We start from the raw sequence: 51,219 nt of genomic DNA on the forward strand, positions 1-51,219 counted from the left end.
CGCACCCGCCCCGGTGCCGCCCGCGAGATAGCGGATCTCGACGTCGAGCCCGGAACCGGCGGCGACGGTCCCCTCGCAGTTGCCCTCACGGTCTCGCCGTACGTCGCTGCGGACGTGCACGGCGCCCTTGCTCACGGACGTGACCAGGCGCAACGAGGAGGCGTCGCGCAGCAGTTGGCCGGAGCGCCGGGCGAGCCGTCCCCCGCGTACCTCCTCGGGGGGGCCGGGCGTCGGGCTCGTCGTCCGCCGACGGGGCCGCGGACGCGGCGGGGCGCGCGGCGGCGGTGAGGACGGCGCCGTGGCCCACGGGTTGCAGCACCGCGCCCCCGGCGGCCAGCAGGACGACGCACGCGCCGGTGATCACTGTGCGGCGCATGCGCCTTTCCTTCGTCCGTCGCGGCTCGTCACAGCGGGACTGTGCACCATGCACACGCCTCCGCGCCACCGCGAAAAGCAGCCCGCCGGCCGCCCACCACACCCCCTTCTGTGACGCGCGCCACATCCGTACAACCTGTGACGGGTCCGGACTGTCTATCGCTGGATAGGGCAGGACCCGCGGCTTGCGCGGGGCACCGGTGGACTTCGAGGGGTGGGGCCTGTGAGCCCGCGACATTCACGTGGAAAGGCGCCGAACACGCGCGCCACACACGCGTACAGACCGCTGAGCCTGCGCCGCAGGGCGTGGATCACGGTCGGCGCGGTGGTGCTCGGCGGCGCCGGGGTGACGGCGTACGCGATGGCCGACCCGAGCGGCACCGGGCCCGGCCCGGTCACCTTCCGCTCCGCGTCGGCGCACGCGCTCGCCCTGCGCGCCGAGGGCGACCGCAAGGTGCTGCCGCAGCGGTCCACGCAGCGGTTCAGCGCGGTCTCCGTGACGTGGAAGAATGCCGCGGACAAGCTCGACGGCACCGCGCAGTTCCGCGCCCGCGACGCCAAGTCCGGGGCGTGGAGCGGCTGGACGGCGCTGCCCAAGGACACCGTCGACGCGGACGGCGCCGAGCGGGAGCGCGCCGCGCTGCGCGGCGGCACCGTCTCCGTGCCCACGAAGGCCGAGGCGGACGGCGTCGAGGTGCGGGTCGTGGACGCCGACGGCAAGGCGTCCGACCTGCCCTCCGGCATGGACGTCACGCTCATCGACCCCGGCACAGGACCGGTGAAGGGCGCCTCCGCGCTCGAACCGGCCGCGTACACCGAGGAGACGGCGAGCCCGTCCCCCGGCGACGGGCAGAGCGCGACGGCCACCGCCACCGCCTCCCCGCAGGAGACCCGGTCCGCGCTCGCCACGCCCGACGGCTCCGCGTCGTCCGGCTCGGCCTCCGCCTCGGCCGACGCGAGCACGCCGCCGCCGAGCCCGCCCGCGCCCCGGCCCTCCACGGTCGTCAAGCCGCACATCATCACGCAGAAGCAGTGGGGCGCCGGCACCAACTACGACGGCACGCCCAGCTACGACACCGAGATCAAGGCCGCCGTCGTCCACCACACCGGCGTCGACCTCGACAACCAGGTGCCGTGCTCGCAGAGCGCGAAGCGGCTGCGCGAGATCCAGCAGGAGCACATCGCCAAGCGCTACTACGACATCGGCTACAACTTCGTCGTCGACCGCTGCGGCCAGATCTTCGAGGGCCGCAGCGGCGGCATGGACCTGCCGGTGCACGGCGCGCACGACTACGGATTCAACACGGACACCGTCGGCATCTCCTACATCGGCAACTTCGAGTCGATGAAGCCGACCCGGGCCGCCCTCGACGCCATCTCCCGTGTCGTCGCCTGGAAGTTCGGCCAGTACGGCATCGCCCCGAACAGCAACGTGACGCTGACCTCCAACGGCGACCTCGACGTCGACGGCAACAAGGTCGCCAAGGGCAGCACGATCACCCTGCCCCGCGTCTTCGGCCACAAGGACACCAACGCCACGCTCTGCCCCGGCAAGAACCTGTACCCGAAGCTCGGCCAGGTCCGTACGGCGGCCTCGGCGCCCGGCGTCTCGCACGCGCTGCGCTCCGCGAGCCTCGTCGGTGACGCGACGCCCGACCTCGTCAGCGGGCTGCCCAAGGGCGCGAGCGGCGGCCAGGTCCTCATCCTGCCCGGCGCGAACGGCGGCCCGACCACGACGGGCAAGAAGCTCATCTCCCAGTCCACCGGCGACATACCGGGCGCGGGCGAGAGCGGCGACGAGTTCGGCGCGGCGACCGCGACGGGCGACGTCAACGGCGACGGCCACACCGACCTCGTCGTCGGCCAGCCCGGCGAGGACGACACCGCCGGCCACAAGGACCGGGGCGCCTACACCATCGTGTACGGGCCGGACTTCACCACCGGCACCGGCGTCAACATGGACGGCAGCTACGAGCTGACCGGCGCGCGCTTCGGCTCGGCCGTCGCGGTCGGCGACTTCGACGCGGACGGCAAGGCCGACGTGTTCGCCGCGTCCACCGGCACGGGCGGCACGTGGAGCGCCCGCTACGACGACGAGTGGGAGACCGACGCGGCCCTCACCACCAGCGAGAAGCCGCTGGCCTACGCGGACGCCGCCTCCGGCGACTTCAACCGGGACGGGTACGCGGACGTCGCCCTCACCTACCGCGACGGCACCGGGATCGGCCGCGTCGTCTGGTACAAGGGCGGGGCGAACGGGCTGCGCAAGGCGGCCACGCTCACCGTCAAGGGCGGCCGGTCCATCGCGGCGGGCGACCTCAACGGCGACGGCGTCGACGACATCGTCATCGGCCAGCCCTACACCGCGGAGTCCGGCGCGAAGACCGGCGGGCAGGTCACGGCGGTGTACGGCGTCGCCGGTACGGGACTGTCCGCCACCGGCGCGAAGACCATCCACCAGGACACCAGCGGAGTGCCCGGAGCGGCCGAGTCCGGGGACGCGATGGGGGCGTCCGTCGCGGTCGGGGACGTCAACCTCGACGGGTACGCGGACGTGCTCACGGGGCTGCCCGGCGAGGACATCACGCGGACGACGAACCGGTCCGACGCGGGGTCCACGCTGCTGCTCAAGGGGTCGTCCGGCGGGCTGACCGGGACGGGGGCGCTGTCCGTGTCGCAGGACACCGCCGGGGTGCCGGGCTCCACCGAGAAGGACGACGCGTTCGGCTCCGCCGTGGCGCTGGGTGACCTGTCCGGGTTCGGGCGGGCGGATGTCGTGATCGGGGCGGCGGGTGAGGACGCGGGCAACGGGCTCCTCACGTACGTCCCCAGCAACTCCAGCGGCCTCGGCCTCACGTCCTCGCGGACGATCACCAACACGTCCGCCGGCACGAAGACAGGCGCCCGCCTGGGAACTGACCTGGCCCCTTAGGGCGTTGCTCACTTTTCGGCCGACGGTGGCTGATCGCGCAGTTCCCCGCGCCCCTGAAGGGGCCCTGCCCCCTCGGCTTGTCGTTCACCTTTCGGCCGGTGGGGCGTCTCGCGCAGTTCCCCGCGCCCCTGAAGGGGCGACTACGTCGCCACCTCCCCCCGGGCCCCGATAGGGGCGCGGGGAACTGCGCAACCTCAACTGCAAGCAGCCTCCCGCCGGGAAACTCCCTAGGGGCGCGGGGAACTGCGCGACCAGCCACGACGAAAGTCGAGGACGGGAGCCCGCCGGAAGGGGCACTTCCTCAGGGGCGCGGGGAACTGCGCAAAACGTTCAGGGGAGCGGGCCTCGACCGGAGAAACACCGGGTAGGCACACTCACAGCTCCGGCAGGCCCAGGTGGCGTAGGACCCGGAAGAACAACTCCTCCGCGGACGGCTCCACAGGCCCCCCGAAATCCTCCCGAAGCCCCGCCTCCGCCCCGCGGAACCCCGCCTCCGCCCCCCACGCAAGCCCCCGCCCCACCCCCTCCTCCGGCCCGAGGAAATAGTCTTCGAGCGCCCGCTCGTCACCCCCGAGCGACTCCGCCATCACGTCCCGCCCCAGACACACCGCCCACGCCCCCGTCCCCACCCCGGCCGCCTCCACGACCGCGCACCGGCTGTCCATCACGTACGCGAACAGCGCGGGCGCCCCCGTCTCCGCCGCCAGCGCGTTCATGCTGCCCAGATCGACGGGCTCCTCCCCGGGCGCCCCGCCGGGGCACTCCCACACCTGCCAGCCCCCGGGCCGCTCCTCCAGCAGCGCGAGCCGTTCCCCGGCCCCGGCGAGCGCCTCCGCCTCCTTGAGCGGCCGCTCGCTCCTGGCCACCACGTAATAACCCCAGTACCCCATGCCCGCGCCCCCGTCCCCGTCCCCGTACCGGCACCACGCGTCCCGTCGCACCTGGCGCCGAATACACCACAGCGGTACGGGAGTTCGCCACAGGAACGCCGCAAGTGGGGCGCAGGGCGTACGTTCAGCCGTCGAGCCGCCCGGCGAGCGCGCTGAACCGGTCCCAGCTCAGCTCGGGCTTCCCCGCGTCCCACAGCTTCTGCGCGGTCGCCTTCAACGGCATCCGGATGCCGCGCGCCACCTGGTCCTGGGTCTGGGCCTGCGCGAGATCGCACCAGACGGCGAAGCTGCCGCCGAGGATCTGCCCGTCGTACTTCGCGGGCACGGGCCGGGTGCCGCGCACGACGCGCGGGGTCCACTCCTCGTAGATCCGCTTCCCGGTCGGGTAGACGAACGTGTTGGGCTGGCCGAGGACGTAGTAGAGGTACTCGTCGTTGTAGTTGGTCAGCTTCTGGCCGGCGCTCAGGTAGGAGAGGGGGTCGCGGGCGCCGATCTCCTTGCCGGTCCAGTACGCCACTTCGAGGTTCTTGTCGGGGGCGACGACCCCGCCGGTGAAGAACCCGTCGTTCCACGCCTTCAGCTTGCGGTCGTAGGGGGCCATGGTCCGCGCCCGGTCGTTGAGCCAGCCGGCGGCGAGGTCCTGGACGCGGGCGCGGGGGCCGTACTTGCGGCGGGCCTCGGCGGCGAGCTGCGGATAGGACGCCTGCGGGTCGCTGCGCACGAGCGCCTGGTACTCGTCGGCGCCCAGATGCCAGTACGCGCCCTTGAACAGTCCCGCGTACTCCTTGAGCAGATCGTCCACGATCTTCGCCGAGCCCGGCTTGGAGATGTCGAGGGCGCCGCGCGTGGGCGTGCCGTTCACGTCGCGCAACTGGAGGTCGGGGTGGGCGCGCAGGACCGCGCCGAGGTGGCCGGGCGAGTCGATCTCGGGCACGACGGTGACGTGCCGTTCGGCGGCGAGCGCGAGGATGTCGCGGACCTGCGCCTTGGTCAGATGCTCGGCGGAGACGACCTCGGGGTGCGAGTCGGAGGCGATACGGAAGGACTGGTCGTCGGAGAAGTGCAGGCCGAGCTGGTTGTACTTGAGGTCGCCGATCTCGCGGACGCGGTCCTTGATCCAGTCGGCGGTGAAGTGCTTGCGCGCGATGTCGAGGCTGAACCCGCGCTGCGGCTTGGCCGGCGCGTCCGTGACGACGCCCTCGGGCGCGGTGTCGCCGCCGTGCACCTCCTGCTTGAGCGTGCGGGTGCCGTAGAAGACGCCGGCGTCGCTCGGTCCGGTGATCCGCACGGTGCCGCCCTTGACGGTCATCCGGTACGACTCGGGGTCCGCGCCGCTGTCCTTGCCGAGCGCTAGTTCGACGTCGCCGGGGCCCGCCGCGGCGTCGCCCGCGTAGCGCAGGCCGAGTTCGCGGGCGGTGAGGCGGCCCTCGTCGGCGAGGGAGCCGTCGCGGACGACGACCCGGCCGCCGTCGGGCTTCCAGCCGGGTCCGCGCGCCGGGGTGAAGTCCCGTACGGCGGGGATCGTGCTCGGGGGCGTGGACAGCGGGTAGGAGCGGGTCGGCGAGGGGGTGGGGGACGCGGAGGCCGACGCGGGCCCGGCGGACGCCCGGCCCGCCTCACCGCTGTCGCCGCCGCCCGGCCACAGAGCCACCGCCGCCGTCACCGCTCCGACGGCGACGACCCCGGCCCCGACGACGAGGGCCTTCCGTTCACGCTCCACGCGCCTGCACCTCCGCTTCCTCGGGGGTGCGGGGCGCGCGTCCTCGCGCGCCCCGCGTCCGCCCTCGATCATCACGTCTCTTCGCGTCCGGCGCGCGCACCGACGGGCCGGCGTCCACCTCGTGCCCGCAAACTCTCCCGTCCGGGTGAAATTCGCGCATTCGTCGGACACCCGCAATCAGTCATCGCTACCGTTACGACACAAACACCCGCGCCCGACACGCGCTCCCGCCGCGCCCCGCGCGGCCGAGCGGTCCTCGCGTCGGCCGCGACCCGCTGCGGGCACCGGCCGGCGCCGGACGGATGGTGCCGGACAAGTGGTGGCGGACGGGCGGTGCCGGACGGGCGGTGGACCGGGCGGCGGCGACACGCCGGTACGTCCACGCGTTCCCCGCGCGGCTCCCGCGACCGTCCCCGCACCTCGCCCGTACCCCGTCCGCAGCATCCGTACCGCCCGCATCACCCGTACCGTCCGTTCCTCCGCTCCCGCACCGCCGTTCCCGTCCCGTCCGACACGCCCGACCGTCACGTCACCGCCGTCCCGCCCGCCGCACCCCTCGCACCTTCTTTCCCGTCCGCCGACGGGCCGTCCTGTCCCGTCCCACCGCCGGAGGCACCCGCTGTCCGCGCCCCGCCCCCCTCAGCGTCCCGGGCGCCTGCCCATACCCGCGCAGGCCACACCCCGCGGGGCCCTCACCGTCTTCAACGCGCTGGAGCGGGAGGCCGCCGAGTCGGCGCTGCTGACCTGCTGCGGCAGCCGCGCCTGGGCCGGGCGGATCGCCGCGCACCGCCCCTACCCGGACCTGGAGGCGCTGCTCGCGGCGGCCGACGAGGCGTCCTACGACCTCCCGCCCGCCGCCGTCACCGAGGCGCTGACCTGCGAGGAGCTGCCGTCACCGCCCGGCGCCGCCGCCTACTTCGCGGCGCACACGGCGCTGGCCGCGGCGCACTCCGCGTACACGAGCAGGTTCGGACACGCGTGCGTCATCTGTCTGGACGAGGTGGCCCCGGCGGAGGCGCTCGACCACGTCCTCGCCGCGCTGCTGCGCAGGCTCGACGCCGACCCGGACAAGGAGCGGGAGCTCGCCGCCGACGAGCTGCGCAGGCTCGCCCGGGGCCGCCTCGCCCGGCTGATCCGCGGCGGGCGCCTGGAAAGTGCCGTCAATAGCCCGTACGTGCCTGTTTGATTGCCGGTTTGATCACACCGGTGCCCCCGGCGCAAGGACACCGACACCACGTCGATACGATGACGAGCGGCCGGTGGACCGTACCCGGCCGGGCCCGACCGACAGAGAAGCCGGCGCGGCCCTCAGTCCCCGCACCCGGAGGGTTCTTCCGTGCCGGCTGGAACGCTGTACCGCGGCCGGGAAGGCATGTGGTCGTGGGTGGCTCACCGAGTCACCGGTGTCCTCATTTTCTTCTTCCTGTTCGTACATGTCCTGGACACCGCTCTCGTCCGCGTCTCCCCCGAGGCGTACGACGATGTCGTAGGTACCTACAAGACGCCGATCGTCGCACTCCTGGAGTACGGCCTCGTCGCCGCCATCCTCTTCCACGCGCTCAACGGGCTGCGTGTCATCGCCGTCGACTTCTGGTCGAAGGGCCCGCGCTACCAGAAGCAGATGCTCTGGACCGTCGTGGGCATCTGGGTCGTCCTGATGGTCGGGGCGCTGTACCCCGTCCTCGGTCACGCCGTCCGTGAACTCTTCGGGAGCTGAGGCCGAACATGTCCGCTGACACCACCCCCGCCCAGACCCCCGGCGTCGGCCCCGTGGAGGGCGTCTCCCTCTACGACGTCGACAACCCGGCCCCCTACATCGAGGCGCCGCGCAAGCGGACCTCGAAGACCGGCAAGGGCAGCCGCGGCAACTTCGAGATGGCCGCCTGGCTGTTCATGCGCCTGTCGGGCATCGTCCTGGTCGTCCTGGTCCTCGGTCACCTGCTGATCCAGCTCGTGCTCGACGGCGGCGTCTCCAAGATCGGCTTCGCGTTCGTCGCGGGCCGCTGGGCGTCCCCGTTCTGGCAGGGCTGGGACCTGCTGATGCTGTGGCTCGCGATGCTGCACGGCGCCAACGGCCTGCGTACCGTCATCAACGACTACGCCGAGCGCCCCCAGACCCGCCTGTGGCTGAAGGGCCTGCTGTACGCCGCGACGGTCTTCACCGTCCTGCTGGGCACGCTGGTGATCTTCACCTTCGACCCGAACATCCGTTAAAGCCGAGGCGAGCACTGTGTCCACCCGGGGGGCGACCCCCGGACCCCCGGCCGGCAAGGGCGGAGAGGCGACACAGCATGCAGGGTCCGCAAGGAGAACCCGAGTGAAGATTCACAAGTACGACACCGTCATCGTCGGCGCCGGCGGCGCCGGCATGCGCGCCGCCATCGAGGCGACGAAGCGCAGCCGCACCGCCGTGCTGACCAAGCTGTACCCCACCCGCTCCCACACGGGCGCCGCGCAGGGCGGCATGGCCGCCGCGCTCGCCAACGTGGAGGAGGACAACTGGGAGTGGCACACCTTCGACACGATCAAGGGCGGCGACTACCTGGTCGACCAGGACGCCGCCGAGATCCTGGCGAAGGAGGCCATCGACTCCGTCCTCGACCTGGAGAAGATGGGCCTGCCGTTCAACCGCACCCCGGACGGCACGATCGACCAGCGCCGCTTCGGCGGTCACAGCCGCAACCACGGTGAGGCGCCCGTGCGCCGCTCCTGCTACGCGGCCGACCGCACCGGCCACATGATCCTCCAGACGCTGTACCAGAACTGCGTCAAGGAGGGCGTGGAGTTCTTCAACGAGTTCTACGTCCTCGACCAGCTCATCGTCGAGGTCGACGGCGTCAAGAAGTCCGCCGGCGTCGTCGCCTACGAGCTGGCCACCGGCGAGATCCACGTCTTCCAGGCGAAGTCGGTCATCTACGCGTCCGGCGGCACCGGCAAGTTCTTCAAGGTGACGTCCAACGCGCACACCCTGACCGGTGACGGCCAGGCCGCCTGCTACCGCCGGGGCATCCCGCTGGAGGACATGGAGTTCTTCCAGTTCCACCCGACCGGCATCTGGCGCATGGGCATCCTGCTGACGGAGGGCGCCCGCGGTGAGGGCGGCATCCTGCGCAACAAGGACGGCGAGCGCTTCATGGAGAAGTACGCGCCGGTCATGAAGGACCTCGCGTCCCGTGACGTCGTCTCGCGCTCCATCTACACGGAGATCCGCGAGGGCCGCGGCTGCGGTCCCGAGGGCGACCACGTCTACCTCGACCTCACGCACCTGCCGCCGGAGCAGCTCGACGCGAAGCTCCCGGACATCACCGAGTTCGCGCGCACCTACCTCGGCATCGAGCCGTACACGGACCCGATCCCGATCCAGCCGACCGCGCACTACGCCATGGGCGGCATCCCGACCAACGTCGAGGGTGAGGTCCTCGCGGACAACACCACCGTCGTCCCGGGCCTGTACGCCGCCGGTGAGGTCGCCTGTGTCTCCGTGCACGGCGCCAACCGCCTCGGCACCAACTCGCTGCTCGACATCAACGTGTTCGGGCGCCGCGCGGGCATCGCCGCCGCCGAGTACTCCCACAAGGCCGACTTCGTCGAGCTGCCCGAGGACCCGGCCTCGCTCGTCGAGGCGCAGGTCGAGCGGCTGCGCAACTCCACGGGCACCGAGCGCGTCTCGGTCATCCGCAACGAGCTGCAGGAGTGCATGGACGCCAACGTGATGGTGTTCCGCACCGAGCAGACGATCAAGACGGCCGTCGAGAAGATCGCCGAGCTGCGCGAGCGCTACAAGAACGTGGCGATCCAGGACAAGGGCAAGCGGTTCAACACCGACCTCCTGGAGGCCATCGAGCTGGGCAACCTGCTCGACCTGGCCGAGGTCATGGCGACCAGTGCCCTCGCCCGCAAGGAGTCGCGCGGCGGTCACTACCGCGAGGACTTCCCGACCCGCGACGACGTCAACTTCATGCGCCACACCATGGCGTACCGCGAGGTCGCCGACGACGGCACCGAGTCCATCCGTCTCGACTACAAGCCGGTCGTCCAGACCCGCTACCAGCCGATGGAGCGTAAGTACTGATGGCTACTCCGACCATGGAGAAGACGGCGGCGCCCGAGCCCGGCTTCGCCGACTCCCCGTACATCACGATCACCCTGCGCGTGCGCCGGTTCAACCCGGAGGTCTCGGCGGAGTCGACGTGGCAGGACTTCCAGCTGGAGATGGACCCCAAGGAGCGGGTCCTCGACGCCCTGCACAAGATCAAGTGGGAGCAGGACGGTTCGCTGACCTTCCGCCGCTCCTGCGCGCACGGCATCTGCGGCTCCGACGCGATGCGGATCAACGGCAAGAACCGGCTCGCCTGCAAGACGCTCCTGAAGGACATCAACCCCGAGAAGCCGATCACGGTCGAGGCCATCAAGGGCCTGACCGTGCTCAAGGACCTCGTGGTCGACATGGAGCCGTTCTTCCAGGCGTACCGCGACGTCATGCCGTTCCTCGTCACGACGGGCAACGAGCCGACGCGTGAGCGTCTGCAGTCCGCCGAGGACCGCGAGCGCTTCGACGACACCACCAAGTGCATCCTGTGCGCCGCGTGCACGTCCTCGTGCCCGGTGTTCTGGAACGACGGCCAGTACTTCGGTCCGGCCGCGATCGTCAACGCCCACCGGTTCATCTTCGACTCGCGCGACGAGGCCGGCGAGCAGCGCCTGGAGATCCTCAACGACCGTGACGGCGTGTGGCGTTGCCGCACCACGTTCAACTGCACGGACGCCTGCCCGCGTGGCATCGAGGTCACCAAGGCGATCCAGGAGGTCAAGCGCGCGCTGATCACGCGCCGCTACTGACCTTCCGCCGCGGCGCACCGCCGAAGGCCCCGCTCCCCGCCCGGGAGCGGGGCCTTCGCGTATGCGGGCGCACGCGCTACCCGTACGGCCCAGCCGCGCGGGCGCCCGCCGGGCCCGCCCGCTCGCTAGCCTGACGGGATGTCAACTGACGCTGGACCTGGACCGGGGATTCTCGGGTTCGACAACGTGCTCCTCCCCGTGGGCGAGCTGGGCGAGGCCGTGGGCTTCTACGAGCGCTGCGGGTTCACCGTGACGCTGCGGCTCGACGAGGCCGGGATCGCGCTGCTCGGGGTGGGCGCGGAGACGCCGGGGCTGCTGCTGCGCCTGGAGGAGGGGTTCGGGCACCGGCCGCCGCCGTGGCCCGCGCCCCGGCTGTGGCTGGAGGTGCCGGACGCCCGCGCGATGGCCCGGCGGCTCGCGGAGGCGGGCGTCGAGCCGCTCGATCCGCCGTTCTCCACGTCCACCGGGTACGTCGTCGAGGTCGCCGACCCCTGGGGGAACGTGCTGGGGTTCACCGACTACCTCAAGCGCCCCGAACTCGCCCGCGGCTGACCGCGCGGGCGGCGGCTGTGCGCGGGCTGTGGGACCGCTGTGGGGCGGGCCCGCGGACCCGGACCCCGATGTCTTTACCGGCCCTTTGGCCTGTACGTTCACCAGATGCCCGGTACGACCTCGTCCCCCCACCTCAGTCGCCGCGCGGCCCTCGGCCTCGGGCTCTCGACGGCCGCCGCGCTCGCCCTGCCCGCGCCGCGCGCCGCCGCGGCCCCCGGCGCGCCCCGGCTGCCGAAGCTGAACGCGCGGTCCTGGCTGGTCGCCGACGCGGCGAGCGGGGACATCCTCGCCGCCCATGACGCGCACCGGCGGCTGCCGCCCGCCTCGACGCTGAAGATGCTGTTCGCGGACACCGTGCTGCCCGCGTTCGACCGGAATCTGCGCCACCGCGTCACCGCGGCGGACCTCGCCGGCATCCCGGCGGGCTCCAGCCTCGTCGGCATCCAGGCCGGAACGACGTACACCGTCCATCAGTTGTGGCAGGGCGTGTTCCTGCGGTCGGGGAACGACGCGGTGCATGTGCTGGCGTCGATGTACGGCGGGGTGCCCAAGACGGTCGCCGCGATGCAGGCCCGCGCCACCGCGCTCGGCGCCCGCGACACGCATGTGGTCAGCCCCGACGGCTTCGACCACCCGGGGCAGGTGTCGTCCGCGCACGATCTGACGGTGTTCGCGCGGGCGGGCCTGAAGAACGAGGACTTCCGGGGCTACTGCGCCACGAAGGCCGCCGACTTCCCGGCGGGCGGCGGCAAGTCGTTCCAGATCCAGAACACCGACCGGCTGCTGACCGGGCAGGGCGTCGCCGCGTACCCGGGCCTGATCGGCGTGAAGAACGGCTACACCTCGCACGCGGGCAACACGTTCACCGGCGCGGCCACCCGGGGCGGGCGCACGCTGCTCGTCACCGTCATGCATCCGCGCTCCGGGTACGAGGCGGTGTACGAGGAGACGGCCGCGCTGTTCGACTGGGGGTTCGCGGCGGCCGGGAAGGTGGCGCCCGTGGACCGGCTGGCGTCGGCGCCGGGCGAGCGGCCGCGCCGGGCGCCCGCCGCGAGGCCCGCCGGGGGCGCGGGCCCGGCACCGGCGGGCGCGGCGGGGTCCTCCTCGCCGTCGGCGGACGAGGGCTGGGCGCTCGGCTCGGCGGCCGTCGCGGCGCTCGCGGGCGGCGGTCTGTTCGCCCTGCGCCGCCGCGCCCGCCCCAAGGGCCGCCGCCGGGCCTGACCCGGCCCGCCGGACCTGCCCCCGGCCCCCGCGTCAGATCCGGTCGAGGGCCCAGAGCCGGAAGACGCCGGTGCCGTCCGAGAGGTACTGGCCGCCGGTGATGTCGACGGTGCTCAGGACGTACTCCTTGCGCTGCCACAGCGGCACGATCGGCACGTCCTGCGCGACCAGTTGCTGCACGCGGCGGAAGTCGCGCAGGGTGCGGCTGCGGTCCTCGTACTGCTGGCTGGAGGTGATGAGGTCGTCCACGGCCTTGTTGCTGTAGCCGTTGTGCATGCCGGAGCCGGTGCGTACGAGCTGCGCGGTGAAGGTGTCCGGGTCGGGGAAGTCGGGCAGCCAGCCCACCGCGTACGCGTCGAGCTTCCCGGCCGTGTACCGCTTCTGGAACGCGTCCCAGTCGTAGTAGCGCGTCGTCACCCGGAACAGGCCGGACGCCTCCAGCTGGCGCTTGACCTCCTTCGCCTCGGCCCTGGCCGCGGAGCCGCGCGAGTACGCGTACTCGAAACGGACCGGCGTCGTCACGCCCGCCGCCCGCAGCAGCGCGCGGGCGCGGGCCCGGTCGGGCTTCGGGTAGGCGTCGAAGAACGCGGTGGTGTGGCCGGTGATGCCGCGCGGGACGACCGAGTACAGCGGGTCGACCGTGCCCCGGTACGCGGACTCCACGAGGGCGTCGCGGTCGAGGAGCGCGGCGATGGCCTGGCGGGCGGCGCGGTCGTGCAGGGGGCGGCCCGCGCGGACGTTGAGGACGAGGTTGCGGGTCTCGGCGCTGTCGACGGCGGTGAGCCGCTGGTCGGGGTCGGTCGTCGACAGGCGGGTCAGCAGCGACGGCGGGAGCTGGCGGCTCGCCACGTCCACGGTGTGCCGCTCCCAGGCCGCCTGGAGGGCCGCGGAGTCCTTGAAGTAGCGCAGCACGGTCGGGTGGGCGGGGACCTTCGCCGGGCCCTCGTAGCGGGGGTTGGGCACGAGGGTGGCGCGGGTGCCGGGCCGGTACGACTTCAGGGAGTACGGGCCTGTGCCGTCCACCTCGTCGCCGGAGCGCAGGGACGCCTTCGGGTAGACGTCCCGGTCGACGATGGCGCCGGCGCCGGTGGCGGCCTTGAACGGGAAGGTGGCGTCCGGCGACGACAGATGGAAGGTGACCGTGCGCCCGCGCGCCTCGACACTGCCGAGGGTGTCGAGCAGGGAGGCCGGGCCGACCGGGTCGGCGATCTTGCGGACGCGGTCGAAGGAGAACTTCACGTCGAGCGCGGTCATCGCCCGCCCGCTCGGGAAGCGCAGGCCCGTCTTGAGTTCGCAGCGGTACGTGCGCAGGCCGCCGCCGGTGAAGCCGCAGTGCCGGGCCGCGTCCGGGACCGGGGTCGTGCCGCCGGGGGTGAAGGTGAGCAGCGACTGGAAGACGTTGCTGTACAGCGCCCAGGACCCGGCGTCGTAGGCGCCGGCCGGGTCGAGGGAGGTGATGGAGTCGGTCGTGCCGACGGTGACCGCCTTGCCGGCGTCGGTGTCCTTCGGCAGCAGTTGCCAGCCGCCGACACCGGCCGCGCCGAGCACCACCAGTGACGCGAGGATCCGCAGTCGGACCGAGCCGCGCAGCGTGCGCATGAGAGCCCCCCTCCCCAGTCACTCCCCAGTGACGGAGGTCACTGAATCACAGGAGTTTGAGTTGAGGGAAGGGGGGTTGGTGAGGTGTCCGAGGCGTGAGACGTCGCAGCGCAGGACGGTGCGGGGAACCCGGCCGGGTCCGCCTCCGGCGTTCTATGACGTTCGGCGCAGAGCCCGCACTCCGCGCAACCCGATGACCCCGACGACCGTCCCCAACACAAAGGAGACGACGGCGAGCGTCAGGTGCACCCAGAAGTACGCGGTCGGATCCCCGGCGTCGTCGAAGGCGAGGCCGCTCCCGTCCTTCCAGAGGTTCTTGACGAAAGTGATCCAGATGACCCAGCTCCACACCCCGAAGGCGAGCAGGAACCAGGAGACGGGGCGGCTGAGCTTCATGCCTTCAGTATCGCCAGTCGCCGCCGCGCGCCGCCGCCGGGGTGGGGGCGGCGAGACACAGGTCACCTCGGCGGCGGGCGCCGGGGACGCTGCCTGTACGTTCTCGTCCGTGTCCGCCTCTCCCACGCCCTCCCGCCCGCCGCAGCCCGCCGCCGTCAGGCGCGTCGCACGGCGCTCCCTCGGCGCCGCCTGCGCCCTCCTGCTGGCCGGCTCGGGCCTCGCGCTCGGCGCCGCCGTCCCCGCCTCGGCCGCGTCCGGTGCGTCCGGTGCCGACAAGCCGCCCGCCGACAAGCCCCCGGCGCACATGTCGACCCTCGGCGGCGACCGGCTCGGCCGGCCCGGCACGCAGGTGGAGCTGGGCGCGGGCGCGCCGGTGCTGCCCAAGGACGTGACGGCGAAGTCGTGGCTGGTGTCGGACGCGGAGTCGGGCGAGATTCTCGCCGCGCACAACGCGCACTGGCGGCTGCCTCCCGCGAGCACCCTGAAGATGCTGTTCGCGGACACGGTCCTGCCGAAGTTCCCGAAGTCGCAGAAGCACACGGTCGTGAACGACGACCTGAAGGGCATGGGCGCCGGCTCCAGCGTCGCGGGCATCAAGGAGGGCTACACGTACTCCGTGCACGACCTGTGGCTCGGCGTGTTCCTGCGCTCGGGCAACGACGCGGTCCATGTGCTGTCCGCGCTGAACGGCGGCGTCCCGCAGACCGTACGGGACATGCAGCAGCACGCCGACGAACTGCGCGCCGAGGACACCCATGTGGCCAGCCCCGACGGCTACGACGCGCCGGGGCAGGTCTCGTCCGCGTACGACCTGACGCTGTTCGCGCGCTCCGGGCTGCAGAAGAGCGACTTCCGGGAGTACTGCTCGACGGTGACGGCGAAGCTGCCGAAGGAGCAGAAGAAGGGGCGTACGACGGAGACGTTCGAGATCCAGAACACCAACCGGCTGCTGCGCGGCGAGGGCGACCTGCCCGCGTACCAGGGCATCGCGGGTGTGAAGAACGGCAACACGACGCACGCGGGCGCGACCTTCACCGGGGTCGCCGAGCGCGGCGGGCGGGTGCTGCTCGTGACGGTGATGAACCCGCGCGGCCGCGAGTCGCACGCCGTCTACAAGGAGACCGCGCGGCTGCTGGACTGGGGGTTCGCGGCGGCCGGGAAGGTGACGCCGGTGGGCCGGCTCGTCGGGCCGAAGGGCACCGACCCCGAGCCGTCGGGGACGGCGAGCCTGCGGGCGGGCGCGGGGAAGACGGGCCCGGCCCGGCCGGTCGCGCACGCGCAGGTGGCGTCGGGGTCCTCCAGCGGCATGGGTGTCGCGCTCGCGGTGGCGGGCGGGGCGGTGGTGGTGCTGGCGGGCGTGGTGTTCGTGGTGCGCAAGCGGTTCCCGGTGCGGCCCAGGGGCTGAGCGGGCGGGTCCCTGCGCGCGCGTCAGGCCGCGAAGGGGCCCGTCGCCTCCTCGGGCCGCTCCCTGCGGGTGGCGGTCCAGGCGGCGCAGAACAGCAGGAGCTTCGCCGTGAAGTTGATCCACAGCAGCAGGGCGACGGGCGTCCCGAACGCGCCGTACATGCTCTTGCCGGCGACGCCCTTGATGTAGCCGCCGAGCAGCAGCTTGAGCAGTTCGAAGCCGGCCGCGCCGATCAGCGCCGCGTTGATCAGGTCCTTGCGGCGCGGGTGGACGCCGGGCAGCAGGGTGAGGACGTACAGGAGCAGAAGGAAGTCGGCGAGGACCGCGATGGCGAAGGCGATGCCCTGGAGCAGGGCGCCGCCCCAGCCGGCGCGGTCGATGCCGAGCTGGTCCGCGCTCCAGCCGACGGCGGTGGAGGCGACGGTGGAGGCGAGCAGCGAGGCGAGGCCCGCGCCGCCGAGGCCGACGAGGATGCCGGCGTCCTTGAGCTTGCGCAGCAGGGGGTTCTCCTCGCGGTCCGGCTCCTCCCAGACCACGCGCAGGCACTCCCGCATGGAGCCGACCCAGCCGACACCCGTGAACAGCAGCAGCGCGCCCGCGACGAGCCCGACGGTCCCGGCGTTGTCGACGAGGGCGCCGATGTCGAGCTGGTCGGAGATGCCGGGGATCTGCTTGCTGATCTGCGACTCCAGGTGGCGCTGCTGGCCGGGGCCGAGGGTGCCGGCGGCGATGGCGGCGGCGACCGTGAGCAGCGGGAACAGCGCGAGGAAGCTGATGAACGTCATGGCGGCGGCGAGGCGGGCCCACTTGACCTCGTCGAGGCGTTCGTAGGCCTGCCAGGCGTGGGTGCGCATCAGCCGGGCGACGAGCGGCCCGATCACGGGCAGGTTCTTCAGCCAGTCCATGAGCCCAGCCTGCCCGCTCCGCGCGGTTTCACCGGGGAGGAGCGGAATACGAGCGTCCGGGTGCCCCAGAACCGCAGCAGGGTCGCAAGCGCCATGCCGACGCCCGAGCCCGAGACCGTGTCGGCGCGCGCCGAGGTGAGGCCGAGGCCGTAGTGCGAGAAGGCCAGGCACAGGAGCTGGACGAGGGCGCCCGCGATGTTGACGGCGAAGAAGACTCCGTACTGGCGCAGCCGTGAGACCCCCTCGGCCCGCCCCCGGTAGGTGCCGAGCGCGTTGCCCGCGTAGGCGACCGTGCAGCCGGCGAGGAACGACACGCACTTGGCGGTGATCGGGCCGGTGCCGACGCTGCCGCGCAGCCAGACGAAGAGGCCGAGGTCGGCGGCGTACGCGCACAGGCCGACGGCGGCGAACGCGCCGATCTCGGGCCCGGCCGCACGCAGCCTGTCCAGCGGCACGGCCCTCACCAGTCCACGACGGCGAGCCCGTACATGGCCAGCCAGACCAGGCCGATGACGGCGAGCGCCCGGTCGCGCAGCACCACGTCCTCGGGTTCGCCGGCCGAGCCCCGGTCGGCGAAGACGGCGTAGCGCAGCACGGCGAGGATGAAGGCGACCATGGACAACTGCCGCCACGGGAGCAGGCTGGAGCGGGCGACACCGCCCTCCTCCATGGCCCACAGGCAGTAGGCGAGGACGGCGACCCCGGCGGCGAGCTGCCACACGAAGCGCAGATAGCCGGTGGTGTACTCGCTGAGCAGGGCGCGGGTCGCCCCGCCCTTCCCGGCCATCTGGACGGCTTCGGAGTACCGCTTGGCGGAGACCATGAACAGGGCGCCGAACCCGGTCGTGATGAGGAACCAGCGCGAGAGCGGGATGCCGAGCGCGAGCCCGCCGATCATCGCCCGCATGAGGAAGCCGGTGGAGACGACGACGAGGTCGACGACGAGGACGTGCTTGAGGCTGACGCAGTAGGCGAGTTGCATGACGACGTACGCGGTGAGCAGCGCGGCGGTGGCCGGGTTGCACAGGGCGGCGGCGACGGCCGGGGCGAGCACGGCGAGGACGGCGCCCACCGCGTAGGCGACGGGTACGGGGACCTGGCCGGCGGCGACCGGACGGTGCCGCTTGACGGGGTGGGCGCGGTCGGCTTCGGCGTCGCGGGCGTCGTTGATGAGGTAGACGGCCGACGCGGCGGCGGTGAACAGGGCGAAGACGAGGGCGAGCCGGGGCAGCGCCGTGCGGGTGAAGAGGTCGCCCGCGGCGGCCGGGGCGGCGACGACCAGCACGTTCTTGACCCACTGGCGGGGGCGTGCGGTGCGCAGGAGCCCGGCGGGCAGGGCGAGCGGCGAGGCGCGGGGCCCCGGCGCCGGGGCCGGCGCGGGCCGGTCGAGGACGGCGACGCGGTCGCCGCCGCCGGAGCGGGCGGGGCGGGCTGTGGGGTCGGCGGAGTCGGTCACCGGGCGGCACCTCCGGTCGTCCAGCGGGTTCCGATGCGGGCGGTGAGGGCGCCGAGGGCGGCGCCCGCGGCGACGTCGGAGGGGTAGTGCACGCCGACGACGAGCCGGGAGACGCACATGGCGGCGGCGACGGGCGGCACGAGGTGCCGGCCGACGGGTGACAGGGCGCCGTAGGCGACGGCGGCCGCGGCGGCGGACGTGGCGTGCGAACTGGGGAAGGAGTGCCGGCCCGCGGTGCGCACCAGCGGGGTGACGCCGGCGCCCGACGCGGGGCGGGGGCGGCGCACCACGCGTTTGACGCCCATGCTGGTGAGGTGGGCGGCGGCGGTGACGGCGGTGGCGCGCAGCCAGGCGGAGCGGCGGTCGCGGTCGAGGGCCGCTCCGGTGAGGCCGGCGGCCAGCCACAGCGCGCCGTGTTCCCCGGCCCAGGACAGGGCGCGGGCGCCGGCGGCCACGCGCGGGTCGTGGCCGCAGTCGCGCAGGGCCGACAGCAGTCGGCGGTCCAGGTCGTCCATGCGGCTCACTGTGCGGGCCGTGACCGCGTCGGCCGCGTCAATCTACGCTGACACCCCATCAATCACCCATTTCGGTGAGGATCAGCACGGTTCAGAGCAAACCGCACCTTTATGGGCGATACGGTCGCGGGCATGGCTGCCGACCCCCTCACCACGCCCGGCTTCGACGCCGTCCCGGTCACCGGCTGGGGCCGTACCGCCCCGACCTCCGCGCACCTCGTCCGGCCCCGCTCCTACGAGGAGACCGTCTCGGCCGTGAAGGAGTGCGCCGCGCCCGGCCGGCGCGGCGGCATCCCGCGCGGTCTCGGCCGCGCCTACGGCGACGCCGCGCAGAACGCGGGCGGCGCCGTCCTCGACATGACCGCCCTCGACCGCATCCACGCCATCGACGCCGACGCGGGCACGGTCCTGTGCGACGCGGGCGTCTCCCTGCACCGGCTGATGGAGGTGCTGCTGCCGCTCGGCTGGTTCGTGCCGGTGACCCCCGGCACCCGGTACGTGACGGTCGGCGGGGCGATCGGCGCCGACATCCACGGCAAGAACCACCACGTCAGCGGCTCCTTCGCCCGGCATGTGCAGGCGCTGGAACTGCTCACGGCCGACGGTGAGGTGCGGGTCGTCGAGCGCGGCACGGAACTCTTCGACGCGACCGCCGGGGGCATGGGCCTGACCGGGGTCATCCTCACCGCCACGGTCAGCCTCCAGCCGGTCGCCACCTCGTACATGTCGGTGGACACCGAGCGGGCCGCCGACCTCGACGACCTGATGGCCCGGCTGACCGCGACCGACCACCGCTACCGCTACTCCGTCGCCTGGATCGACCTGCTCGCGCGCGGCGCCGCGACCGGCCGCTCGGTGCTGACCCGCGGCGAGCACGCCCCGCTGGACGCGCTGCCCGCCCGCGCCCGCCGCGACCCGCTCGCCTTCCGCCCCGGCCGGCTGCCCGCCGCGCCCTCGTTCCTGCCGGAGGGGCTGCTGGGGCGCACGACGGTCGGCGCGTTCAACGAGCTGTGGTACCGCAAGGCGCCCCGCGCGCGCACCGGCCAGATCCAGAAGCTGTCGACGTTCTTCCACCCCCTCGACGGCGTCCCGCACTGGAACCGCGTCTACGGCCGCGGCGGCTTCGTGCAGTACCAGTTCGTCGTCGGGTACGGGAAGGAGGACGCCCTGCGCGAGATCGTGCGGCGGATCTCGCGGCGCGGCTGCCCGTCCTTCCTCGCCGTGCTCAAGCGGTTCGGGGAGGGCGACCCGGGCTGGCTGTCGTTCCCGATGCCGGGCTGGACGCTCGCCCTGGACATCCCGGCGAACCTGCCGGGGCTCGGCGCGTTCCTCGACGAGCTGGACGAGGAGGTCGCCGCGGCGGGCGGCCGTGTCTATCTCGCCAAGGACTCCCGGCTGCGGCCCGAGCTGCTGCCCGGCATGTATCCGCGCCTCGCCGACTTCCGCGCGCTGCGCGCCCGCCTGGATCCGGCGGGCGTGTTCCGCTCCGACCTCTCGCGCCGCCTCGGCCTGTGAGCCGCCCCGGCACCCCGCGAAGCAAAGCCCGCCAGGACCGCAAGGACCGCCCGCACCTCTTCCCAAGGAGCCCCCGTTGAAAGACGCCTTCGGCGCCCCCCAGTCCCTGCTCGTCCTCGGCGGCACCTCCGAGATCGCCCTCGCCACGGCCCGCCGCCTGATCGCCCGCCGCACCCGTACCGTCTGGCTCGCGGGCCGCCCCTCCCCCGGCCTCGAGCAGGCCGCCGAGCAGTTGCGCGCCCTCGGCGCGGACGCCCGTACGGTCGCCTTCGACGCGCTGGACGCCGAGTCGCACGAGGTGGCGCTCGGCAAGGTGTTCGCCGAGGGCGACATCGACATGGTGCTGCTGGCGTTCGGCGTCCTCGGCGACCAGGCCCGCGACGAGGGCGACCCGATGGCCGCGGTGCGGGTCGCGCAGACCAACTACACCGGCGCGGTCTCGGCGGGCCTGGTGTGCGCGCGGGCCCTCCAGTCGCAGGGGCACGGCTCGCTGGTCGTGCTGTCGTCGGTCGCGGGCGAGCGGGCCCGCCGCGCCAACTTCATCTACGGCTCCAGCAAGGCGGGCCTCGACGCGTTCGCCCAGGGCCTCGGGGACGCGCTGCACGGCACGGGCGTGCACGTCATGGTCGTACGGCCCGGCTTCGTACGGTCGAAGATGACGGCGGGGATGGACGAGGCGCCGCTCGCCACGACGCCGGACGCGGTGGCCCGTGCCGTCGAGGCGGGGCTGCGGCGCCGCTCGGAGACGGTGTGGGTGCCGGGGACGCTGCGCGTGGTGATGTCGGCGCTGCGCCACGTCCCGCGCCCGCTCTTCCGCCGCCTGCCGCTGTGAGCCTCTACGGGCGGCGGCTGCGGCCCCGGGGCTGGACGGGCAGGGCGGGGCCGGGGAAGGTGAAGTCGCGCAGACGGCGCCAGACGCCGTCCTCGCCCTGCTCGTACAGGGCGAACCCGGTGCACGGCCAGGCCGCCTCGTAGTCCGCCAGCTCCTCGTACGCGCGGTCCATCGCGTCCTCGGCGATGCCGTGCGCGACCGTCACATGCGGGTGGTACGGGAACTGCAGCTCCCGCGCGACCGGGCCCGAGGCGTCCCTGACCTGCTTCTGCAGGCCGGCGCACGCCTCGGCGCCCTCGACGACCTGGATGAACACCACCGGCGACAGCGGCCGGAAGGTGCCCGTGCCGGACAGCCGCAGGGTGAACGGGCGGCCCGCCGCCGCGACCTCCGACAGATGGGTCTCGATGGCCGGCAGGTCACCGGCCTCGACCTCGGTCGGCGGCAGCAGCGTGATGTGCGTGGGGATGCCGTGCGCCGCGGGGTCGCCGAAGCCCGCACGCCGCTCCTGGAGCAGGCTGCCGTGTGGCTCCGGGACCGCGATCGAGACGCCGATCGTTACGGTCCCCACGTCGTACTCCTGTCGTCGAGTGGCGGGCGGGCGGGCACAGCGGTTCGAAGCCGCCGGGTCAGTGCTTGGCAGGCAGGAAGCCGACCTTGTCGTACGCCTGGGAGAGCGTCTCGGCGGCGACGGCGCGTGCCTTCTCCGCGCCCTTGGCGAGGATCGAGTCGAGCGTCTCCGGGTCGTCCAGGTACTCCTGCGTACGGGCCCGGAACGGGGTCACGAACTCCACCATGACCTCGGCCAGGTCCGTCTTGAGCGCACCGTACATCTTGCCCTCGTACTTCTGCTCCAGTTCCGGGATACCGGCGCCGGTGAGGGTGGAGTAGATGGTCAGGAGGTTGCTGACGCCGGGCTTCTTCTCGGCGTCGTAGCGGATGACCGTGTCGGTGTCGGTGACCGCGCTCTTGACCTTCTTCGCGGTGGTCTTCGGCTCGTCCAGGAGGTTGATGAGGCCCTTCGGCGTGGACGCCGACTTGCTCATCTTGACCGTGGGGTCCTGGAGGTCGTAGATCTTCGCCGTCTCCTTGAGGATGTACGGCGCCGGGATCGTGAAGGTGTCGCCGAACCGGCCGTTGAACCGGGTGGCCAGGTCGCGGGTCAGCTCGATGTGCTGGCGCTGGTCCTCACCGACCGGCACCTGGTCGGCCTGGTACAGCAGGATGTCGGCGACCTGGAGGATCGGGTACGTGAACAGGCCGACGGAGGCCCGGTCGGAGCCCTGCTTCGCGGACTTGTCCTTGAACTGGGTCATCCGGCCGGCCTCGCCGAAGCCGGTCAGGCAGTTCATCACCCAGGCGAGCTGCGCGTGCTCGGGGACATGGCTCTGGACGAACAGCGTGCAGCGCTCGGGGTCGAGGCCCGCGGCGAGGAGCTGGGCGGCGGCGAGGCGGGTGTTGGCCCGCAGCTCCTTCGGGTCCTGCGGAATGGTGATCGCATGCAGGTCCACGACCATGTAGAAGGCGTCGTGGGACTCCTGCAGGGCGACCCACTGGCGCACGGCGCCGAGGTAGTTGCCGAGGTGGAACGAGCCCGCGGTGGGCTGGATTCCGGAGAGCACGCGAGGACTGTCAGAGGCCATGCCCCTCATTCTCTCAGGTGCCGCTCGTTGCTCGGGCCCAGGTACGCGCGCGCGTGCCGCGCCCCGGACCGCGCCGGGCGCCCGGGGTCGGGCCCGCGCCACTCGCGGGCCCCGGCGCCGGGGTGTCCGACATCACCCGCGGCGGGGCGTGCGGCGGACCGGACGGCGCCGGGGGGCGGGGCCTCGCTCCCCGGGGCGCGGGGCCTTCGGCCCGGGTCAGCCCAGGTCGATCGTCGGGTAGAGCGGGAAGCCGGCGAGGAGGTCGGAGGCGCGGCGGGCGACCTCGTCGGCGACCTTCGCGTCCAGCACGTGGCTCGCCTTGGAGCGGGCGCCGGACTTCGTGGTGCCGGGCTCGGCGGCGGCCAGGACCCGGTCGATCAGCGCGGCGATCTCGTCCATCTCGCCCGTGCCGAGGCCGCGGGTGGTCAGGGCGGGCGTGCCGATGCGGATGCCGGAGGTGTACCAGGCGCCGTTGGGGTCGGCGGGGATGGCGTTGCGGTTGGTGACGACACCCGCGTCGAGCAGCGCGGACTCGGCCTGGCGGCCGGTGAGCCCGTACGAGCCCGCCACGTCGATCAGGTTCAGGTGGTTGTCGGTGCCGCCGGTGACGAGGGTGGCGCCGCGCCGGGTCAGGCCGTCGGCGAGGGCGCGGGCGTTGTCGACGATGCGCTGGGCGTAGTCCTGGAACTCGGGCCTGCGGGCCTCGGCGAGCGCGACGGCCTTCGCGGCCATGACGTGCGGCAGCGGGCCGCCGAGGACCATCGGGCAGCCCCGGTCGACCTGGTCCCTGAGCGAGTCGTCGCACAGGACCATGCCGCCGCGCGGGCCGCGCAGCGACTTGTGGGTGGTCGTCGTCACGATCTGCGCGTGCGGTACGGGGTCGAAGTCGCCGGTGAGGACCTTGCCGGCGACGAGGCCCGCGAAGTGCGCCATGTCGACCATGAGCGTGGCGCCGGCCTCGTCGGCGATCTCCCGCATGATCCGGAAGTTCACCAGGCGCGGGTACGCGGAGTACCCGGCGACAATGATCAGCGGCTTGAACTCCCGGGCCTGCGCGCGCAGCGCCTCGTAGTCGATGAGGCCGGTGGCGGGGTCGGTGCCGTACGAGCGCTGGTCGAACATCTTGCCGGAGATGTTGGGCCGGAAGCCGTGGGTGAGGTGACCGCCCGCGTCCAGGGACATGCCGAGCATCCGCTGGTTGCCGAAGGCCTGCCGCAGCTCGGCCCAGTCGGCGTCGCTCAGGTCGTTGATCTGGCGGACGCCGGTGCGCTCCAGGAAGGGGGCCTCGACGCGGTCGGCGAGGACGGCCCAGAAGGCGACGAGGTTGGCGTCGATGCCGGAGTGCGGCTGCACGTAGGCGTGGCGGGCGCCGAACAGCTCGCGGGCGTGCTCGGCGGCGAGCGACTCGACGGTGTCGACGTTGCGGCAGCCCGCGTAGAAGCGGCGGCCGACGGTGCCTTCGGCGTACTTGTCGCTGAACCAGTTGCCCATGGTGAGCAGGGTCGCCGGGGAGGCGTAGTTCTCGGACGCGATCAGCTTCAGCATCTCGCGCTGGTCGGTCAGCTCCTGCGCGATGGCGTCGGCGACGCGCGGCTCCACGGCCCGTACGACGTCGAGCGCGCTGCGGTACGCGGTCGACTCGGGGCTCAGGGGCGCGGCGGGCGCGGGGGATGCGGGGGTCTCGGACATGGGGGCTGCCTCCGGACACGGTCGGTACGCGGTCGGTTCACGGGTCGGCCCAGGCGCACGGCACACGGTTCACGAGCCGCTCCCCGATGGTCGGTCCCATCCCAGCGCGCCAGTCACGGCTCCCCCGTCACATTACCGGGCGCGTCGCGCAGCGAGGTTTCCGCGTCCACGATCCGAGCGACGATAGGAAGGGGCCAAAGGCTCCTCCCGCGCCCAGCGCTTCGAGCCGTACGAACGGAGATCCCGTGACTTCTGTGACTCCCGGTGCTTCTGGAACTCAAGGTGCTGCTGTGACTCCCGGTGCCTCCGGCACCCCCGGTCGGGCCACGCAGGACCACATCGCCGCCGCCGACGCCCACAGCGCGCACAACTACCATCCGCTGCCCGTCGTCGTGGCGAGCGCCGAGGGCGCGTGGATGACGGACGTCGAGGGCCGCCGCTACCTGGACATGCTGGCGGGCTACTCGGCGCTCAACTTCGGGCACGGCAACCGGCGCCTGATCGACGCGGCGAAGGCGCAGCTGGAGCGGGTGACGCTGACGTCGAGGGCGTTCCACCACGACCGGTTCGCCGCGTTCTGCACGCAGCTCGCCGAGCTGTGCGGCATGGAGACGGTGCTGCCGATGAACACCGGCGCGGAGGCGGTGGAGACGGCGGTCAAGACGGCCCGCAAGTGGGGCTACCGCGTCAAGGGCGTCCCCGAGGGCCGGGCCAGGATCGTCGTCGCGCGGGACAACTTCCACGGCCGTACGACGACCATCGTCAGCTTCTCCACGGACCCCGAGGCCCGCGCGGACTACGGCCCGTACACGCCGGGCTTCGACATCGTGCCGTACGGGGACCTGGACGCCCTGCGCGCGGCGGTCACCGACGACACGGTGGCCGTGCTCCTGGAGCCGATCCAGGGCGAGGCGGGCGTCCTCGTACCGCCGCCCGGCTATCTGGCGGGCGTACGGGAGCTGACGCGCGAGCGGAACGTGCTGTTCGTCGCCGACGAGATCCAGTCGGGGCTCGGCCGCACCGGGCGGACGTTCGCGTGCGAGCACGAGGGCGTCGTCCCGGACATGTACGTGCTGGGCAAGGCGCTCGGCGGCGGTGTCGTACCGGTGTCGGCGGTGGTCTCCGGGGCGGACGTGCTCGGTGTGTTCAAGCCGGGCGAGCACGGCTCGACGTTCGGCGGGAACCCGCTGGCCTGCGCGGTCGCCCTTGAGGTCATCGCCATGCTGCGCACCGGCGAGTACCAGGCGCGGGCGGCGGAACTGGGCGAGCACCTGCACGCGGAGCTGGGCCTGCTGGCCGGCTCCGGCAAGGTCACCGGGGTGCGCGGGCGCGGGCTGTGGGCGGGCGTCGACATCGACCCGGCGCTCGGTACGGGACGGCAGATCTCGGAGCGGCTGATGGCGCGGGGCGTGCTCGTCAAGGACACGCACGGCTCGACGATCCGGCTCGCGCCGCCGCTGGTGATCTCCAAGGAGGACCTGGACTGGGGGCTCACCCAGCTCCGCGAGGTCCTCGGCTGAGCCTCCCGGGACCGTCCGGGCACGGTCCGCGGCGCCGGGATCGTCCCCCTGCGTCGCATAGAGTCGCGTCGTGCCTTGGGGAATGTTGTGTGCGCTGGGAGCGGCGCTCTGTTTCGGTACCGCGTCGGTGCTCCAGGCGGTGGCCACGCGGGCGGCGGAGCCCGGTACGGGGTCGGGCGTGGACCCGGCGCTGCTCGTACGGGCCGCGCGCCAGTGGCGGTACGCCGCCGGACTCGCCCTGGACGGGCTCGGGTTCGTGCTCCAGGTCGTCGCGCTGCGCTCGCTGCCGATCTACGCGGTGGGCGCGGCGCTCGCGGCGAGCCTCGCGGTGACGGCGGTGGTCGCGGCCCGGCTGCTCGGGGTGCGGCTGCGGGGCGCCGAGTGGGGCGCCGTCGCGGGCGTCTGCGCGGGCCTCGGCATGCTGGCGCTCGCGTCCGGCGCGGAAGGCGGGCGGACCGGCTCGGACGCCCTGCGGTACACGATGCTCGGGGTGGCGGCGGCCGTGCTGCTCCTCGGCCTGCTGGGCGGGCGGCTCCCGGAGCGCTGGCGGGCCCTGGTCCTCGGCCTCGGCTCGGGGTTCGGCTTCGGGGTCGTCGAGGTCAGCGTCCGCCTGATCGACGACCTGAGCCCGGGGCGCCTGCTGACGAACCCGGCGACGTACGCGCTGCTCCTCGGCGGCGGGGCGGCTTTCCTGCTGCTGACGTCGGCGCTCCAGCGCGGGTCGGTGACGGCGGCGACGGCCGGCATGGTCATCGGCGAGACGGTCGGCCCGGCCCTCGTCGGCGTCCTCTGCCTCGGCGACCGCACCCGCCCCGGCCTCACCTGGCTGGCCGTCACGGGCTTCACGGTGGCGGTCGCGGCGGCCCTGGCCCTGGCCCGCTTCGGCGAGGCACCGGTGGAGGCGGAGGCGTCGGCAGCGGAGGGCGCGGGGCGGGTGGCGTAGCGAGGGGTTCGTACGGCGGGGGTTCGCCGGGGGGTCTTCTGCTACGCCGGAACGAGTTCGGGCCGGACGACGGCTCGGGCGCGCTGGTACAGCGCCTGTGCGTCGGGGTTACGGAGGTGGGGGCCGATCAGCCGGAACATGTCGGCCATGCGCTTGTCGATGCGACCGGAGTCGACCAAGGGGTAGTCGTCGAGCGCGAGCCCCCATGTGCGGCAGGCCGCTTCGAGGTGACCGACGGACAGCTGACGTTCCGCGAGGATCGCGCGTTCTTTGACTCGGGTCCGCCGGTACACGCTGTGCCGAAGCCGGTCCGACTCCCGCATGGCGGCGACCGCGCCGTGAACGTCGCCCATCTCGAACCGTACTTGGCTGGTGTGGTAGTTGAGCGAGGCCGGATCGTAGGAGCCGAACACCTTCCCTCGTGCCTCCGCCTTCTCCATGGCGACCTCGGCCTCTCGCAGGTACATCAGCGCTGCGCGACGGTCGCCGGTCTGTGCGGCGGCGTGCGCCTGTTGACCGGTGAGAAAGGCGCGCATCCGGGGGCCGGCTTGCGGTGCGGCTGCCGCGGCGGAGTCGGCGAGTCGCCGGGCCACGGGCCCCTGCCCGAGGTCAACGGCTTGCACGCTCATGCCTCTGAGGGTGGTGCAGTACGTCAGATGGTCCTCGGCCGCTCCCGCGAACTCCAGGGCCTTCAGGTAGTAACGCTGCGCGAGTCCGTGCAGACCTTCGTCGACCGCCATGTATCCGGTGAGGTAGCAGAGGTCGGAGGCGGCCGACATCATCGCCCTGCGTACGTCCTCGGGGCCGGGGGTGCGCAGCAGGGGCGCCACGGTGTTCACCAGGAAAGTCGCAGCCAGGGGACGAGCGGTCCGACCCCCGAACTGATCGTCCATGGACGACAACTGCTCGGTCATCGCCGACACCGTGGCCACATCGGACATGCCGACGCGCGTCCGGCTCCCCTGCCCGACCGCCTCCATACGCCCCACGACGTCCGGCCACTCGGGCACGGCCACGGCGACGGAGAACAGGGCGGCCCCAAGAACACTCCGCCGAGAGGGATCCATGTCCTGCCTCCCCAGTTCGAGAATTCCGTCAACGGTGCTGAGCGACGTCGCTTCCCACCCGCTCTCATTGACCGGAAACCCGGTTTCCGCAGCCGTGACAGGCCGCCCCAGCTTCCGGGCGAACGCTTCCAAGACCAGCGACCGAGTGTCTTCGCGCGGAACACTGCCCTTCATCCACTGGTGAACGGAAGGGGCCCGGTACTGCTTGGGGGTGCCGCGCTCGGTGCCTACGCGGTTGACCGCCTGGGCACACTGCCGCAACGTCCAGCCGGTCTCGCGGAACAGTCGCTCCAACGCTCGGTTCGGCTCGTTGCTTTCCACGGCCCCTCAACTCCCCCTGCGTGGCGGCGTCGACCGCTTAACGCTCTTAATCGTCTCGCCCCACCCAACGGTACCGCCAGGCGTGACCGCGCGGTTACCTAGAGCAAACAAGGGTGACAAGTCCCTCCCAATCCCAACTACGCACTACACCCGACCGAAGCGACAACGCAGGAGGCAGCGTATGAACAGCACCACGGCCATTCCGTTCGGAGTCCGGCATCTGGTCTCCCCGCCTCCGGCTGCGGGCGAGGCTCCCGTCATCACGTACAGCGACCAGCTTCAGCTCAACGTCTCGGCCGAGGGCAACCCGTGGCACGCGCTCACGGCTGAGATGCCCGAGACGCAGACCGAGACCAGCAACGGCGACGGCTCGGCCCCCGGCTCCGACTCCGGAACCGACCTGTACTGATATGCGATCGATCCTCGTACTGACGGGCCGGGACGATCTCACGGCCGACGCAGTTGTCGAGGAACTGGCTGAGCGGGGCGAACAGGTCGTCAGGTTCGACACTGCAGACTTCCCCACCGCCTCCCGTCTGGCCGTGTCCCTCACCGGGAACGGCTGGACGGGGCCGCTCGCCGGCTCCCGCACGGTCCATCTGGAAACGGTCAAGTCGGTGTGGTGGCGACGCCCCCACGAGTTCCGCACCCCGGACGACTGGCCGGGGCACGCTCGTGCTCTCGCGGTCTCAGAAGCTCGCTCCGGCCTGCTCGGGGTCCTCGGCTCACTCCCCGTCCGGTGGGTCAACCACCCGAGTAGGGACGCCGCCGCGAATTACAAGCCGGTGCAGCTCGCGGTCGCCGCGCGCTGCGGGTTGAACGTACCCCGGTCCGTGATCACCTCGGACCCGGAGCACGCCCGCGCGTTCATCGGCGAGGAGGCGGTGGTCTACAAGGGACTTGGCGGAGGCGTGCTCGGCCCCGACGGGAAGCGGCAGTTCCTTCCCGTGGCGCTTGTCTCCGCGAGTCAGGTGGACGACGGCGTGTGCGGCACCGCCCACCTTTTCCAGGAGCGTGTCGACAAGGCGTACGAAGTGCGCTTGACCGTGATCGGGAGGCGCATGTTCCCGGTCGCCATCCGCACCGAGAGCGAGGACGCACTGCTCGACTGGCGAACGAACTACGGGTCTCACAAGTACGAGGTCGTGGACCTGCCCTCAGAGGTGGGGCAAGGGGTCCGCCGATTGATGGACGAGTTCGGCCTGTTCTTCGGCGCTCTGGACTTCGCCGTCACACCGGACGGACGCTGGGTGTTCTTCGAGGTGAACCCCAACGGCCAGTGGCACTGGCTCGCGGTCAGAGCGGAGGTTCCCTTGGTGGGAGCCATGGCCGACGCCTTGCAAGGAGACCCAGCATGAACGCAACACCCGCGTGGGCCGTCGCCGCCCAATCGCTTGCCGACAAGGTGACCGCCTCCGCTCCCGGATGGCATGACGCCGTGAGCAACACCCCCCGACACCGGCTCGTCCCTCGCTGGTGGCAGCGCATCCCGGACAGCCCGACACAGGAATGGTCGCTGGTGGACCTCCCCGAGGATGCCCCCGAACACCTGCGCGCGGCCTACTCGGACGAGACGCTTGTCACCCGCGTAGGCCCTAGGCACGCCGACCACGCCACACCAGGGGAACGCGGCAAGGGCGATCCCACGTCGTCCAGCACCCTGCCGGGGCTCATCGTGTCCATGGCGCATCGGCTGGATGTGCAGCGCGGCCACAAGGTCTTGGACGTGGGTACCGGCTCCGGGTATTCGGCCGGCCTCTTCGCCCGCCGTTTCGGAGACGAGAACGTGACGAGCGTGGACGTGGACCCTTATCTGGTGGAGGCGGCCCGGGCCCGCCTCTCCGAGATTGGGCACACCCCTCGGGTGGAGGTTGTCGATGCCACGGAGAAGCTGCCTGAGCCGCAGTACGACCGGATCATGGCGACCGTCTCCGTCCGGCCCGTGCCCTCGTCCTGGCTCCACGCGCTGCGTCCTGGCGGGCGGGTGGTGACGACGATCGCCAGTACCGCGCTTCTGATCACGGCGGACATGGAAAGGGATGGCGTCGCGCGCGGTGCGGTCCAGCCGGACCCGGCCACCTTCATGGAGACCCGGCGTGAGGCGGACTACCCCGAGAAGCTGAACGAGCTGTTCCTGCATGCCCGCGTACGCGAGGGCGAGGTTGTGCGACCCCCCGAGGGAGCGATTCCCGATCTGTGGCAGGAATGGCCACTGCGGTGGCTGTACGAATTGGACACACCCGGTGTCGAAACACGCGCTGCCGCCTTGCCCCACGAGGGGCGGCGCACGGTGTGGCTGCTCGCCGCTGACGGTTCATGGGCGCGCGCCGAGGGCGGCACGCCTCCTGCCGTGCACCAGGGCGGCCCCCGTCGACTGTGGGATCGCCTGGAACGTGTACGCGACAAGTGGGAGGAGAGGAACAGGTTCGCACTCCACACGATGCGCGCGGAACTCACGCCTTCAGGCAGTCACCTGCTGTCCCCGGAGGGCACCTGGCGTTTCCCGATCTGAGCACGCCTCGCAGGCGCGCCGCTTCCTCGGAAGCGGAGAGAGTGCCCCGGCTCGCCCCGCCCGTGTGCCGCCTCCGTAGCGCAGGAGCGGGGCTCCCCCTTCCACGTACGCGCAGGAGTCCTCGGTGAAGCAATGTGCCGCTTTCTCACCCGTGTTGGCGCTCGACGCCCTCGCCGGACCGTCTCTCGACCCCGCGGCCGACCTGCGTTGCGAACTCGGTGACGGGCACCATCCGCAGGCACACGCGCGATGCGTCTGGTACGAGGACCCGCACGGGGCGGTGTGGCTCCGCTGGGACCAACAAGCGGATCTACAGGTGGAGTTGGCGGCCTGGTGCCCGGGGGTGCAGAACAAAACCGGGGACGCGTGCGGCTTCTTCGGCGGGCATCCCGGCGCGCACGCGTGGGACGTGGCGGACCCCGAGGTGGAGGTGCTGGTGGCCCGAGCGATGCGGGAGCTGGGGTGGCCGACCGCCAAGTGAGCCGCACGGGCCTCCGTCAGGGCAGGACCCGGCACAGGGCGTCGAGGGCGCCGTGCCAGGCGTGGTCGGGCGGGGTGCCGTAGCCGACGACCAGGGCGTCCGCGGGGGCCGGGGGCGGGGGCGCGGACTCGTGGCGGAAGCCGGAGAGGCCGGGGACGCCGAGGTGCTGCCAGGCGGCGGCTTGGACGACGGAGCGTTCGGTGCCGGGCGGCAGCCGCAGGACGGCGTGCAGGCCGGCGGCGATGCCGGTGGCGTGGACGTCGGGCGCGCGCTCGGCGAGGGCGGCGACGAGATGGTCGCGGCGGCGCCGGTAGCGCAGGCGGGCGGCGCGCAGATGACGGTCGTAGGCGCCGGAGGCCAGGAACCGGGCGAGGGTGAGCTGGTCGAGGACGCCGCAGGCCCAGTCGCTGGTCCCCTTGACGGCGGTCACCTCGGGGACGAGGGGCGCGGGCAGCACCATCCAGCCGAGCCGCAGGCCGGGCGCGAGGGACTTGCTGGCGGTGCCGAGGTAGACGACGTGGTCGGGGTCGAGGCCCTGGAGGGCGCCGACGGCCTGCCGGTCGTAGCGGAACTCGCCGTCGTAGTCGTCCTCCAGGACCAGGCCGCCGGTGCGCCGGGCCCAGTCGACGGCGGCGGCCCTGCGGTCGGCGTGCAGCGGCGCGCCCAGCGGGAACTGGTGGGCCGGCGTCACGAGCAGCGCCCCGGCCGCCCCGCGCTCCAACGGGCCGGTGTCGGTGCCGAGTTCGTCGAAGGGCAGCGGACGGGTGGCGAGTCCGGCGCGGTGCAGGACGCCCCAGTGGTGGTCGAGCCCGTACGTCTCCACGGCGACCTCCGCGACACCGCGCCGGCGCAGCACCTCGCCGAGCAGCATCAGGCCGTGCACGAACCCGGAGCAGACGACGACCCGTTCGGGGTCGGCGCGCACGCCACGGGCGCGGGCGAGGTACTCGGCGAGCGCGGCGCGCAGTTCGGGCCGGCCGCGCGGATCGCCGTACCCGAGCGCGTCGTTGGGCGCCTCGGTGAGCGCGCGCTTGGCCGCTTTCAGCCAGGCGGCGCGGGGGAAGGAGGCGAGGTCGGGCGTGCCGGGGTGGAGGTTGTGCAGGGGGTTGCCGCTCAGCCGCCGGGCCGGGGCGGGCGCGGGCCCGGGGGCGGGGACGGCGCGGGCAGCGACGCGGGTGCCTGAGCCCTGGCGCGCGGTGAGCCAGCCCTCGGCGACGAGGTCGCCGTAGGCGTCGGCGACGGTGTTGCGGGAGATGCCGAGGTCGGCGGCGAGGGTGCGGGAGGACGGCAGTCGCGTACCGGGGGCGAGGCGGCCGCCGCGTACGGCCTCGCGCAGCGCGTCGGTGAGGCCGCGCCGCAGCCCCGCCCCGGCGGGTTCGATGTGCAGGTCGATGCCGAGTGCCTGCCCGGACGGCGAAGTGGCCCAGTTTTCTGCCATGGGAATGGACCATACCGGTGGGCTACTGCGCGCGTACGGTCGAAGCCATGACGACGAACGACACCAGGGAACACCGCACCGACGACAGCGGGCGGGAGTACGTGCCCGAGCACGCGCCCCGCCTGGACTGGGCGCGCCACGCGCCCGAGGTCTACAAGGCCATGATCCGCCTGGACGCGGCGGCACGGCAGGGCCTCGACCCGGTGACGTGCGAGCTGGTGAAGATCCGCGCCTCGCAGCTCAACCGCTGTGCGCGCTGCCTGGACATGCACTCCAAGGAGGCGCTGGCGGCGGGCGAGAGCCCGGAGCGGATCATCCAGCTCAGCGCGTGGGAGGAGTCGCAGCACTTCTACACCGAGCGTGAGGTGGCCGCGCTCGCGCTCACCGACGCGGTCACGGTCCTGACCGACGGCTTCGTCCCGGACGAGGTGTACGAGCGGGCGGCGAAGGTGTACGACGAGCGGGAGCTGTCCCAGCTCATCGCGGCGATCACGACGATCAACGCGTGGAACCGGTTCGGCGTGACCTGCCGGGGCGCCGCCGGGCACTACACGCCGGGCAGCCTCAAGTGACCGCGAGAACCACGGTGTTGGACCCGGCGGTGCGCGACGCGCTCCAGGCGACGGGCGCGGCGGCCAAGCGCGGCCTGGGCGACCCGGGGCTCGCGGAGCTGGTCATGATCCGCGCCTCGCAGCTCAACGCGTGCGCGTTCTGCCTGGACATGCATGTCGGGATCGCCGTGGAGAAGAACGGCGAGACGGCGAAGCGGATCGCGCTGCTCGACGCCTGGCGTGAGGCCGGGGACCTGTTCAGCGAGCGGGAGCGGGCCGCGCTCGCGCTGACCGAGGCCGTCACCGTCCTCACCGAAGGCTTCGTGCCGGACGCGGTGTACGAGGAGGCGGCGAAGGTCTACGACGAGGGCCGACTCGCCCATCTGTTGGGCGTGATCGCGGTCATCAACGCCTGGAACCGGCTGATGGTCGCGCGCCGCGTCGAGCCCGGCGGCCCGGCGTGGTGAGCGCCGCGCACGCCCTGCGCGCCCTGCACCACGGCCGCGTACCGGACGATCCGCTGGTGCTGCCCGGGCCGTGGGACGCGGCGAGCGCGCGGGCCTTCGAGGAGGCCGGCTTCCCGGCCCTGGCGACGCCGAGCGCGGGGGTCGCGGCGTCGCTCGGGTACGAGGACGGGAAGACGCCCGCCGACGAGATGTTCGCGGCGGTCACGCGGATCGTCCGGGCGGTGTCGGTGCCGGTCAGCGCCGACATCGAGGCCGGGTACGGGCTTGACGCGAAGGAGTTGGTGGAGCGGCTGCTCGCCACGGGCGCGGTCGGCTGCAATCTGGAGGACAGCGGCCCGGACGGCACACTCGTCGAACCGTCCCGGCAGGCGGACCGGCTGGCCGCCGTGCGCGAGGCGGCGGGCGCCGGGGTCGTGCTGAACGCGCGCGTCGACTCGTTCCTGCGGGGCGCCGCCGACCCGGTCGCGGACGCGATCGAGCGGGCCCGCGCCTATGTCGCGGCGGGCGCCGACTGCGTGTACCCCATCGGGGCGCCGCCCGAGGCGCTGCCCGCCCTGCGCGCCGGTATCGAGGGCCCGCTCAACGTGGGCGCCCGCGTCACCGGCTCCCTCACCCCGGCCGAGTGGGGCCGCCTCGGCGCGACCCGCGTGACGTTCGGCCCCGGCCTCCAGCGGCGGGCGGCGGAGGCGGTACGGGAGATCGCGGCGGGGCTGCGCTGAGCTCCCTCCGGGAAAACGCCGGGGAACGCGCCCGGGGCCCCGCGCGAACGTGTCGCGTGGGGCCCCGGGCGGGCGAACCACCGTAAAAGCACAGCTACTTGGGCAGCCATGCCTTCCAGGTGGAGCGGTGTCCGTCGATCCACTTCTTGGCGGCCTGGTCCGGGGTGAGCTTCTGGTCGGCGATCATCAGGGAGACCTCGTTCTGGTCCTCCGTCGTCCACCGGAAGTTCTTCAGGAGCGCCGCCGCCTTGCCGCCGGTCCTGGCGAAGTCGGCGTTGAGGTACTTCTGCAACGGCGTCTTCGGGTACGCGCAGGCGACCTTCTTCGGGTCGGCGTCGCAGCCCTCCTTGTACGGCGGCAGCTTCACCTCCGTCATCGGCACCTTCTTGAACAGCCACTGCGGCTGGTACCAGTACGTCAGGAACGGCTTCTTCTGCTTGGCGAACTGCTTCATCTGGGTGATCTGCGCCGCCTCGGACCCGGCGAAGACCACCGAGTAGTCCAGCTTCAGATTCTCCACCAGCGCCTTGTCGTTGGTGACGTACGAGGGTGAACCGTCGAGGAGTTGGCCCTTGCCGCCGCTCTCGGCGGTCTTCAGCAGGTGCGCGTACTTGTTGAGGTTCTTCCAGTCCGTGACGTCCGGATGCTGCTTGGCGAAGTACGTGGGAACGAACCAGCCGATGTGCCCGGTGACGCCGTTGCCGCCGCCGGGAACGATCGTCTTCTTGTCCTCGACGTACCGCTTCTCCTGGTCGGGGTGGCCCCAGTCCTCCATGATCGCGTCGACGCGGCCCTGGCTGAGCGCGTCCCACGCGGGCACCTCGTCGACCTGGACGGTGTCGACGCGGTAGCCGAGTTCATGCTCCAACAGGTACTGGGCGACCGCGACGTTGGCCTGCGCGCCGACCCAGGACTGTACGGACAGCGTGACCGTCTTCGCGCCCTGCGCGTGGGCGAACGGCGACGCCTGCTTCGTCATGTCGGCGGCGCCGCAGCCGGTGACGGCGAGCAGCGCACCGGCTCCCGCGAGCGCGCCGACGAGGTTACGGGTACGCATGTCAGACCCCCTTTCCGGAGCGGACGCGGCGCTGCGTCGGCTGCGTCACCCGGTCCAGCATCAGGCCGAGGCAGACGATGGCGGCGCCCGCGACGAGGCCGGTGGCCAGGTCGCCCTGGGCGAGCCCGAAGACGACGGAGTAGCCGAGCGCTCCCCCGCCGACCAGGCCGCCGATGATGACGACGGCGAGGACGAGGACGACGCCCTGGTTCACGGCGAGCAGCAACGCGGGCCGTGCCAGCGGGAGTTGGACCTGACGCAACTGCTGCCAGGCGGTGGCGCCCATCGACCGGGACGACTCCATCGCGGCGGCGTCCACTTCCTGGAGCCCCTGCGTGGTGATGCGGACGACGGCCGGCAGCGCGTAGACGACGGCGGCGGCGACGGCCGGGGCGCGGCCGACGCCGAACAGGGCGACGACCGGGATCAGGTACACGAACTGCGGCATCGTCTGGAACACGTCCAGGACCGGCCGCAGCCAGCGTTCGAGGCGGGCGCTGCGCGCGGCGGCGATGCCGATGGCGACGCCGAGCACGAGGGTGACGGCGACGGCCGCGAGGACCTGCGAGAGCGTGTCCAGGGACGGCTTCCACACGCCGAGCACGCCGATCGCGGCCATGGCGAGGACGGCGGTCAGCGCGGTGCGCCAGGTGCCGATCAGCCAGGCGAGCGCGGCGACGATCAGCAGCACGCCCCACCACGGCAGCCAGGTCAGGCCCGAGCGCACCGGGTCGAGGACCCAGGTCGTGAAGTGCCCGGCCCAGTCGGCGGTGCCGCCGATGTAGGGCACGCCGGTGTAGAGGTGGTCGGTCATCCAGTCGACGGCGTCGTTGACGGGAGCGGCGATCTGTACGACCCAACTCCCGGGCCAGTCCAGGCGGTTCAGGAGGCGGGCGGCTACGGCGACGAGGGCCGTGCCACCCAGGACGACGGCCGCGTCCAGCTTCCAGCGCCCCTGGCCGGCGCTGTCCGCGTCCCGGTCGCCGGCGGCGCCGGTCACCCGGTCGAGGACGACGGCGAGCAGCACGATCGGGATGCCGGCGGCGAGGGCCGCGCCCACGTCCACGGAGGCGAGCGCCTGGTAGACGCGGTCACCGAGACCGCCCGCGCCGATGACGGACGCGATCACGGCCATGGACAGCGCCATCATGATCGTCTGGTTGAGGCCGAGCAGCAACTGCCGCCGGGCGAGCGGCAGTCGGGCGGTGACGAGGCGCTGGCGGGCGGTGGCGCCGAGCGACGCGACGGCCTCCATCACCCCGGCGTCCGCCGAGCGCAGGCCGAGCGCGGTCAGGCGGGCCATGGGCGGGGCCGCGTAGACGACGGTGGCGAGGACGGCGGCCGGTACGCCCATGCCGAACACGAGGACGACGGGCAGCAGATACGCGTACGCGGGCAGCACCTGCATGGTGTCGAGGACCGGGCGCAGCACCCGGTGCATGGTCTCGCTGAGCCCGCCCGCGAGCCCGAGCAGCGCGCCCAGCACGACGGACGCGAACACGGCGACAACCATCAGCGCCAGCGTCTGCATGGTCGGCACCCACATGCCGAGCGCGCCGCAGAGCAGGAACGCGGCGACGGCGGCGACCGCGAGGCGCACGCCCGCGACCCGCCAGGCGATCAGCCCGGCCGCGACCGTGACGCCCGCCCATCCGGCGGCGAGCAGCACGAGGTACACGGCGTGTACGGAGACGATGACCGCGTTGCTGACGTGGCCGAGGAAGTACAGGAACAGCGGGTGGCTGTCCCGGTTGTCGATGATCCAGTCGCTGGTGCGGCCGAGCGGCCCCGACAGGTCGACGGTGAGCGCGGCGGGCCAGCTCGTGCCGGGCCAGTGCGCGGTGATCAGCGGTACGAGGACCGCCGCGGCGACGGCGAGCAGCAGGAGCTTGCCGAGGGCGCGGTGGCGGCGCAGCGCGGAGAGGTTGAGCCTGCCGGCGGAGGCGGAGTCGGCGGCGACGACAGCCATCAGACCCCCTCCTGATCCCCGGCCCCGGCACCCTGAACACCGGTCCCGGCCTCAGCGCCGGGGGCCTGGGCGGCGGGCGCGGGGGTGGAGTCAGCGCCGGACGCCTGGTCGGCGGGCGTGGCGGTGGGCTCGGCGCCGGGGGCCTTCGCGGCGGGGGCCTTGTCGTCGGCGGGGCGGGCCGGCGCCGGGATGCCGGAGGCGGCCTTGGCTGCGGCGCCGGGGGCGGCTGCCGCGTCAGCGCCCGTACGGGCTTGGGCATCGGCCCCCGTACGAACTTCAGCGGCACCCTCCGTACGGGATTCACCGTCAGCCCCCGCACGGGACTGAGCGTCAGCCCCCGCAGGGGACTCACCCGCAGCCCCCGCACGAGCCTCGTCGGCATCCCCCGCACGGGGGTCACCGTCAGCTCCGGCACGGGGATCACCGTCAGCCCCCGCAAGGGACTCCGCGTCACCCGTACGGGCCTCGGGGGCGGTCCCCGCACGGGAATCACCGTCACCCCCGGCTCGGGGCTCCGCGTCAGCCCCCGCACGGGAATCACCGTCACCCCCGGCTCGGGGCTCCGCGTCAGCCCCCGCAGGGGACTCACCGTCAGCCCCCGTACGGGAGTCCACGGCACCCCCCGCAGGAGACTCAGCGTCAGCGACCCCGCCGGCGACCACGTCGATGAGGCGTTCGTGGTCGACGACGCCCACGCAGCGGCCGTCGTCGACGACCCGTACGGCGAACCCGCTGCGGGCCACCGCCTCGATCGCCTCGGAGACCGTCGCGTCCGGCGCGATCTCCGGCCCGCGCTCACGCTCGTCCGCGTCGGCGGGCCGCATCGCGCGGCGCACGGTCATGACCTGCTCGCGCGGCACGTCACGGACGAATTCGCGCACGTAGTCGTCGGCGGGCGAGCCGACGATCTCCTCGGGCGTGCCGAGCTGCACGATCCGCCCGTCGCGCATGAGCGCGATCCGGTCGCCGAGGCGCAGCGCCTCGGTCAGATCGTGCGTGATGAAGACCATCGTGCGGCCCTCTTCGCGGTGCAGCCGGATGACCTCTTCCTGCATGTCCCGCCGGATGAGCGGGTCCAGCGCGCTGAACGGCTCGTCGAACAGCAGGACTTCGGGATCGACGGCCAACGCCCGCGCGAGGCCCACGCGTTGCTGCTGCCCGCCCGACAACTGCCCGGGGCGGCGCGACTCCAGACCTTCGAGGCCGACCTTGGCGACGACCTCGGCGGCCTTGGCGCGCCGTTCGGCCCGCCCGACGCCCTGGATCTCAAGACCGTAGGCGACGTTGTCGAGGACCGTGCGGTGCGGCAGCAGGCCGAAGTGCTGGAAGACCATCGCGGCGCGGTGCCGGCGCAGCTCCCGCAGCCGCCCGCGGTCCATGCCGAGGACGTCCTCGCCGTCGATCTCCAGCGTGCCGGAGGTCGGTTCGATGAGCCGCGTCAGGCAGCGTACGAGGGTGGACTTTCCGGAGCCGGACAGGCCCATGACGACGAAGACCTCGCCGCGCCTGACGTCGAAGGAGACGTCGCGGACGGCGGCGGTGCAGCCGGTGCGCTCGCGCAGCTCGGCGGCGGAAAGCTCGGCCAACGAGGTGTCCTGGGGCACCCGTTCGGCCTTGGGCCCGAACACCTTCCACAGGTTGCGGACGGCGAACACGGACTCGTTCTCCACGGTGTCGGCGGCCTCCGGCCGCGCGGCAGTGGTCGTACTCATCACGCGTCACCACCCATCAACTCGGCACACTTCTCCCCGACCATGAGCACCCCGATCATCGGGTTGACCGCGGGCATCGTCGGGAAGACGGACGCGTCCGCGATACGGATGTTCTTCAGGCCCCGGATCCTCAACTGCGGGTCCACTACCGCGAGTTCATCACTCTCGGCGCCGATGCGACAGGTCCCGGCGGGGTGGTAGACGGTGTGCGCGACCTTGCGGGCGTACTCGCTGAGGTCCTCGTCGCTCGTCACGTCGGGTCCGGGGCACACCTCGCGCTTGAGCCAGCCGGCGAGCGGCTCGGTCCTGGCGATCTCGCGGGCGATCTTGATGCCGTCGACGAGGGTGCGGCCGTCGTAGTCGTCCTCGTCGGTGAAGTACCGGAAGTCGAGGGCGGGCTTGTCCTCGGGGTCGGCGCTGGTCAGATAGACCCGGCCGCGACTGCGGGGCTTGGGGATGTTGGGCGTCATCGACACCCCGTGCTCGGGCTTCTCGTAGCCGAGCCGCTCGGGGTTGTCCGTGAACGGGATCTGGTAGAAGTGGAACATCAGATCGGGCCCGGACGCCTCGGGGTCGCGCTGGATGAACAGGCCGGCGTCGCTGTCCATGGCGCTGTTGTCGGGGATCGGCCCGTCCGTCTCCCAGACGATGACCGACTCCGGGTGGTCGAGCAGATTCTCGCCGACGCCGGGCAGGTCGTGCAGGACCGGGATGCCGAGCTTCTCCAGGTCGCCCTTGGGGCCGATGCCGGAGTGCAGCAGCAGGCGGGGCGTGTCCACCGCGCCGGCGCACACGACGACTTCGCGGCGCGCGGATATCAGGCGCTCCTCGCCGCCCTTGGCCCGTACGCGCACGCCCTTGGCGCGCACACCGTCGACGAACTCCAGCTTGTACGCCCACGTCTCCAGGAGCAGCGTCAGGTTGGGCCGGTCGCCCGCCTCCATGTGGGGGTGCAGATACGCGACCGAGGCGCTGGAGCGCTTGTTGTTCTCGGGGTGGTACGCGAGGTCGAAGAAGCCCACACCGTCCTTGAACGGCGCCTTGTTGAAGCCCTCGACGCGCGGCACGCCGGTCGCCGTCCGCGCGGCCTCGACGAAGTCGCGGGCGATGGCGTTACGGTCCTTCTCGTCGACGGGGACGATGTTGTTCTTCAGCTTGCCGAAGTACGGGTCCATCGACCGGTGGTCCCAGCCCTCGGCGCCGGCCGCCGCCCACTCGTCCCAGTCGCCGGGCAGCGGCTTGAACGAGATCAGGGTGTTGTGCGAGGAGCAGCCGCCGAGCACCTTGGCGCGGCTGTGCAGGATGTGCGAGTTGCCGCGCGGCTGCTCGGTCGTGGTGTAGCCGTAGTCGAGGTCGCCGCCGAGCAGGCCGAGCCAGCGGCGCAGGGTCAGCACGTCGTCGCGGTCGATGTCGCTGGGGCCGCCCTCGATGACGGCGACGGTGACGTCCGGGTTCTCGGTGAGCCGGGAGGCGATCACCGAACCGGCGGTGCCACCGCCGACGATGACGTAGTCGTACGTGGTCTCGGGCAGGTCGTGCTGCTCAGGCATGGGTCAACTCCAAGGCGTCGCAAGGTACTTCGCGTAATGAGCGGGAGGTTCGCTGACGAGTACGGTCCGGGTGTCCGAAGTGATCCGGCGATCAGGTGTCCGGGCCGCCCGGCGGGTTCCGGGCGGCCTGCGGGAATGCGGTGGCGGCGGGTGGGTCAGCCGGCGAACCAGCGGACCGGCTTCGGGGCCAGGTTCTGGTACACGTGCTTGGTCTCGCGGTACTCGGCGAGCCCGGCGGGGCCCAGTTCCCGTCCCACGCCGCTCTTTCCGAAGCCGCCCCACTCGGCCTGCGGCAGATAGGGGTGGAAGTCGTTGATCCAGACGGTGCCGTGCCGCAGCTTGGCGGCGACGCGGCGGGCGCGGCCCGCGTCGGTGGTCCACACGGCGCCGGCGAGACCGTACTCGGTGTCGTTGGCGAGGGCGATCGCCTCGTCCTCGGTGCGGAACGTCTCCACGGTCAGGATCGGGCCGAAGGTCTCCTCGCGCACGACCCGCATCTCGCGGTGGCAGTGGTCGAGGATCGTCGGCTCGTAGAAGTAGCCGTCGGCGGGCCGGACTTCGCTCGGCTCGGGGCGCTTGCCGCCGCAGCGCAGGACGGCGCCCTCGGCGAGCGCGGAGGCCACGAAGTCCTCGGTCTTCTCCCGCTGCTGCGCGGAGACGAGCGGGCCGCACTCGACGCCCTTCTCGGTGCCCCGGCCCAGCTTGATCAGGCGGGCGCGGCGGGCGAGTTCGGCGACGAAGCGGTCCCGTACGGACTCCTCGACGATGAGCCGGGAGCCGGCCGAACAGACCTGCCCGGAGTGGATGAACGCGGCGTTCAGCGCCTGGTCGACGGCCGTGTCGAAGTCCTCGTCGCTCGAACAGGCGTCGGCGAAGACGACGTTGGGGTTCTTGCCGCCGAGTTCGAGGGCGACCTTCTTGACGCCCGCGGCGGCGGCCTGCGCGACCTTCGTGCCGCTGACCAGGCCGCCGGTGAAGGAGACGAGGTCGACGTCCGGGTGATCGGCGAGACGGGCGCCCACGGTGGCGCCGGGTCCGGTGACGAGGTTGGCGACGCCCGCCGGGAGGCCCGCCTCCGCCAGCAGCTCGATCAGCGCGATCGTGGTGAGCGGGGTGATCTCGCTCGGCTTGATGACGAAGGTGTTGCCCGCCGCGAGGGCCGGGGCGATCTTCCAACTGGCCTGGAGCAGCGGGTAGTTCCACGGCGTGATCATCGTGCAGACGCCGACCGGCTCGTGCACGACGACGCTGTGGATCTCGTCGGAGCCGGCGTCCACGACGCGGCCCGCGCCTTCGCCGACGACGAGGTCGGCGAAGTAACGGAAGGCGTCGGCGACGCAGTCCACGTCGACGCGGCCCTCCTCGACGGTCTTGCCCGCGTCGCGGCTCTCCAGCAGGCCGATCTTCTCGCGGTCGCGGACGAGGAGGTCGGCGACGCGGCGGAGCAGGGCGGCGCGCTCGGCGACGGGCGTTCCCGGCCACGGGCCCTCGTCGAAGGCGCGGCGGGCCGCGGCGATCGCCGCGTCCGCGTCCTCCTGGGCGCCCTCCGCGACCACCGCGAACGTCGTGGCGTCCGCCGGGTCGAGGATCTCTCGGGTGGCTCCGGAGGCGGCGGGGTGCCACTCTCCGCCGACATGAATGCTTCGTTGTGCTGACACGTCCTGCTTTGCCTTCCGTCTGGTGACGTCGTCAGCCCCTGCCCTACGTTGGCCAAAACATGCGCCCCCCGTAACCAAAAGTGCCCCGCCTCACTCCCACCCCCCGCTCCTCAAGCGCCGGAGAGGCTGGAAGTATGCGCTGAAATCAGCCCCGTAAGGGGCGCGGGGAACTGCGCGACCAGCCACGACGCACCCGGCACTCTGGGGCTCCGCCCCAGCCCCCGCTCCTCAAGCGCCGGAGGGGCTGGAAATTGGCGCTCAGGCCAGCCCCGTCAGGGGCGCGGGGAACTGCGCGAGAAGCCCCACCGGGGCTGCACCCGAGGCACAACCTTCACGCACCCGGCGCTGGGGTGCCGCCTTGCCCACCCGTGCCGCCCCAGGCGGCAGACTGCCCAAGGCGGGGGCGGGGGACGCCTGAGAAGTGCCGGGGCTGGCAGCCCCGTCAGGGGCGCGGGGAACTGCGCGAGAGGGGGCCTAAAACACGAACGCCCGCGGGGACGCGCGTGGGGCGCTGTCGCCGCGGGCGGACGGGAGGAGAAAGGGTCAGATGAGGCCGAGGGCGCGGACCGCCTCCCGCTCCTCCTCCAGCTCCTTGACGGACGCGTCGATCCGCCCCCGCGAGAACTCGTTGACATCCAGCCCCTGCACGATCTCGTACACCCCGTCCTTCGTCGTGACGGGGAACGAGGAGATGAGCCCCTCGGGCACACCGTAGGAGCCGTCCGACGGGATACCCATGGAGGTCCAGTCACCGTCGGCCGTGCCGTTGACCCACGTGTGGACGTGGTCGATCGCGGCGTTGGCGGCGGACGCGGCCGAGGACGCGCCCCGGGCCTCGATGATCGCGGCCCCGCGCTTGGCGACGGTCGGGATGAAGTCCTCGGCGAGCCACTTCTCGTCGTTGCCGATGGCTTCGATGGCGGGCTTCCCGGCGACCGTGGCCTGGAAGATGTCCGGGTACTGGGTGGCCGAGTGGTTGCCCCAGATCGTCAGCCGCTTGATGTCGGCGACCGTCGACCCGGTCTTCTTGGCGAGCTGCGTCAGCGCGCGGTTGTGGTCCAGGCGCGTCATCGCGGTGAAGCGGTCGGCGGGTACGTCCGGCGCGGCGGCCTGGGCGATCAGCGCGTTCGTGTTCGCCGGGTTGCCGACGACGAGGATCTTGACGTCGTTCGCGGCGTGGTCGTTGATGGCCTTGCCCTGGGGCTTGAAGATGCCGCCGTTGGCCTCCAGGAGGTCACCGCGCTCCATGCCCTTGGTGCGGGGGCGGGCGCCGACGAGCAGGCCGACGTTGGTGCCGTCGAAGGCCACGTTCGGGTCGTCGGTGATGTCGATGCCCTGGAGGAGCGGGAAGGCGCAGTCGTCCAGCTCCATGGCGGTGCCCTCGGCGGCCTTGAGCGCCGGGGTGATCTCCAGGAGGCGCAGCTTGACCGGCACGTCCGCGCCGAGCAACTGGCCGGAGGCGATGCGGAAGAGCAGTGCGTAGCCGATCTGGCCGGCTGCGCCGGTGACGGTGACGTTCACGGGAGTGCGGGTCATGGCGTTCTCCGTAGGACAGCGGGTCTTTTGATCGATCTCTCGGCATCAAGAGATCCGCTCGTCAGGCTATCGCGCCCCACCCCCACCGCACCCGCCGGTCCGTGTGGCTCACCCCACAGAGTCGGCACGGACCGAACACGTGACGCCCGACGGGGGGCGGCCGCCGACTCGGGAGGGGGGAGCGCGACGGCCGCCGTGGGGGTGTCACCGAGTGACCGTTCCCGTGGGGGTGTTCACGCGCCTTCCCCGTCCCACGCGGGACATGCGTACCCCGTACGGACCTCCCCGCGCGGGACACGCGTACGCCGTACGAACCACCCCGCGCGGGACATGCGAACGCCGTACGGACCACCCCCGCGCGGAGTCAGTCCGTGCAGCCCTTGACGCCGGAGGCGAGCGTCGCGCACGCCTTGGCGTCGGCCGCGGCGCCGACCTCGACCATCGGCGTGTACGCGTCCGTGTCGGCCTCGCCCACCGCGCCCTTACGGGAGGACTTCGCGCCGGCGTCCAGGACGACGCTGTCGCCGGGCGCCGCGCCCTGGATGCGGGCCCAGGCGGCCTTGCAGGTCTTGCTGTAGCGGACCTGGACGGTGGCCGTGCCGACCGTCGCTGTGGCGGGGCTGTCCGCGAGGTCGCCGCCGCAGCCCATCTTCTCGGGGTCCTTGCCGGTGCACTGCGCGCCGACGCACCGCACGCCGTCGGGGAGCTTCGGCGCGCTCGTCGTCGGCGTCGGGGGCGGCTCGGCCGCGTTCTTCTTGCCGCCCAGGCCGCTCGTCACCACGTACGCCACGACCGCGAGCAGCACCGCGCCGACCGCCGCCGCGACGACCGTCACGACGGTCTTGCCGCGCCGCCCGCCGGAGTTCGGGGAGGGGGAGGGCGCGGGGGCGGGCGGCGGGCCGAAGCCACCGCCGTCCGGGGCGCTCTGGACGCCCGGCGCCCGCGGGGCGGCCACGCTGCCCGCGCCGAGCGGCCCGGTGCCGGGCTCGCCGAGCGCGGCCCGCGCCTGCGATATGCGTATCGCTTCCATGGTCATGTCATGGCGCATCTCGGAGCGGCTCCACGCGCGCTCGGCCAGCTCCCACAGGGTGGTGAGGTGCACCGGGTTGGTCCCGGTCACCTCGGCGAGCGCGACGACGGCGCCCTTGGGCGCGAGCAGCCGCCCGTTCAGATACCTCTCCCACGAGGTCTTGCTGTAGCCCGTGCGGTCCGCCAGGGCCGCGATCCCGAGTCCGCCGCGGTCGACCAGCCGACGCAGTTGGCCGGTGAACTCCTTGACCTCCGGGTCGAGTTCATCCGGTAGCGCCCTCCAACGAGGCATTGCCTTCCCCCTATTCCCCCCATACGTGCCTGAGGTCCCCCCGCGCCGCGAGCGTGCCCGGGCCTCCACCGGCTGTCCAGTGGGATGCGAACAGCCAGGATGTCAGTTCCCCCGCGAGGGGCACACGGGGGTATGCCCCGGCGCTCAGCGCAGCGTGAAGCCGCTCAGCGCAGCGTGAAGTGCAGCGTGTCCTGGAGGAACGGGATCTTCAGCCACGGGTTGGGCTGCGCCATCATCGCCAGCAGCACGATGATCAGGCCGAGCAGCCCGTACGTGATCATGTCGGTGAAGCGGGAGCGGACGGCGAGCATGCCGACGCTCGGCAGCACCCAGCGCATCACCGCGCCGCCGATCAGGGCGAGGCCGATGAGGATCGTGCCGACGCGGAACTGGTCGAGCGCCGTCACCAGCAGGCCCACCCCGGTCACCGTGAGGACCGCGATCAGCGGCCACTGGCGCGCGGGCGCGGGCGCGTCACCCGGCGCGGCCCGGCCGCCGCCCTCGGGACGCGCGGTGTCGCGCGTCCACAGCGGGAAGCGGCGCGTGCCGCGCTTGCGGCCTGCGGCGCCGCGCGTCTCAGCGGACACCGGCGTTCCGTTCGGCGGCCTCGACCACGTTGACGAGGAGCTGGGCGCGGGTCATCGGGCCGACACCGCCCGGGTTGGGCGAGATCCAGCCGGCGACCTCGGCGACGCCCGGGTGCACATCGCCGACGATCTTGCCCTCGGCGTTGCGCGAGACACCGACGTCGAGGACGGCGGCGCCCGGCTTGATGTCCTCGGGCTTGATCAGGTGCGGGACACCCGCGGCGGCGACGACGATGTCGGCGCGGCGCAGGTGGGAGGAGAGGTCGCGGGTGCCGGTGTGGCACTGGGTGACCGTCGCGTTCTCCGACTTGCGGGTCAGCAGCAGCGGCATCGGGCGCCCGATGGTGACGCCCCGGCCGACGACGACGACCTCGGCGCCCTTGATCTCCACGCCGTGCCGGCGCAGCAGCGTGATGATGCCGAAGGGGGTGCAGGGCAGCGGGGCCGGCTCGTTGAGCACGAGGCGGCCGAGGTTCATCGGGTGCAGGCCATCAGCGTCCTTGGCCGGGTCCATCAGCTCCAGGATGCGGTTCTCGTCGATGCCCTTGGGCAGCGGGAGCTGCACGATGTAGCCGGTGCAGGCCGGGTCGTCGTTCAGCTCGCGCACGACCGCCTCGATCTCCTCCTGGGAGGCCGTCGCGGGCAGTTCGCGCTGGATGGACGCGAGGCCCACCTGCGCGCAGTCGCGGTGCTTGCCCGCCACGTACTTCTGGCTGCCGGGGTCCTCCCCGACGAGGATCGTGCCGAGGCCCGGCGTGACCCCCTTCTCCTTGAGGGCCGCCACGCGGGCGGTCAGGTCGGACTTGATCGCGGCTGCGGTGGCCTTGCCATCGAGAATCTGGGCGGTCATGGACCCATTGTTTCAGGGCGGCCCCGCTTCACCCAAGTTGCACTTGCACAACGGCCTTCGACCCGTACTGGACAGGACACCGTCCGAAATCAGATGATCGGCGCCGCTCGTCTCACCGTCCCCGGAGGAGCCCATCATGAGTTTCGGCGATCAGAACAACCCGTACGGCCAGCAGCCGCCGCCCGGCCAGCCCGGCCAGCCCTACGGCGGCCAGCCCTACGGCCAGCAGACGCCCCAGGGCGTGCCGCAGCAGGGTTACGGCTACCCGCAGCAGCAGCCGGGCCAGCCCTACGGCGGCTACCCGCAGCAGGGCATGCCCCCGGCCGGCCACGGCGCCCCGCCGATCGCCTCCATGGGCCGCAGGCTCGGCGCGCGCCTCATCGACGGTGTCGTCTTCGGCATCATCTACATGATCTTCCTGGCGCCGAAGTTCACCGACCTGCTCGACGCCCTGAACAAGTGCGACGCGGGCTCCTCCACGTACGACACCTGTGTGAACAACGCGACCTCGGACTTCCAGAGCGGGGTGCTGCCGGTCGGCGCGCTGTTCATGGTGATCGTGCTGCTCTACGAGGTCCTGATGGTCGCCTTCGTCGGCGCGACGCTCGGCAAGCTCGCCGTAGGCATCCGCGCCCTGAAGGCCGACTCGGGGGCCAAGCCCGGCATCGGCGGCAGCTTCCTGCGCTGGGTCATCCCGGCGGTCGGCGCGCTGGTCTGCGGCATCGGCCAGCTCATCGTGTACCTGTCCCCGTTCTGGGACAAGTCGGGCCGCCGGCAGGGCTGGCACGACAAGGTGGCCGGCACAGTCGTCGTCCACACCAAGGGCTGACCCCTCCCCGTACAGGGCCTCCCCGTACAGGGCTGCTCCCCTGCTGAGGACTCCCCGCCGAGGGCCGGTTCAGGCCCTCGTCCTCGGGACGACACGCGAAGGGCCCGCCGGTCATCGACCGGCGGGCCCTCCTGCCGTCAGTGGAAGAAGTGGCGCGTGCCCGTGAGGTACATCGTCACGCCGGCCTTCTTCGCCGCCTCGACGACCAGTTCGTCGCGGATCGAGCCGCCCGGCTGCACGATGGCCCGTACGCCCGCGTCGATGAGGATCTGCGGCCCGTCCGGGAACGGGAAGAAGGCGTCCGAGGCCGCGTACGCGCCGCGCGCCCGCTCCTCGCCCGCCCGCTCGACGGCCAGCTTGCAGGAGTCGACGCGGTTGACCTGGCCCATGCCGACGCCGACCGACGCGCCGTCCTTGGCGAGCAGGATGGCGTTGGACTTGACGGCCCGGCAGGCCCGCCAGGCGAACGCCAGCTCGTCCAACTCGCCCTGCGACAGCGCCTCTCCGGTCGCCAGCGTCCACGTCGAGGGGTCGTCGCCCGCGGCCTGGAGCCGGTCGGTGACCTGGAGGAGGGCGCCGCCGTCGATCTGCTTCATCTCGACGCGCGGGGCCGGCCCGTGCGGAGCGCGCAGCACGCGGATGTTCTTCTTCTTGGTGAGGGCTTCGAGCGCGCCGTCCTCGTAGTCGGGCGCGATGATGACCTCGGTGAAGATCTCGGCGACCTGCTCCGCCATCTCCTTGGTGACCGGCCGGTTGACCGCGATGACCCCGCCGAACGCGGAGAGCGGGTCGCAGGCGTGCGCCTTGCGGTGGGCCTCCGCCACGTTCGAGGCGACGGCGATGCCGCACGGGTTGGCGTGCTTGATGATCGCCACGCACGGGTCGTCGTGGTCGTACGCGGCACGGCGCGCGGCGTCCGTGTCCGTGAAGTTGTTGTACGACATCTCCTTGCCGTGCAACTGCTCCGCCTCGGCGAGACCGCCGCCCGCCGCGGAGCCGCCGCCGGACACGGTGTCGACGTAGAGAGCGGCGCCCTGGTGCGGGTTCTCGCCGTAGCGCAGCACGTTCTTGCGCGCGTAGGTGGCGCCGAGGAAGTCGGGGAAGCCGGAGGAGTCGGCGGCCGCGTAGTCGTCCGCGAACCAGGCGGCGACGGCCACGTCGTACGCGGCGGTGTGCTGGAACGCCTCGGCGGCCAGCCGCTTGCGGGTCGTGAGGTCGAAACCGCCGTCCCCGGCCGCCGCGAGGACGTCCGCGTACCGGGCGGGGCTGGTGACGACGGCCACCGACGGGTGGTTCTTCGCGGCGGCGCGGACCATGGACGGGCCGCCGATGTCGATCTGCTCGACGCACTCGTCGGGGCTCGCGCCCGAGGCGACGGTCTCCTTGAACGGGTACAGGTTCACGACCACCAGGTCGAACGGCTCGACGCCCAGCTCCTGGAGCTGCGCGCGGTGGTCCGCGAGGCGCAGGTCGGCGAGGATGCCGGCGTGCACCTTCGGGTGCAGGGTCTTGACCCGGCCGTCGAGGCACTCGGGGAACCCGGTCAGCTCCTCGACCTTGGTGACCGGCACCCCGGCGGCGGCGATCCGTCCGGCGGTGGAGCCCGTCGACACGAGCTGGACGCCCGCCTCGTGCAGCCCGCGCGCCAGCTCCTCCAGACCGGTCTTGTCGTAGACGCTGACCAGCGCCCGTCGGATGGGCCGCTTGGTGCTCTCGGCGGTGGTTTCCGCGGTCACGGGATGACTACCTTTCGTCCCTCGATGCTGAAGCCGTTACGGGCGATCCGCCCCACGACATCGACGAGCAGCGTGCGCTCGACTTCCTTGATGCGCTCGTGCAGAGCGCTCTCGTCGTCCTCGTCCCGGATCTCGACCACGCCCTGGGCGATGATCGGGCCGGTGTCGACGCCGTCGTCGACGAAGTGGACGGTGCAGCCGGTGACCTTGGCGCCGTACGCGAGTGCGTCCCGCACACCGTGCGCACCGGGAAAACTGGGCAGGAGGGCCGGGTGCGTGTTGACGACCCGCCCGCCGAAGCGGGCCAGGAACTCCTTGCCGACGATCTTCATGAACCCGGCCGAGATCACGAGGTCCGGCTCGTGGGCCGCCGTCGCCTCGGCCAGCGCCCGGTCCCACTCCTCGCGCGTCGCGTGGTCCTTGACCCGGCACACGAAGGTGGGCAGCCCGGCCCGCTCGGCCCGCTCCAGGCCGGCGATCCCGTCCCGGTCCGCGCCGACGGCGACGATCCGCGCGCCGTAGGCGTCCTCCCCGTGCTCGGCCACGGCGTCGAGGAGTGCCTGCAAGTTCGTACCTGATCCGGAGACCAGCACGACGAGGCGCTTGGCCTTGGCCACGAGGAGGCCCTTTCTCGGGAGCTGAGCATCTTGCGACGTGCGACTTGCGTCTTTGTGCGGTCGTACGAAAGCAACGCGCTCCGCCATACGGGGGAGTCTACGAAGCCGCCGACCGTCAGCAACGATACCGGCACACCGGACCGCCCCCATGGGACGGGGGCGGCCTCGGGAGGTAGCGTCGGCGGCACGGAACGCCGGACGGCCGTCGGACGTTGACGAGACGAACGAACCGGGCCTCGACGCGAGGCACGGCCCGCCGACCGACGACCTGCCCGACGACCTAGGGGAAGACGCACACCTGATGCCGGACCGAAGCCTTCGCCACACGCTGCCCGTCGGCGCCGTCATGCCGCGCGAAGGCCGACCCACGCCGCCGTCGCCGTCCCAGGAGCCCGGTGAGGACTCCACCGGGAAGCCCGCCGGCAAGCCGCGCTCCGCCGACACCGACAATCCGTTCGCGCCGCCGCCCGAGGACGCCCCCGACCGCCCCTGGCAGCCGCGGGCGCCCGAGGGCTCCTCAGATTCCGAGGGCTCCGGCGGCTCCGGCTCCGACTCCGACGGCTCCTCCGGCCGGGGCGACTCGCCCTGGGGCAGCCAGTGGAGCGACCGGCAGCCCGGCCGCGCGCAGGGCGGCGGCCGGTTCGGCGACCGGCTCGGCGGCGGAGGCGGGGGCGGCGGACAGGGCGGCCCCGAGGGCCAGGGGCAGGGCCCCGGGCCCGGCCCCGGCGGCATGCGCTGGGACCCCACCGACCCCTCCCAGCGCCACGCTCGCTACGCGCTCCTGTCCGGCATGTGGGGCTTCTTCTTCGCCCTGTTCAACTGGCCTTACGTGGCCCTGCTGCTCGGCGTCCTCGCCCTGTACTGGGGCGTCAGCGCCCTGCGCGCCAAGCCCCGCTCCGCCACCGACCCGGACAAGCCGGCGCCGCCCGCGGAGAGCACCAGACCCCAGACCACGGCGGCGATCAGCGGCCTGGTGACGGGCGTCCTCGCGGTGGCGTGGGTGGCGCTGGCGTTCACCGCGCAGTTCGCGTACCGGGACTACTACGAGTGCCGGCAGGACGCGCTGACGCACACCGCGGAAAAGTCCTGCGAGAACCTCCTGCCGTCGCAGATCCGTCCCTTGCTCGGCGAACACTGAGACTGAGCCGCCCGCTTCTACGGCCGGGGCCGCCCGGGGTCGGCTCGGGGGCCCGGGTCGGCTAGGGCCTGTCGTCAAAGTGTCACGTCCACATGAGGAGTGAGGCCAGGGTGAGGGCGGCGGCGTATGACTCGGCGGTCTTGTCGTATCGGGTGG

At 72.6% G+C, this 51,219-nt stretch carries 46 protein-coding genes, 1 pseudogene and 1 riboswitch (1 of these 48 cut by a window edge); of the genes and pseudogenes, 22 read left to right on the plus strand and 25 right to left on the minus strand.

Annotation, left to right across the window (positions count from 1 at the left end; all coding sequences use genetic code 11):
• Positions 1 to 135, minus strand: partial view of a hypothetical protein gene (locus tag ACZ7LY_RS25525; RefSeq protein ID WP_471627028.1) — the beginning only. Its footprint begins 492 nt before the window's first position; 135 of the gene's 627 nt are visible here — the first part of the coding sequence; the start codon lies at positions 133 to 135; its stop codon lies off the left edge, out of view.
• A gap of 565 nt (positions 136 to 700) precedes the next feature.
• On the opposite strand from ACZ7LY_RS25525, the gene ACZ7LY_RS25530 reads away from it, so the two are divergent.
• Positions 701 to 3,307: an N-acetylmuramoyl-L-alanine amidase gene (locus tag ACZ7LY_RS25530; RefSeq protein WP_471627029.1), complete on the plus strand. Its 2,607-nt coding sequence runs from the start codon at positions 701 to 703 to the stop codon at positions 3,305 to 3,307.
• Between the two features lie 374 nt (positions 3,308 to 3,681).
• On the opposite strand, the gene ACZ7LY_RS25535 is transcribed toward ACZ7LY_RS25530, so the two are convergent.
• The gene (locus ACZ7LY_RS25535; RefSeq protein WP_471627075.1) at positions 3,682 to 4,197 is read right to left on the minus strand and encodes a hypothetical protein; all 516 of its coding nucleotides are present in this window, start codon (positions 4,195 to 4,197) and stop codon (positions 3,682 to 3,684) included.
• A gap of 124 nt (positions 4,198 to 4,321) precedes the next feature.
• Positions 4,322 to 5,989 carry a family 20 glycosylhydrolase gene (locus tag ACZ7LY_RS25540; protein ID WP_471627030.1) on the minus strand — a complete coding sequence of 556 codons (1,668 nt, stop codon included), beginning with the start codon at positions 5,987 to 5,989 and terminating at the stop codon, positions 4,322 to 4,324.
• A gap of 247 nt (positions 5,990 to 6,236) precedes the next feature.
• Here ACZ7LY_RS25540 and ACZ7LY_RS25545 point away from each other — a divergent pair, with 247 nt between their 5' ends.
• The 7 genes from ACZ7LY_RS25545 to ACZ7LY_RS25575 all read left to right on the plus strand — a co-directional run bounded on the left by ACZ7LY_RS25545 (position 6,237) and on the right by ACZ7LY_RS25575 (position 12,529).
• Entirely contained in the window at positions 6,237 to 7,103 is an 867-nt protein-coding gene (locus tag ACZ7LY_RS25545) for a 2-oxo-4-hydroxy-4-carboxy-5-ureidoimidazoline decarboxylase (protein WP_471627031.1), read from the plus strand.
• A 150-nt stretch (positions 7,104 to 7,253) separates the two neighbouring features.
• On the plus strand, positions 7,254 to 7,634 hold the full coding sequence (gene sdhC, locus ACZ7LY_RS25550; RefSeq protein WP_471627032.1) for a succinate dehydrogenase, cytochrome b556 subunit: 381 nt from the start codon (positions 7,254 to 7,256) through the stop codon (positions 7,632 to 7,634).
• A gap of 8 nt (positions 7,635 to 7,642) precedes the next feature.
• Positions 7,643 to 8,131: a succinate dehydrogenase hydrophobic membrane anchor subunit gene (locus ACZ7LY_RS25555; protein WP_471627033.1), complete on the plus strand. Its 489-nt coding sequence runs from the start codon at positions 7,643 to 7,645 to the stop codon at positions 8,129 to 8,131.
• A 103-nt stretch (positions 8,132 to 8,234) separates the two neighbouring features.
• Positions 8,235 to 9,989, plus strand: coding sequence for a succinate dehydrogenase flavoprotein subunit (gene sdhA / locus ACZ7LY_RS25560; protein ID WP_471627034.1), 1,755 nt, complete (start codon positions 8,235 to 8,237; stop codon positions 9,987 to 9,989).
• On the plus strand, positions 9,989 to 10,756 hold the full coding sequence (locus ACZ7LY_RS25565) for a succinate dehydrogenase iron-sulfur subunit (RefSeq protein WP_471627035.1): 768 nt from the start codon (positions 9,989 to 9,991) through the stop codon (positions 10,754 to 10,756). Before sdhA ends, ACZ7LY_RS25565 begins: the two co-directional genes overlap by 1 nt.
• 138 nt (positions 10,757 to 10,894) lie before the next feature.
• Positions 10,895 to 11,308 (plus strand): VOC family protein, encoded by a 414-nt coding sequence (locus ACZ7LY_RS25570; protein WP_471627036.1) that lies wholly within the window; start codon positions 10,895 to 10,897, stop codon positions 11,306 to 11,308.
• A 105-nt stretch (positions 11,309 to 11,413) separates the two neighbouring features.
• The gene (locus ACZ7LY_RS25575; RefSeq protein ID WP_471627037.1) at positions 11,414 to 12,529 is read left to right on the plus strand and encodes a D-alanyl-D-alanine carboxypeptidase family protein; all 1,116 of its coding nucleotides are present in this window, start codon (positions 11,414 to 11,416) and stop codon (positions 12,527 to 12,529) included.
• A gap of 33 nt (positions 12,530 to 12,562) precedes the next feature.
• Here the strand turns inward: ACZ7LY_RS25575 and ACZ7LY_RS25580 are convergent, their stop codons facing one another.
• Positions 12,563 to 14,128 (minus strand): ABC transporter substrate-binding protein, encoded by a 1,566-nt coding sequence (locus ACZ7LY_RS25580; protein ID WP_471627038.1) that lies wholly within the window; start codon positions 14,126 to 14,128, stop codon positions 12,563 to 12,565.
• Positions 14,129 to 14,281: 153 nt separating this feature from the next.
• Positions 14,282 to 14,524, minus strand: a complete 243-nt coding sequence (locus ACZ7LY_RS25585) for an SCO4848 family membrane protein (protein ID WP_471627039.1) — start codon at positions 14,522 to 14,524, stop codon at positions 14,282 to 14,284.
• 109 nt (positions 14,525 to 14,633) lie between these two features.
• On the opposite strand from ACZ7LY_RS25585, the gene ACZ7LY_RS25590 reads away from it, so the two are divergent.
• Positions 14,634 to 15,929 (plus strand): D-alanyl-D-alanine carboxypeptidase family protein, encoded by a 1,296-nt coding sequence (locus ACZ7LY_RS25590; RefSeq protein ID WP_471627040.1) that lies wholly within the window; start codon positions 14,634 to 14,636, stop codon positions 15,927 to 15,929.
• A gap of 23 nt (positions 15,930 to 15,952) precedes the next feature.
• Here ACZ7LY_RS25590 and ACZ7LY_RS25595 read toward each other — a convergent pair whose 3' ends face one another.
• The 4 genes from ACZ7LY_RS25595 to ACZ7LY_RS25610 form a co-directional block, all read right to left on the minus strand.
• Entirely contained in the window at positions 15,953 to 16,834 is an 882-nt protein-coding gene (locus tag ACZ7LY_RS25595) for a YihY/virulence factor BrkB family protein (protein WP_471627041.1), read from the minus strand.
• Entirely contained in the window at positions 16,822 to 17,289 is a 468-nt protein-coding gene (locus ACZ7LY_RS25600; protein WP_471627042.1) for a GtrA family protein, read from the minus strand. Before ACZ7LY_RS25600 ends, ACZ7LY_RS25595 begins: the two co-directional genes overlap by 13 nt.
• 5 nt (positions 17,290 to 17,294) lie before the next feature.
• Positions 17,295 to 18,170 (minus strand): decaprenyl-phosphate phosphoribosyltransferase, encoded by an 876-nt coding sequence (locus ACZ7LY_RS25605; RefSeq protein WP_471627076.1) that lies wholly within the window; start codon positions 18,168 to 18,170, stop codon positions 17,295 to 17,297.
• A 116-nt stretch (positions 18,171 to 18,286) separates the two neighbouring features.
• Positions 18,287 to 18,805, minus strand: a complete 519-nt coding sequence (locus ACZ7LY_RS25610; protein ID WP_471627043.1) for a phosphatase PAP2 family protein — start codon at positions 18,803 to 18,805, stop codon at positions 18,287 to 18,289.
• Positions 18,806 to 18,916: 111 nt separating this feature from the next.
• Between ACZ7LY_RS25610 and ACZ7LY_RS25615 the strand changes: the two genes are divergently transcribed.
• Positions 18,917 to 20,320: an FAD-binding oxidoreductase gene (locus ACZ7LY_RS25615; protein WP_471627044.1), complete on the plus strand. Its 1,404-nt coding sequence runs from the start codon at positions 18,917 to 18,919 to the stop codon at positions 20,318 to 20,320.
• A 76-nt stretch (positions 20,321 to 20,396) separates the two neighbouring features.
• Positions 20,397 to 21,152: a decaprenylphospho-beta-D-erythro-pentofuranosid-2-ulose 2-reductase gene (locus ACZ7LY_RS25620; RefSeq protein ID WP_471627045.1), complete on the plus strand. Its 756-nt coding sequence runs from the start codon at positions 20,397 to 20,399 to the stop codon at positions 21,150 to 21,152.
• Positions 21,153 to 21,156: 4 nt separating this feature from the next.
• On the opposite strand, the gene ACZ7LY_RS25625 is transcribed toward ACZ7LY_RS25620, so the two are convergent.
• The 3 genes from ACZ7LY_RS25625 to ACZ7LY_RS25635 all read right to left on the minus strand — a co-directional run bounded on the left by ACZ7LY_RS25625 (position 21,157) and on the right by ACZ7LY_RS25635 (position 24,484).
• Positions 21,157 to 21,723, minus strand: a complete 567-nt coding sequence (locus ACZ7LY_RS25625) for a 2'-5' RNA ligase family protein (RefSeq protein ID WP_471627046.1) — start codon at positions 21,721 to 21,723, stop codon at positions 21,157 to 21,159.
• A gap of 58 nt (positions 21,724 to 21,781) precedes the next feature.
• The gene (trpS, locus tag ACZ7LY_RS25630) at positions 21,782 to 22,795 is read right to left on the minus strand and encodes a tryptophan--tRNA ligase (protein ID WP_471627047.1); all 1,014 of its coding nucleotides are present in this window, start codon (positions 22,793 to 22,795) and stop codon (positions 21,782 to 21,784) included.
• A 216-nt stretch (positions 22,796 to 23,011) separates the two neighbouring features.
• Positions 23,012 to 24,484, minus strand: coding sequence for a glycine hydroxymethyltransferase (locus ACZ7LY_RS25635; protein ID WP_471627048.1), 1,473 nt, complete (start codon positions 24,482 to 24,484; stop codon positions 23,012 to 23,014).
• A 40-nt stretch (positions 24,485 to 24,524) separates the two neighbouring features.
• Positions 24,525 to 24,611: riboswitch (ZMP/ZTP riboswitch) on the minus strand.
• A 163-nt stretch (positions 24,612 to 24,774) separates the two neighbouring features.
• Here ACZ7LY_RS25635 and rocD point away from each other — a divergent pair.
• Both rocD and ACZ7LY_RS25645 read left to right on the plus strand, forming a co-directional pair.
• A complete protein-coding gene (gene rocD, locus ACZ7LY_RS25640; RefSeq protein ID WP_471627049.1) occupies positions 24,775 to 26,004 on the plus strand; it encodes an ornithine--oxo-acid transaminase in 1,230 nt (409 codons plus the stop codon).
• 82 nt (positions 26,005 to 26,086) lie between these two features.
• Positions 26,087 to 26,947 (plus strand): DMT family protein, encoded by an 861-nt coding sequence (locus ACZ7LY_RS25645; RefSeq protein ID WP_471627077.1) that lies wholly within the window; start codon positions 26,087 to 26,089, stop codon positions 26,945 to 26,947.
• A gap of 41 nt (positions 26,948 to 26,988) precedes the next feature.
• Here the strand turns inward: ACZ7LY_RS25645 and ACZ7LY_RS25650 are convergent, their stop codons facing one another.
• Positions 26,989 to 28,335 carry a tetratricopeptide repeat protein gene (locus ACZ7LY_RS25650; RefSeq protein WP_471627050.1) on the minus strand — a complete coding sequence of 449 codons (1,347 nt, stop codon included), beginning with the start codon at positions 28,333 to 28,335 and terminating at the stop codon, positions 26,989 to 26,991.
• Positions 28,336 to 28,516: 181 nt separating this feature from the next.
• On the opposite strand from ACZ7LY_RS25650, the gene tgmA reads away from it, so the two are divergent.
• From tgmA to ACZ7LY_RS25670, 4 genes are all read left to right on the plus strand, one after another.
• On the plus strand, positions 28,517 to 28,744 hold the full coding sequence (gene tgmA / locus ACZ7LY_RS25655) for a putative ATP-grasp-modified RiPP (RefSeq protein WP_471627051.1): 228 nt from the start codon (positions 28,517 to 28,519) through the stop codon (positions 28,742 to 28,744).
• Position 28,745: 1 nt separating this feature from the next.
• On the plus strand, positions 28,746 to 29,693 hold the full coding sequence (gene tgmB / locus ACZ7LY_RS25660; protein WP_471627052.1) for an ATP-grasp ribosomal peptide maturase: 948 nt from the start codon (positions 28,746 to 28,748) through the stop codon (positions 29,691 to 29,693).
• Positions 29,690 to 30,847, plus strand: coding sequence for a methyltransferase domain-containing protein (locus ACZ7LY_RS25665; protein WP_471627053.1), 1,158 nt, complete (start codon positions 29,690 to 29,692; stop codon positions 30,845 to 30,847). Before tgmB ends, ACZ7LY_RS25665 begins: the two co-directional genes overlap by 4 nt.
• Before the next feature lie 151 nt (positions 30,848 to 30,998).
• On the plus strand, positions 30,999 to 31,328 hold the full coding sequence (locus ACZ7LY_RS25670) for a hypothetical protein (RefSeq protein ID WP_471627054.1): 330 nt from the start codon (positions 30,999 to 31,001) through the stop codon (positions 31,326 to 31,328).
• Between the two features lie 16 nt (positions 31,329 to 31,344).
• On the opposite strand, the gene pdxR is transcribed toward ACZ7LY_RS25670, so the two are convergent.
• Positions 31,345 to 32,766 carry a MocR-like pyridoxine biosynthesis transcription factor PdxR gene (gene pdxR / locus ACZ7LY_RS25675; RefSeq protein ID WP_471627055.1) on the minus strand — a complete coding sequence of 474 codons (1,422 nt, stop codon included), beginning with the start codon at positions 32,764 to 32,766 and terminating at the stop codon, positions 31,345 to 31,347.
• Positions 32,767 to 32,813: 47 nt separating this feature from the next.
• Between pdxR and ACZ7LY_RS25680 the strand changes: the two genes are divergently transcribed.
• Genes ACZ7LY_RS25680 through ACZ7LY_RS25690 form a run of 3 tightly spaced genes read left to right on the plus strand, consistent with a single transcriptional unit; the run spans position 32,814 to position 34,503 of the window.
• A complete protein-coding gene (locus tag ACZ7LY_RS25680; protein ID WP_471627056.1) occupies positions 32,814 to 33,338 on the plus strand; it encodes a carboxymuconolactone decarboxylase family protein in 525 nt (174 codons plus the stop codon).
• A complete protein-coding gene (locus ACZ7LY_RS25685; RefSeq protein ID WP_471627057.1) occupies positions 33,335 to 33,784 on the plus strand; it encodes a carboxymuconolactone decarboxylase family protein in 450 nt (149 codons plus the stop codon). The genes ACZ7LY_RS25680 and ACZ7LY_RS25685 overlap by 4 nt, the downstream gene beginning before the upstream one ends.
• Positions 33,781 to 34,503: an isocitrate lyase/PEP mutase family protein gene (locus ACZ7LY_RS25690; protein WP_471627058.1), complete on the plus strand. Its 723-nt coding sequence runs from the start codon at positions 33,781 to 33,783 to the stop codon at positions 34,501 to 34,503. The genes ACZ7LY_RS25685 and ACZ7LY_RS25690 overlap by 4 nt, the downstream gene beginning before the upstream one ends.
• Positions 34,504 to 34,597: 94 nt before the next feature.
• Here ACZ7LY_RS25690 and ACZ7LY_RS25695 read toward each other — a convergent pair whose 3' ends face one another.
• The 9 genes and pseudogenes from ACZ7LY_RS25695 to ACZ7LY_RS25735 form a co-directional block, all read right to left on the minus strand.
• A complete protein-coding gene (locus ACZ7LY_RS25695) occupies positions 34,598 to 35,560 on the minus strand; it encodes an ABC transporter substrate-binding protein (protein WP_471627059.1) in 963 nt (320 codons plus the stop codon).
• A gap of 1 nt (position 35,561) precedes the next feature.
• Entirely contained in the window at positions 35,562 to 37,529 is a 1,968-nt protein-coding gene (locus tag ACZ7LY_RS25700; protein WP_471627060.1) for an ABC transporter permease, read from the minus strand.
• A gap of 650 nt (positions 37,530 to 38,179) precedes the next feature.
• Positions 38,180 to 39,241 (minus strand): annotated as a pseudogene (locus ACZ7LY_RS25705) (quaternary amine ABC transporter ATP-binding protein); the annotation flags it as partial.
• Positions 39,241 to 40,791, minus strand: a complete 1,551-nt coding sequence (locus ACZ7LY_RS25710; RefSeq protein ID WP_471627061.1) for a GMC family oxidoreductase — start codon at positions 40,789 to 40,791, stop codon at positions 39,241 to 39,243. The pseudogene ACZ7LY_RS25705 and the gene ACZ7LY_RS25710, both read right to left, overlap by 1 nt.
• 155 nt (positions 40,792 to 40,946) lie before the next feature.
• Entirely contained in the window at positions 40,947 to 42,449 is a 1,503-nt protein-coding gene (locus ACZ7LY_RS25715) for an aldehyde dehydrogenase family protein (RefSeq protein ID WP_471627062.1), read from the minus strand.
• A 543-nt stretch (positions 42,450 to 42,992) separates the two neighbouring features.
• Complete coding sequence (locus tag ACZ7LY_RS25720; protein WP_471627063.1) at positions 42,993 to 43,985, minus strand: malate dehydrogenase; 993 nt, start codon at positions 43,983 to 43,985, stop codon at positions 42,993 to 42,995.
• 364 nt (positions 43,986 to 44,349) lie between these two features.
• Positions 44,350 to 45,306: a helix-turn-helix domain-containing protein gene (locus ACZ7LY_RS25725; protein ID WP_471627064.1), complete on the minus strand. Its 957-nt coding sequence runs from the start codon at positions 45,304 to 45,306 to the stop codon at positions 44,350 to 44,352.
• Between the two features lie 164 nt (positions 45,307 to 45,470).
• Positions 45,471 to 45,893 (minus strand): DUF3017 domain-containing protein, encoded by a 423-nt coding sequence (locus tag ACZ7LY_RS25730; protein WP_471627065.1) that lies wholly within the window; start codon positions 45,891 to 45,893, stop codon positions 45,471 to 45,473.
• Positions 45,883 to 46,743, minus strand: a complete 861-nt coding sequence (locus tag ACZ7LY_RS25735; protein ID WP_471627066.1) for a bifunctional methylenetetrahydrofolate dehydrogenase/methenyltetrahydrofolate cyclohydrolase — start codon at positions 46,741 to 46,743, stop codon at positions 45,883 to 45,885. The genes ACZ7LY_RS25730 and ACZ7LY_RS25735 overlap by 11 nt, the downstream gene beginning before the upstream one ends.
• A 136-nt stretch (positions 46,744 to 46,879) precedes the next feature.
• On the opposite strand from ACZ7LY_RS25735, the gene ACZ7LY_RS25740 reads away from it, so the two are divergent.
• The gene (locus tag ACZ7LY_RS25740) at positions 46,880 to 47,572 is read left to right on the plus strand and encodes an RDD family protein (protein WP_471627067.1); all 693 of its coding nucleotides are present in this window, start codon (positions 46,880 to 46,882) and stop codon (positions 47,570 to 47,572) included.
• 137 nt (positions 47,573 to 47,709) lie between these two features.
• Here ACZ7LY_RS25740 and purH read toward each other — a convergent pair whose 3' ends face one another.
• Together purH and purN are read right to left on the minus strand one after the other, a co-directional pair.
• Positions 47,710 to 49,308, minus strand: coding sequence for a bifunctional phosphoribosylaminoimidazolecarboxamide formyltransferase/IMP cyclohydrolase (gene purH / locus ACZ7LY_RS25745; protein ID WP_471627068.1), 1,599 nt, complete (start codon positions 49,306 to 49,308; stop codon positions 47,710 to 47,712).
• The gene (gene purN, locus ACZ7LY_RS25750; RefSeq protein ID WP_471627069.1) at positions 49,305 to 49,925 is read right to left on the minus strand and encodes a phosphoribosylglycinamide formyltransferase; all 621 of its coding nucleotides are present in this window, start codon (positions 49,923 to 49,925) and stop codon (positions 49,305 to 49,307) included. Before purN ends, purH begins: the two co-directional genes overlap by 4 nt.
• 301 nt (positions 49,926 to 50,226) lie before the next feature.
• Between purN and ACZ7LY_RS25755 the strand changes: the two genes are divergently transcribed.
• Positions 50,227 to 51,063: a hypothetical protein gene (locus ACZ7LY_RS25755; protein ID WP_471627070.1), complete on the plus strand. Its 837-nt coding sequence runs from the start codon at positions 50,227 to 50,229 to the stop codon at positions 51,061 to 51,063.
• Positions 51,064 to 51,219: the final 156 nt, after the last annotated feature.

Source organism: Streptomyces sp. NPDC107550 (assembly GCF_055639095.1).

Coding starts and splice junctions, on each gene's coding strand:
- ACZ7LY_RS25570 (WP_471627036.1), top strand. CDS start 10,895: ATGTCAACTGACGCTGGACCTGGACCGGGGATTCTCGGGTTCGACAAC.
- ACZ7LY_RS25720 (WP_471627063.1), bottom strand. CDS start 43,985: ATGACCCGCACTCCCGTGAACGTCACCGTCACCGGCGCAGCCGGCCAG.
- ACZ7LY_RS25580 (WP_471627038.1), bottom strand. CDS start 14,128: ATGCGCACGCTGCGCGGCTCGGTCCGACTGCGGATCCTCGCGTCACTG.
- ACZ7LY_RS25695 (WP_471627059.1), bottom strand. CDS start 35,560: ATGCGTACCCGTAACCTCGTCGGCGCGCTCGCGGGAGCCGGTGCGCTG.
- trpS (WP_471627047.1), bottom strand. CDS start 22,795: ATGGCCTCTGACAGTCCTCGCGTGCTCTCCGGAATCCAGCCCACCGCG.
- ACZ7LY_RS25725 (WP_471627064.1), bottom strand. CDS start 45,306: ATGCCTCGTTGGAGGGCGCTACCGGATGAACTCGACCCGGAGGTCAAG.
- tgmB (WP_471627052.1), top strand. CDS start 28,746: ATGCGATCGATCCTCGTACTGACGGGCCGGGACGATCTCACGGCCGAC.
- ACZ7LY_RS25565 (WP_471627035.1), top strand. CDS start 9,989: ATGGCTACTCCGACCATGGAGAAGACGGCGGCGCCCGAGCCCGGCTTC.
- ACZ7LY_RS25680 (WP_471627056.1), top strand. CDS start 32,814: ATGACGACGAACGACACCAGGGAACACCGCACCGACGACAGCGGGCGG.
- ACZ7LY_RS25755 (WP_471627070.1), top strand. CDS start 50,227: ATGCCGGACCGAAGCCTTCGCCACACGCTGCCCGTCGGCGCCGTCATG.
- ACZ7LY_RS25610 (WP_471627043.1), bottom strand. CDS start 18,805: ATGGACGACCTGGACCGCCGACTGCTGTCGGCCCTGCGCGACTGCGGC.
- pdxR (WP_471627055.1), bottom strand. CDS start 32,766: ATGGCAGAAAACTGGGCCACTTCGCCGTCCGGGCAGGCACTCGGCATC.
- ACZ7LY_RS25735 (WP_471627066.1), bottom strand. CDS start 46,743: ATGACCGCCCAGATTCTCGATGGCAAGGCCACCGCAGCCGCGATCAAG.
- ACZ7LY_RS25555 (WP_471627033.1), top strand. CDS start 7,643: ATGTCCGCTGACACCACCCCCGCCCAGACCCCCGGCGTCGGCCCCGTG.
- ACZ7LY_RS25540 (WP_471627030.1), bottom strand. CDS start 5,989: ATGATCGAGGGCGGACGCGGGGCGCGCGAGGACGCGCGCCCCGCACCC.
- ACZ7LY_RS25635 (WP_471627048.1), bottom strand. CDS start 24,484: ATGTCCGAGACCCCCGCATCCCCCGCGCCCGCCGCGCCCCTGAGCCCC.
- ACZ7LY_RS25595 (WP_471627041.1), bottom strand. CDS start 16,834: ATGGACTGGCTGAAGAACCTGCCCGTGATCGGGCCGCTCGTCGCCCGG.
- ACZ7LY_RS25615 (WP_471627044.1), top strand. CDS start 18,917: ATGGGCGATACGGTCGCGGGCATGGCTGCCGACCCCCTCACCACGCCC.
- ACZ7LY_RS25585 (WP_471627039.1), bottom strand. CDS start 14,524: ATGAAGCTCAGCCGCCCCGTCTCCTGGTTCCTGCTCGCCTTCGGGGTG.
- ACZ7LY_RS25645 (WP_471627077.1), top strand. CDS start 26,087: ATGTTGTGTGCGCTGGGAGCGGCGCTCTGTTTCGGTACCGCGTCGGTG.
- ACZ7LY_RS25700 (WP_471627060.1), bottom strand. CDS start 37,529: ATGGCTGTCGTCGCCGCCGACTCCGCCTCCGCCGGCAGGCTCAACCTC.
- ACZ7LY_RS25710 (WP_471627061.1), bottom strand. CDS start 40,791: ATGCCTGAGCAGCACGACCTGCCCGAGACCACGTACGACTACGTCATC.
- tgmA (WP_471627051.1), top strand. CDS start 28,517: ATGAACAGCACCACGGCCATTCCGTTCGGAGTCCGGCATCTGGTCTCC.
- ACZ7LY_RS25665 (WP_471627053.1), top strand. CDS start 29,690: ATGAACGCAACACCCGCGTGGGCCGTCGCCGCCCAATCGCTTGCCGAC.
- ACZ7LY_RS25535 (WP_471627075.1), bottom strand. CDS start 4,197: ATGGGGTACTGGGGTTATTACGTGGTGGCCAGGAGCGAGCGGCCGCTC.
- ACZ7LY_RS25575 (WP_471627037.1), top strand. CDS start 11,414: ATGCCCGGTACGACCTCGTCCCCCCACCTCAGTCGCCGCGCGGCCCTC.
- ACZ7LY_RS25740 (WP_471627067.1), top strand. CDS start 46,880: ATGAGTTTCGGCGATCAGAACAACCCGTACGGCCAGCAGCCGCCGCCC.